The following is a 57671-nucleotide window of genomic DNA, read 5'->3' on the forward strand; positions in this document are numbered from 1 at the left end:
GCGCATCGATGAGGATGGACTTGCCGGCGCCCGTCTCGCCCGTCAGCACGCTGAAGCCGGCGGAAAATTCCAGTTCAATGGTATCGACAATGACAAAATCGCGGATGGACAGTGTATGGAGCATGGCTTCTGTGGTTAGGCGGCGCACCGCGGGTTGACGTAGAGAAAACTAGTTAGCTGAGCTTGCCCTCGCCCGACGGGTACTCATTCCAGTGCAACTTTTCACGCAGGGTGTTGTAGTAACTCCACCCTTCCGGATGCAGGAAGGTAATCGTATGCGGCGAACGGCGGATGAGGATGCGGTCTTGCTGCACCAGGCTGGCAAAGGTCTGCATGTCGAAATTGACGCTGATATCGCGCCCGCGCACGATTTCCACGACGATCTGGCTGGAGTCGGGCAGGACGATGGGACGGTTCGACAACGCATGCGGGGCGATCGGCACGAGCACGATGCCGCCCAGGGTCGGGTGCAGCAATGGGCCGCCGGCCGACAGCGAATACGCGGTCGAGCCCGTGGGCGTGGAAATGATCAAGCCATCCGAACGCTGGTTGTACATGAAGTGGCCATCGACCTCGACGCGCAATTCGGCCATGCCGGCACCGGCGCCGCGCGAGACGACGACATCGTTGACGGCCATGCCCACGTGAATCGACTCGCCGTCGCGCAGCACGCTGCCTTCAAGCAAGGTACGGCGTTCGGCCTTGAAGCGGCCACCGAGAATTTGCGCCAGCACGGGCAGCATGCGCTCGAGCGGGATATCGGTCATGAAACCCAAACGTCCTTGATTGATGCCGATCAAGGGTACGTCGAATGGCGCCAGCTGGCGCGCAATGCCCAGCATGGTGCCGTCGCCACCCATGACGATGGCGCAATCGGCGGCGGCGCCGATCTCGGCCGGCGACATGGCGCGCACACCGGGAAACGCCAGGTTCAGATGCGCCGCCGTCTCCGCCTCAAAGACCACCGTGTGGCCCAGCACTTGCAGGAAATCGACGATGCTTTTCACGGGTTCGGCAATGCCATCCGTATTCTGGCGCACGACCAGGGCGATGGTCTTGGCGCCCAGGTTGAAGCGTTCGCCCGGGGCTGGCGAGTGCGCGGCTGGCTGTTCGGCGGGTGTATCGACGGGCATAAGAGTCTCGGTAGTAAATTCGGTGGCAAACCGCCCCAGGCTGTCGCGTCGCACGCCGGCATCGCATGATACTGTATATATGCACAGTATAGTGCGGCTGCCGTGTGCCCGCAAGGGGCGTTCTTGGTGTTGCACGCAGTGTAGCGCAGAAAAAGATTCGTCCATGCGTGCGCCAGCGCTCCCAGCATGGACAAATCCGCTTGCAGGCGGCCTGGCGCGGCGGGACACTGGTTTCACTTTACTGCCAGGAGGCCATATGCATACCCCACCAAGCGAACGCAAGATCAATACCGATGAAAAGGTCAAGAATGACGGCGTCGACCGCCTGCCGCACGAGCGCGACGAGTCCCCCGATGCGCAAAACGCACGCCCGCGCAAAATCATGCAACAGGCGGCCAGCGACCTGGAACAGGGCCTGGTCGATACGGATCGGCGCGCCCAGCCCGGCGTGGAAAAGGTCAAGCCGGCCGAACCGAAACAGGCCCGTCCCGACGCGCAGCTGGAACCAAAGAAGGCGCGCTGAGTCGAACTGTCGTGGGCCGCGCATGCGCCCCCTGTGTGACGCAACGAACGGAAGCGCCAAGCCCTGGCGCGCATGATGGACGCTCGAACCACGCAAGGAGTACATCATGAAAAAAACAGGATCAGCCGTCTGGAGTGGCGGCCTTAAGGATGGCAAAGGGTTTATTTCCACCCAAAGCGGCGCGCTCGACAATGTGGCATATGGCTTCAACACGCGCTTTGAAGACGGTCCCGGCAGCAATCCGGAAGAACTGATCGGCGCGGCCCATGCGGCCTGCTTCACCATGGCCCTGTCCGGTCAACTGGGCGAAGCGGGCCTGCGTGCCACGGCCCTGAAAACCACGGCCGATGTCAGCCTGGAAAAAATCGATGGCAGCTATGCCATCACGGCCGTGCACCTGACCCTGGTGGCCAGCATTCCCGGCGCCACGGAAGAAGCATTCCAGGATGCGGCCCTGCGCGCCAAGCTCGGCTGCCCCGTGTCCAAGTTGCTGGCCACGGAAATCACGCTGGATGCCCATCTGGAGTAAATCCAGCGGCACTAACGTCACCGTCCGCTGCTGTCCTGCACCAGGACAGCTGGGGCGGTCTCGGCAAGAAAGCCGTAAAACGCATAAAATCCTGCCATTCCCCTATCATCATCAAGGATTTACGATGCGTATTTTGCACACCATGTTACGGGTCGGCGACCTGCAGCGCTCCATCGATTTTTACACCAAGGTCCTGGGCATGACATTGCTGCGCACCAGCGACAACCCGGAATACCAGTACACGCTGGCCTTCGTCGGCTATGGCTCGAATCCCGACCACGCGGAACTGGAACTGACGTATAACTATGGCACCACCAGCTATGAGCTGGGCACGGCCTACGGCCACATCGCCATCTCGGCCGACGACATCGTCGCCGCGTGCGACGCGGCACGCGCAAATGGCGGCAACGTCACGCGCGAACCGGGCCCCGTGAAAGGTGGCAACACGGTCATCGCCTTCATCACCGACCCGGACGGCTACAAGATCGAATTGATCGAGCGCAAGTTCAATGGCCAGGGCGGCGGCCTGTAATACCTCAGCCTGGCTCAGCGGCCTGTGCAATGGCCGCGCGCAGCCAGGCGATGCCCGCATCGCCGTCCGTGCGGCGGTGTCGTATCACTTCAAACGCAAACGGCGCGATGGTAAACGGTGCAGCGTACAACGCCAGCCCTTGCGCCGCGCTGCCCTGTAAGGCGCGCCGCGCCACCGTCAGGATCAAGTCCGTTCCCATCACGACGTCCGGTGCGACCGTCCAGTACGGCACACGCACGGCGATGCGGCGCGTCTGTCCCAGCTGGGCCAGGGCCGCGTCGACTTCGGCCGCCATGCCGCCTTCGCTGGACGCCACCAGCACGTGCGGGCGCGCCAGATAGGTTTCCAGGCTCAGCATTTCACCGGCCGCCAGGCTGGCGGGATCGAGCGCGCACACGAACGTTTCCTCAAATAAAATTTCTCTATGGAGCTGCTCGGGCAGTTGCGGGAACACACCGAGCGCCAGGTCGATCTCGCCATCCTGCACGCCGGCCACCACGGCCGGGCGGCTGGCATAGCTGACGGCCAGATCGATGCCGGGCGCTTCCACGCGCAAACGGCGCAACAGGCGGGGTAGGATCAACGCCGCGCCGTAATCCGACATGGCCAGGCGAAACACGCGCTGCGCCGTGGCCGCCTCGAAGACGGCACCGCCCAGCACCGAGCGCACGCTTTGCAAGGCTTCGGCCAGCGGCCGCGCCAATTCCAAAGCCCGCGCCGTCGGCTGGAAGCCGCCCTTGCCGCGCAGCAGCAGCGGATCGCCGAGCAGGTGGCGCAAGCGGGCCAGCGCATGGCTGACGGCAGGCTGGCTCATGTGCAAGCGTTCGGCTGCGCGCGACAAATGGCGCTCGCTCAGCAACGCGTCCAGGATCACCAGCAAGTTCAAATCGACGGCGCGCAGATTATTCATTTGGTGCATAGTTGGATGACAAACTACGAATTGGATTTAATCATCACAGCATAATACGATGCCCCCATCAACTCAACTGTGGGAGTCGCACATGCATGGATGGATTACCGTATTTGCCCCGCTGGCCATGCTGGCCGGCGCCGTCGTCCCCTTCCAGGCGGGCGCGAATGCCGCGCTGGGCCGCAACCTGGGCCACCCGCTGTGGGCCACCCTCGCCTCGCTGGCCGTCAGCGCAGTGCTCGCTTCGCTCGTGATGCTGGTCTGGCGGGTGCCGGCGCCCGATGTCAGCCTCGCCATGCGCGGGCCGGGCTGGTCCTGGCTGGGAGGCGCGGCCGGCGTGTTCTATATTACGGCCGCGCTGATGCTGGCGCCACGCATGGGGTCCGGCCCCTTCATGGCAGCCGTCATCGGCGGGCAAATGCTGGCCGCGCTGGCCATCGACCGCTACGGCTTGCTGGGCTTTGCCGTCAAGCATATTTCGCCGCTGCACTGGGCCGGTGCGGGGCTGGTGGTGGCCGGCGTGATCGTGACGCAAGTCGCCAATACCCGCACCGTGTGAAAACACGTCAAGACGAAAAAAAACCAGCGCCGCTGTCGGTGCTGGTTTTTTTTGAAGTTGACAGCCAGACCGCGCTTACTTGTCGAGCAAGGCATTCACCGGCATCAAATCCGTTTCCTTCAGGGTGCCGGCTGCTGCCTTCAGGCGCAAGCCGTTCATGATGGTGTCGTAGCGGGCTTTCGACAGGTCTTTTTGTGTCGAGAACAATTGTTTCTGCGCATTCAAGACGTCGATATTGATGCGCACGCCCACTTGATAGCCGAGCTGGTTCGACTCCAGCGCCGACTTGCTCGACACTTCCGCCGCTTCCAGCGCCTTGACTTGCGCCAGGCCGCTATTAACGCCGAGGAAGGCCTGGCGCGCGCCTTGCGATGCCGTGCGGCGTGCCGTTTCCAGGTCGTTGCGGGCCTTGTTTTCCAGCGCGATCGATTCGCGCACCTTGCTGGTGACGGCAAAGCCGCTGAAGATCGGGATGCTCCACTGCACGCCGATGGCATTGTTGTTATTGCCGCTGCCATTGCCGCCACCGGAAGTGTAGCTATGGCCCGTGTTGGCGATCAGGTCCAGGGTCGGGTAGTGGCCGGCGCGGTTGCGGCCGATGTCGCGCTTGGCCGATTCCACGTTGAACTGGGCCGTAACGACGCCATAGTTCTGCTCTTCGGCGGATGATACCCACGGCTCGACGACAGCCGGTTCCGGCGCGCTGATGACCACGCCCGTGCGCATCGGCGCCAGATTCGTTGGCGCCTCGCCGATGATGGTTTGCAAGGCGCTGCGCTTGTTGGCCAGGTCATTGATGGCAGCAAACTCCTGCGCCACCACCAGATCGTAGGCCGCCTGCGCTTCGTGCGTGTCGGTAATCGTTTGCGTGCCGACTTCGAAGTTGCGCTTGGCCGATGCCAGCTGCTCCGTCGTGGCGACCTTTTGCGCCTGCGTGGCGCCCAGGTTGTCCTGCGCGCTCAGCACGTCGAAATACGCCTGCGCCACGCGGGTGATCAGGTCTTGCTGGACTTGCGCAAATTGCGCTTCAGCAATCGCTTGCGCCAGCTTGCTTTGCTGATAGGTTTCCCAGCGGTCCCAGCGGAACAGCGGCTGCGCCAGGGTCAGGTTGTAGCTGTTCGTGCGCACGTTCACGGATGGCGAAGTGATCTTGTTGCCGCCATTGTTCTGGACGATCTGTTCCTGATTGCCGCGCGTATTGCTGCCCGAGGCAGAGATTTGCGGCAGCAAGCCTGCCAGCCCCTGCGGAACCCGCTCCATCCCGGCCGACAGGGCCGCCCGCGCGCTCGCATACTGCGCGTCATTGGCCAGCGCCTGCTGGTACACCTGGATGAGATCGGCCGCCTGCGCTTGCAGCGAGTATGTCATCGAGACAAAGGCGCTGGTCATCAGCACGGCGATAAGGGGTTTCCGCATTGCATTTCTCCGTTGGAGTCGTCAAAAGTTGATGGAATCAAAAATCTGCTACCGCTTGCCTTGCGCCCGCCGGGTGAGCGGGGTACAGGCCTCCGCAGGCATGCAGGAAAACATGCCTGGGTGCATCTACTGCAAAATAACTTAGTATTTAGGCATCGCGCTGTCGACTTGCAGCGCCCAGGCATGCACGCCGCCCGTCAAATTACTGATCTTGCCAAAACCATTGCGCTCCAGGAAGGCCGCCACTTGCATGCTGCGCATGCCGTGATGGCAGATGCAGACGATCTCGGCGTCTTCATCGAGGTCATCGATGCGCGCAGGAATGGAGTTCATCTGCATCAGGGTGGCACCGTCGAGGTGGCACAGGTCGAACTCCCACTGTTCCCGCACATCCAGCAAAAACGGCCGCGGGCGGGAAGGGTCAGCCAGCCAGGCGGCCAGCTGCGGTGCACTCAAATGCTCCATCGAATCGGTCGCCTCAGAACTGGAAATGCGACGGTGCCACGGCTTGCAGCGGCGTGACATTGGTTTCAAACAGCTTGCGCGTGTCGTAAGCCTTGTCCGAGCTGCGCGTGATCAGGTGCGCCGACATGATCGGCGCTTCACCGATGATGGCCAGGATGCGGCCGCCGACTTTCACTTGTTGCAACAGTGCTTCCGGCAACACGGCCAGGGCGCCGGACACGACGATCACGTCATACGGTGCGCCCTTGCTCCAGCCTTGCGCGCCGTCGCCCAGTTCCACGGTGACGTTCGTCACGCCGTTGGCGGCCAGGGTCTGTTCGGCCAGGGTTTTCAATTGGGGAACGATTTCCACGCTCGTCACATGACGCGCCTTGTGCGCCAGCAAAGCCGCCATGTAGCCGCTGCCGGTGCCGATTTCCAGCACATTTTCATGCTTTTTGACGGCTACGTCTTGCAAAATGCGCGCTTCCAGCTTCGGCGTCAACATGCATTCGCCGCCGCCCAGTGGGATTTCGGTATCGACGAAGGCCAGGTTTTTATAGGTGGCCGGCACGAAATCTTCACGCTTGACCACATTCAACAGCTCCAATACGTCGATATCCAGTACGTCCCATGGACGGATCTGCTGTTCGATCATATTGAAGCGGGCTTGTTCGATATTCATCTTTGGACTCGGTAAGTGAAGTAATAATCCGCCATTTTATCGTTGAACTGGCTGAAAGCACATGTTAACCATAAAGACGGGGAATGGAGGAAATTTGCGACGATCTGCAGATTTGAGGGGGCGAACCTTGGAAAAGGGGCAACTGAACGGTAGAGGCAAGCTCGGCATGTCAACTTTTCCCGGGCGCCTCCACCTGCAGACTGCGCAAGCTCATGTCGATAAAGGCATCCATATAGGCGATCGGGTCGATGTTCTTGACCTCGCACGGCAGGAAGGAATGCGTCCACATCATCAGCATGGTGACGGGCGCGCTGAGGATGGTACTGACCAGCACGGGATCGACCTGGCGGAATTCGCCCCGCTGCATGCCCCGTTCCAGCAGGCTGACGATCAGCCCATTGCCGCGCGTAACGACTTCTTCGTTGTAAAACTGCGCCAGTTCCGGGAAATTGTTCGCTTCGGCCAGCATCAGCTTGGTCAAACCGGCCAGCTTGGTGGCGCCGAACTCTTCCCACCACTGCATCATCACCTTGCGCAACAACTCGGCGCTGCTGCTGTCCGAGGCGGCCATGCTGTCTTCCGCCTCGCCGATCGACTGCACAATATTGTCGCGCACCACGGCCTTGAACAGCTCTTGCTTGTTCTCAAAGTACAGGTACAGCGTGCCTTTCGACACGCCGGCCCGCTTGGCCACATCCTCCAGGCGCGTCGATGCGAAGCCCCGTTCGACAAACAGGTCGAGGGCGGCGGCGAGCAGTTCCTGCGGGCGGGCATCCTTGCGCCGCTCCCAGCGGGGCTTGGTATCAATCGGGGCTTGCATGTGTCTTTCCAAGTAACTTACTTTTGAGTCATTAATGGTAGACCGGTCTACCGTCAAGGTCAAGCGCTGGCCGTACCACCACGCAAGACACTTGGCCAGGCTGCCAACTCCCCGTATTGTACCCTCCGCGCCAGGGTCGGCGGCACCGCCCTTTGCCGCCCTGACCTTCGGTAACGGGTGAGCCAGAATGCGTTTCAGCCCCCATTTTGCGCAGTTCATCGCATTTCCCTTCAAGCCACCGTGCCGCCTTGCTATCTTCTCATCGACAGCACGGCAGCCGCGGCGCGGCAGCCGGCTTTTTTCTTGTCCTGAACTAAAACAATCATAAAGGAAACACCATGCGTACCTTGCTGGCCCTGTGCTGTGCCGTTGTCCTCGGCGGTTGCGCCATCGTCATCAACCCCAACGACGGCGAAGTGCGCTATGCCGAATCGGGCGGCAATGCCATCCAGGGCAACGGGCAAGTGAGCCGCGACGTGCGCCAGGTCGGCAACATCAACGCGCTCGACATCGACAACATGAAGCGCATCGATATCAAGATCGACGTGCGCGTCGGCCCGGCGGCATCGCTGGTGATCGAAGCGGACAACAATCTGCAACCGTTGATCCACAGCGACGTGAACGGCAATACCCTGCGCATCTGGAGCGATACAAATATTCGCAGCAGCAATGGCATCCACGTCATCTATACGACGCCACAATTGAAGAAGATCAACATCTCCGGCTCGGGCCGCCTGGTGGTCAGCGGCCTCAATGGCGACGATTTCAGCCTGGAGCAGCGCGGTTCGATGAAAAGCGAACTGTCGGGTAGCGTGGGACGCTTCGACGTGGCCAACAATGGTTCCGGCAGCATCAACGCGGCGGCCCTCGCCAGCGGCAATACGGACGCGGTACAGAACGCTTCGGGCAGCATCCAGGTGGGCAACGTGCGCGGCGAACGCATCAACGTGGCCGTCAATGGCTCGGGCAGCATCAGCGCCAGCGGCATCGTGCAGCGTCTCGATGCCAACGTGAATGGCTCGGGCGATATCAACCTGGCGTCGCTGCGCAGCGACGTTGCCTATCTGGCGAGCAACGGTTCCGGCGACATCGACGTCACCGTCCAGCATGAAGTCAATGCCCGCGCCAGCGGTTCCGGCCGCATCACCGTGCATGGCGACCCTGCCCGCCGCACCCTGTCGGGCAAGCGCGTCAGCATCGTGCGCTAATCGCGCCCTGGCGACGCATGGGAGCCGGCTTGCTATACTGTCGGCTCCTCACCCGCCCGTCTGAAATCCCATGTCACCATCTGCCACCCTGGCATGCCGCCCCTCCTGTGGCGCCTGCTGCACCGCACCGTCCATCACCAGCCCGATTCCCGGCATGCCGGATGGAAAACCGGCGGGCGTGCGCTGCATCCAGCTGGCTGACGACAACCGTTGCAATATTTTTGGCCAGCCGGAGCGGCCCGCCTTTTGCGGCGGCTTGCAGCCATCGGCAGACATGTGCGGCAGCAGCCGCGAACATGCCATCCGTTGGTTGGCCGAGCTGGAACAGGCAACAGCACCGCACAACTGATAGAGGCATAGGCCCCATTGACTACGTTTTCACGCTACTCCGACCTGCATACGCGGCAAAAATGTACGGCTTTGCAGCATCCAGTTCCGCGAGCGTGCTGATGTTGATCTCCAGGTTACCCGTCCCCCAATGCCCGATGGCGCTCACGTCACGCGCTTTTGGCAAGACGTGCAATACGGGCGCCGGGTCGATGTGCAAATAGAGCACGAGGCACTGCTTCTTGTGTATCACCACCGTCGCAAAGTTTTTCAGCCGTTTGAAAGCCAAGTACAGGCGCAGCTCCTTACGCTCAACGTCATCCCCCAACGACATCGTGTAATCCTCTAGCGAGGCCAGCAACTGACGCATGGACTCCGACAGACCTGCCAGGATTTCCACAAATGCCCTGTCTGGTCCCGTCGGCTTGTGCGTACCCCCATCTGCGAGCCCGGCCGCCATTGTTTCCAGGCTGGCTAACACCGATGTCTGCCGCTTGGCGGGGCCTTTCTTTGTTGCGGGATCCATGCCGGCGCTTGCGGACTCAAGAAGAAGCAGATCCTCTGCAAATCGGCGATAGCGAATAAGTTCGATCGTCCGGCCTATTTGCTGGACGGCATGGCTATCAAACTTGGTAAAGTCGGCCGCAATGCAAATCACCCGCGGCGCGCTCCAATCGATGGCCTCCGATGCCTGCTTGCCTAGCTTGTCGAGGACCAGCAGTTTAAAGTCTGCCTGATGGTCCATCAGCCAATCCAGGTAGTACAAACCTTGATTGATCACGTTTTCACCAACCGACCGTTTGTACTCAAGAATGACCGGGCAATTGTTCTCATCCAATCCAAGGGAATCGATGCGGCCAGCATGCGTCTTTCCGGTCGAATACTCGCTCGCCAGAAAACGGATGCTCAGTAAAGTATCGAGGTTTGCCTCAATCAAGGTTTGCAACGGTTTTTCCAGGTCCGATGCGCTACCTTGCAGTTCCTGGGCTTGGCCATGGGCCAACTTGAAAAGTTTAATGTCGCTCATCCGCCTGTTTCCCTTATTCCTCGGCAAGCAAACACCAAGGTGCATCACGATATCGGCGATGAGCATAAACGTAAATTTATCTTTCTTGCAAATTCATTTGTGACAGGACTGCCGTGGGCAGTCCCTGCCTGCTCCTATCCTGAGCACGATGCCTGCAGCAAGTAAACATTGACGTACTTTGCACGTTTACGTATATTCATGCACATTCCTGCACGTTTATAAGTTCAACATGTCCGCCACCCTGCTCCTCAAACAACGCCACGCACTGATCCAGCGACAATTGCACGCCGATGGCAGGGTGCTGGCGCTGGACCTGGCGCGCCAGCTCGACGTTTCCGAAGATACGATACGGCGCGACTTGCGCGAGATGGCAGCGGCCGGCCTGTGCCAGCGCGTGTATGGCGGCGCCCTGCCGCTGGCGCCCGATGGCGGCACCTTGAGCCAGCGCAAGCAGGAAGCGCCCGAGCGCAAGGCGCGCCTGGCACAGGCCGCCGTGTCCCTCGTGCGCGCGGGACAGGTGCTGTTTCTCGATGCGGGCTCGACCAACCTGGCCATCGCCAGCGCGTTGCCAGAGTTGGCGCTCACTGTCGTCACCAATGCGCCAGCCATTGCCATGGCCCTGATGGAACGCCCGGAAATCGAACTCATCATGGCTGGCGGCAGGGTCGACCGCCGCGCCGGCGCCAGCCTGGGGCCACAGGCCTTGCGCACCGTCGAGCGCATGCATCCCGACCTGTGTTTCCTCGGCGCTTGCGGCGCCGACGCGGACGCGGGCGTGACGGCGTTCAACTACGACGAGGCCGAGTTCAAGCGCAGCATTGCCGGCGCCAGCAAGGCGGTGGTGGTGGCCCTCACCAGCGACAAGCTGGGCACCGCCGCGCCCTTCGGTGTGCTGGCCACGGGCTTGCTGCAGCACCTGGTGCTGGAAGCCGATGCCGACGCTGCCCACGTGGCCGCCTTTGAACGGCTGGGCGTGCAAGTGCTGCGCGCCCGCGCCTGATTTTATCCACCTCGACCTTTGAAAAGTTCCATCATGCATCTCACCGGCACCCTGCAACAACGCGCCACGCGCCTGGTCTTCTTCGCCGCCGGCCTCGGCATGGCCGCCTGGGCCCCGCTGGTTCCCTACGCCAAGTCGCGCCTGGGCCTCGATGAAGCCACCCTCGGCATTTTGCTGCTGTGCCTGGGTGCCGGCTCACTGTGCGCGATGCCGTTTACGGGCATGCTCACCAGCCGCTTTGGCTGCCGCAAGGTCATCGTTGGCTCCGGCCTGCTGCTGACCGCCGTGCTGCCCGGCCTGGCGCTGGCGGCCACGCCGCTGCAGCTGGGCCTGGTGCTGCTGGTATTCGGCGCGGCCATGGGCACGTTTGACGTGGCCATCAACATCCAGGCCGTGATCATCGAAAAAGCCAACGGTGGCGCCATGATGTCGGGCTTTCATGCCCTGTTCAGCGTGGGCGGCTTCGCCGGCGCGGCCTGCATGGCCCTGCTGCTGTGGCTGGGCCTGACGCCGGCCTGGTCCTGCGTGGTGGTGATGCTGCTGCTGTGCGGCGTGCTGGGCGCGGCGCAAGGCCATCTGCTGCCGACGGCGTCCGCCTCCGGCGAAAAGACGCCGCTGTTCGTCATGCCGCATGGCGCCGTCATTTTCATCGGCTTGCTGTGCTTTATCGTCTTCCTGGCCGAAGGCGCCATCCTCGATTGGAGCGCCCTGTTCCTCACCACCACGCGCGGCGTGGAAGAAGCCAAGGGCGGCCTCGGCTACGCCGCCTTCGCCATCGCCATGACGGTGGGTCGGTTTACGGGCGACAAGGTGGTCAGCCGCTTTGGCGGCAAGCGGGTGCTTACTTTCGGCGGCCTGTGCGCAGCCGCAGGCTTCTTCCTGGCCGTGCTGGCGCCGCACGCCGGCCTGGCCATGCTCGGCTTCGTGCTGATCGGCCTGGGCGCGGCGAACATCGTGCCCATCCTGTTCACGGCGGCGGGCCAGCAGCACGCCATGCCGGCCAGCCTGGCGGTGGCGGCCATCACCACCATCGGTTACGCGGGCATCCTGGCCGGCCCGGCCGTCATCGGTTTCGTGGCGCACGCCACCAGCCTGAATATCGCCTTCGCCATGCTGGGCGCCGCCCTGCTGCTGGTGGCGGCCAGCGCGCGCCTGGTGGCGCCGGCAAAACAGGCTGCCTGAACCCTCCCCTTGCCTGGCGGGCAGCGGCAAAAAACCGCTGCCCGCCAGCGCCCAAATCGGCTCGACGGGCCTCCGGCATGGTAAGCTTCGACCCCGCGCACATTGCTGGCGCCACGCGGTCACCCCATCCTGCCACTTATACCCGTTTATACATCTATGGATCTCATTCTTGCGTTAAAAGCCATCATCATGGGGCTGGTCGAAGGTTTTACCGAATTCTTGCCGATTTCGTCCACGGGACATCTGATCCTGGCCGGCAGCCTGCTCGACTTTACCAAGGATGTATCGAAAGAAGTCATGGATGTCTTCGAGATCGCCATCCAGGCCGGCGCCATCCTGGCCGTGTGCTGGGAATACCGCCAGCGCATCGGCAGCGTGCTGACCACCTTCGGCAGCGAAGCGAAGTCGCGCAAGTTCGTGCTGAACGTGGCCATCGCCTTCCTGCCCCTGGCCATCATCGGCCTGGCCATCGGCAAGATGATCAAGCACGCGCTGTTCAAGCCAGTACCGGTCGCCATGGCATTCATCATCGGCGGCATCGTAATTTTGCTGGTGGAGCGCCGCGCGCGCACCAATCCCGTCACCGTGCGCGTCAACTCGGTCGATGAAATGACGCCGTTCGACGCCTTGAAAGTGGGCTGCGCGCAGGCGTTCGCGCTGATCCCCGGCACCAGCCGTTCCGGCTCGACCATCATCGGCGGCATGCTGCTGGGCCTGTCGCGCAAGACGGCCACCGAATTCTCGTTCTTCCTGGCCATCCCGACCCTGCTGGCGGCCACCTTCTACTCGCTGTATAAAGCGCGCGACATCCTGTCGGCCACCGACGTGCCCCTGTTCGGCCTGGGCACCGTGTCCGCCTTCATCTCCGCCTTCCTGTGCGTGCGCTGGCTGCTGCGCTATATCAGCTCGCACGACTTCACGTTTTTTGCCTGGTACCGCATTGTGTTCGGCTTGCTGGTGTTGGCCAGCGCCCACTACGGCTGGGTTGTTTGGGCAGAATAAGGCACTATGAATCAAGATCTTAATCAGCGCGCGCTGCACCTGCTGCAAACCGTTTTCGGCTACCCGGCCTTCCGCGGCCAGCAAGCCGACATCGTCGACCACGTCAGCCACGGCGGCGACGCGCTGGTACTGATGCCCACCGGCGGCGGCAAGTCGCTGTGCTACCAGATTCCCGCCCTGCTGCGCGACGGCGTCGGCGTCGTCGTCTCGCCGCTGATCGCACTGATGCAGGACCAGGTGGATGCGCTGGAAGAAGTCGGCGTGCGCGCCGCCTTCCTCAATTCCACGCAGACCTACGAAGAAGCGAGCCGCATCGAGCGCCTGGTGCGCACGGGCGGCATCGACGTCGTCTACGTGGCGCCCGAGCGCCTGATGACGCAGCGCTGCCTGGACCTGTTCCAGGCCTCGAAGATCTCCCTGTTCGCCATCGACGAGGCGCATTGCGTGGCCCAGTGGGGCCACGACTTCCGCCCCGAATACATCAAGCTGTCGGTGCTGCACGAGCAGTTCCCGGACGTGCCGCGCATCGCGCTCACGGCCACGGCCGACCCGCAGACGCGCGCCGAGATCGCCCTGCGTTTGCAGCTGGAGGACGCGCGCCAGTTCGTCTCGTCCTTCGACCGTCCGAACATCCGCTACCAGATCGTGGAAAAAGCGAATGGCCGCAAGCAGCTGCTCGACTTCATCAACACGGAACACGCGGGCGACTGCGGCATCGTCTACTGCCTGTCGCGTAAAAAAGTCGAGGAAACGGCGGAATTTCTGAACCAGAGCGGCATCCGCGCCCTGCCGTATCACGCCGGCATGGAGTACGCCAAGCGCAGCGCCAACCAGGCGCGCTTCCTGCGCGAAGAAAACATCGTCATGGTCGCCACCATCGCCTTCGGCATGGGTATCGACAAGCCCGACGTGCGCTTCGTGGCGCATCTGGATCTGCCGAAAAGCATCGAAGGCTATTACCAGGAAACAGGCCGCGCGGGCCGCGACGGCATGGCCGCCAACGCCTGGATGGCGTACGGCTTGCAGGACGTGGTGCTGCAGCGGCGCATGATCGACGAATCCGAGGCGGACGACACCTTCAAGCGCGTGCTGGGCGTCAAACTCGACGCCATGCTGGGCCTGTGCGAAACGCTGAGCTGCCGCCGCATGCGCTTGCTCGAATACTTCGGCGAACCGGCTTCGCCGTGCGGCAATTGCGACACGTGTCTGGTGCCGCCCGTGTCCTTCGACGGCACGGTGCCCGTGCAAAAACTGCTGTCGGCCATCTACCGCGTCGACCAGCGCTTCGCCGGCGGCCACGTGATCGACGTGCTGCGCGGCGTGGAATCGGAACGCATCAAGACCTGGCACCACGATGCACTGTCCGTCTTCGGCATCGGCTCGGACCTGGGCGAGGCGGAGTGGAAAGCTATCCTGCGCCAGGCCATCGCGCTGGGCCTCGTCTCGGTCGACCATGAACAATACAGCTCGCTGAAACTGACGGACGCCTCGCGCCCCGTGCTCAAGGGCGGCCAGAAGGTGCAGCTGCGCCAGTACCAGAAACCGGTGAAAACCAGCAAGCGCAGCACCAGCGTGGCGAAGGGTTATGTCGAGACGGACCTGTCCACCAGCGAGCAGGCGATTTTCGACAAGCTGCGCTGGTGGCGCGTGGAGACGGCGCGCACGCACAACGTGCCGGCCTACGTGATTTTTGTCGACGCCACCCTGCGCGAAATCGCCAAGGCCAAACCCACCTCGCTGGAACAGATGCGCGGCGTGAGCGGCGTGGGCGAGAAAAAACTGGCCTCGTATGGCGACGAAATCGTCGCCATGATCCTGGAGATGATTTGATGCAAGATTTGATGGAAGCACTCTCGTCCGACCTGATCTATCAGGCCGTGAAAATTCTCGGCGCCCAGCCCGACGCCGAAGACGCGGTGGAAGCGCAAGTACGGTTACTGGTGCAGGACGATCTCACCGTGCGCCGCCTGGCCGACGTGGTGCCGGAAGCCTTCGGCCTGGTGCTGGTGTCGCACCTGCCCGGCGCCGACAACATGACCCTGCCCGATACCTTCTGCGCGCAGGACGAGGACGGCGAGTGGGTGGAGTTCCCCCTGCGCCGCGAGCCGATCTTTGTCGTCGCCGCGGATATCGCCCAGCATACCTTCCACAACGGCCCGCGCGCGCTGATACAAAACCTGGCCAGCCGCAGCTCCTTGCTGTCGGCCATCAACAAGGCGTTGAATGCGGGCGGCTCGCTCGAAGGCACGACCCTGGGCCCGCCGTCCTTCTTCGGCCTGCCCGCCGCCCTCTATCAGCCGGCGGCATCGCCCGATACGCCCTGACCACCACACTTTGCCCTTGTCCTTGATAAGAGAACGCTGCCGCGATGGAAACCAAATGGCTGGAAGACTTCATCTCGCTCGCTGAAACGCATAATTTCAGCCGTTCCGCGGCCCTGCGCCACGTCACCCAGCCGGCCTTTTCGCGGCGCATCCAGTCGCTGGAAAACTGGCTCGGCATCGACCTGGTCGACCGCACCTCGTATCCCACGCGACTGACGCCGGCCGGCGCCGTATTCTACGAGCAGGCGCTGGAAATGCTGGGACAGATCAACGGCGTGCGCGCCCTGTTGCGCGGCAAGCGTGCGGCTACGCAAACGAGCGTCGATTTCGCCGTGCCCCACACCTTGTCGCTGACCTTCATGCCGAAATGGCTGACGGCACTGGAAGAAGGTTTTGCGCCGATCAACAGCCGCCTGATGGCGCTGAACGTGCACGACGCCGTGCTGCAACTGGTCGATGGCGGCTGCGACCTGCTGCTGTGCTATCACCATCCGCGCCAGCCGGTGCAGCTGGACCCGGGCCGCTACGACATGCTGGTGATGGGCCGCGAAACCCTGCGCGCGTATGCGCGCTGCGGCCAGGACAAGGTGCCTGACTTCGTCCTGCCCGGCAGCGCCAAGGAGCCGCTGCCCTTCCTCTCCTACACCAGCAACGCCTACCTGGGACGCATGGTGGAATTGCTGGTGGCAGACGCCAAGGCGCCCCTGTTCCTGGAAACCTGCTATGAAACGGACATGGCCGAAGGCTTGAAAATGATGGCGCTGGAAGGCCGCGGCATCGCCTTCCTGCCCGAGTCGGCCGTCATGCGCGACGTCAAGTACAAGCACCTGGCGCGCGCCGATGGCGGCGCGCCAGGCTGGGAAATCGAGCTGGAAATCCGTTTGTACCGCGAACGCCCATCGAGCCTGCGTCCCGGCAAGCAGATCGTCGAAAGCCTGTGGCAATACCTGGTGCAGTCGCAGGATGGCAAGGCGCGCAGCGGCAAGCGCCGCAAACGCGCCACCGAGGCCACCCAGTCCTGACTGGCAATCCTGGCAACACAACTATGCAATAAATGCATAACCGGATGCGCACAAAGCATTGGCCGGGGCATGAGGCTATCGCCTACGATGCGGTTCCGCTGCGCGCAGCTGCATATCGGCTGTGCCTCTAACGTATTCGTATTGTCCAGGAGCTTATCAAGCATGACCAGCAAGCACGCACTTCCTTCCTACCTGAATCCTGAAGACCTTGGCCCATGGGGCGTCTACCTCGAGCAGATCGACCGCGTTACGCCGTACCTGGGCAACCTGTCGCGCTGGGTGGAAACGCTGAAGCGTCCAAAGCGCATCCTGACGGTCGACGTGCCTATCGAGCGCGATGACGGCACCATTGCCCACTACGAAGGCTACCGCGTGCAGCACAATCTGTCGCGCGGTCCGGGCAAGGGCGGCGTGCGCTTCCACCAGGATGTGACCCTGTCGGAAGTGATGGCCCTGTCGGCCTGGATGACGGTCAAGAATGCAGCGGTCAACGTGCCATACGGCGGCGCCAAGGGTGGTATCCGTGTCGATCCGAAGACCCTGTCGCGCAACGAACTGCAACGCCTGACCCGCCGCTACACGAGCGAGATCAGCATGATCATCGGACCGAACAAGGATATCCCAGCGCCGGACGTCAACACGAATGAACAAGTCATGGCATGGATGATGGACAGCTACGCCATGATCGGCGGCAATATGTCGACCGGTGTGGTGACGGGCAAGCCAATTTCGCTGGGCGGCAGCCTGGGCCGCCGCGATGCAACGGGCCGCGGCGTCTTCGTCGTCGGTTGCGATGCGGCCGCCAAGGTCGGCATGTCGCTCGAAGGCGCAAAAGTCATCGTGCAAGGTTTCGGCAACGTGGGCGGCGTCGCTGCACGCATGTTCGCTGAAGCCGGCTCGAAAGTGGTCGCGGTACAAGACCACAAGACCACCGTGGTGCATGCCGGCGGCCTGAACATCCCACAATTGCTGGCACACGTGGCCGAAGTGGGTAGCGTCGAAGGCTTCCCGGGCGCCGAGGCATTCGTGCCGCGCGAAGATTTCTGGGGCATCGATTGCGACATCCTGATCCCGGCCGCGCTGGAACAGCAGATCACGGCCGAACGCGCACAAGTCATCCGCGCCAAGATCATCCTGGAAGGCGCCAACGGCCCGACCCTGCCGGCAGCGGACGACATCCTGACCGACCGCGGCGTGCTGATCGTGCCGGACGTACTGGCCAACGCCGGCGGCGTGACCGTCAGCTACTTCGAGTGGGCGCAGAACTTCTCGAGCTTCTTCTGGACGGAAGAAGAAATCAACAGCCGCCTGACCCGCATCATGCGCGAAGCGTTCGACGCGGTATGGCAAGTGTCGCAAGAGAAGAAAGTGTCGATGCGTACCGCCACCTTCATCCTGGCATGCACACGCGTCCTGCAAGCTCGCGAAGTGCGCGGCCTGTATCCTTAATGGCTGCCTGAGAAAATGCCTGGGGCGTTGTTGCTTCGCCTCGCCGTACTAGCGTACTGTCTTCGGCTTTGCGCCTAGCCCCAGACATTTTTCATGCGCCATTGGGTTGATGGCGCTCTAAAAAAAATCCCGCCACACTTGCGTGTGAGCGGGATTTTTTGTATCTGCCGGGCTTGTTTACGCCGCGTAGCCTTGCGGGTTCTGGTGCTGCCAGCGCCAGTGGTCGCGGCACATGTCGTCGATGTTTTTCTGCGCTTGCCAGCCCAGCAGTTCCTTCGCCTTGTCGGCCGAGGCGTAGCAGCTGGCGATGTCGCCGGGGCGGCGCGGCACGATATCGTAGGGGACTTGGCGGCCGCTGGCCGCTTCGAAGGCGCGCACGGTGTCGAGCACGCTGTAGCCGTGGCCCGTGCCCAGGTTGACGGTAAAACCACCGTCGGTGGAAAACAGGCGGTTCAATGCGGCCACATGGCCCAGCGCCAGGTCGACCACGTGGATGTAGTCGCGCACACCCGTGCCATCCGGCGTATCGTAGTCGTTGCCGAACACGGCCAGGCGCTCCCGGCGGCCCACGGCCACCTGGGCGATGAAGGGCATCAGGTTGTTCGGAATGCCGGCTGGATCTTCGCCGATCAAGCCGCTGGCATGCGCGCCTACCGGATTAAAGTAACGCAGCACGCCGACTTGCCATTGTGCATCGGCATGCACAAGATCGGCCAGGATCTGCTCGACCATCAGCTTCGAGCGGCCGTAGGGGTTGGTGACGGACAGGCGCGACGCTTCCAGGATCGGCAAGGCTTCCGGATCGCCATACACGGTGGCCGACGAGCTGAATACAAAACGCTTCACATTCGCCGCCGCCAGCACTTCCAGCAGGGCCACGGTGCCCGTTACATTGTTGTCCATATACATCAGCGGCTGCGCCACGGATTCGCCCACCGCCTTCAAGCCTGCGAAATGGATCACGGCATCGATGGTGTGCTCGCGCAGGACGGCGGCCATGGCAGTACGGTCGCGCACGTCTGCCTCATAGAAGGGGACGCTTTTGCCGGAGATGCGCTCCACGCGCGCCATCGCTTCGCGCGCGCTATTGCACAAATTATCCACTGCAACGACATCAAAACCGGCAGCCAGCAATTCGACACAGGTATGCGAACCGATGAAACCGGATGCGCCGGTCACGAGTATTTTCTTGGACATAATATCAATCAATGCAAAAAAGATAAGACTACCGTAATTCGCCCACCTTGCCTAGCCAGCGCACGATAGCGCGCGCATTAAAAAAAGCCTGCGGCGTCGCCGCGGCAGGCTTGTTCTCGTGCAAACGGCACAGGTGGGCAAACCGCCAGGTTATTTCTTGATGAACACCAGATCCCACACGCCATGGCCCAGCTTCAAGCCACGGTTTTCAAACTTGGTCAGGGGACGATACGCCGGTTGCGGCGCATAGCCGTCGGCGCTATTGTGCAACTGCGGCTCGGCGCCCAGTACTTCCAGCATTTGCACTGCGTAATCTTCCCAATCGGTGGCGCAATGCAGATAGCCGCCCGGCGCCAGGCGATCGGTCAATTGCTTGACGAATGGAGACTGGATCAGGCGGCGCTTGTTGTGGCGCGCCTTGTGCCATGGATCGGGGAAGAAAACGTGGATACCGGCCAGCGAATTGGCCGGAATCATGTGCGTCAGCACTTCCACCGCATCGTGCTGCAGCAGGCGCAGATTCGTCAGCGATTCTTCGCCGATCAGCTTCAACAGGCTGCCGACACCGGGCGTATGCACTTCAACACCGATGAAATCCTTCTCCGGCATGGCTTTGGCGATATGTGCGGTCGTCGCGCCCATGCCAAAACCGATTTCCAGGATCACGGGCGCCTGGCGGCCAAACACCTGCTCGAAATCCATCGGTTCTTTGGCGAAAGGCACGAGGAACTGCGGCCCCAGGGTCTCGAGCGCGCGCGCCTGCGCGACAGACAGCCGTCCCGCGCGGGTCACGAAACTGCGGATGCGGTGTTCGGTCGGATCGTACATCATCGGCCGCGCCGGGCCGTTTGCTGGGGTATCAGAAGACATGGGAATGGAGAAATAAGTGGCCGCGCCGCATCAAGCCAGGCGCCAGCGAAAAATGGAGCGGGTGAAGGGAATCGAACCCTCGTCGTAAGCTTGGGAAGCTTCTGCTCTACCATTGAGCTACACCCGCGAAGCCTGCATTTTACGCGGCTTTCACCCCGGTTGGCAACGTTGCGGTCCGTGGCGATGAGGGGAAATGAAATGGGCATTTTCGCCGAACTGCGATCCAGATCGCAGTTCCCTTACACTTTTTCCCATTGACAGTACTCTGCATATAATGAGATGCAAAAAAATACCGGTACATAGTTAAATCAACAAGGTATCACTTGAAATAATAGAGTAAGGATTCCCTCTGATATTTTTCGCTATCAATGTCAGCTTTTTTCATCGCTGCATACCAAAGTTTTGCCATTTCTTTTTGCCCAAGATCATTGATGCTGCATTGATCCGTACGATACTCTCCGGCAAGCGTACCAATGTCAGGACCAGGGAAACGATTAATTAAAGGTTCTTGCCGTATGGAGATTGTAGGATCACCAGCGGCTCGATGACAATGGGCACTCAGCCCAATAACCCATTTCTCCACTTTTGCACTCAGGCTTATCGATTTAACTGTGCCCTGAACTTCACGGCTGTAATTGGCGTTCGGATTATTTTCCATCAACGCTCCTTGCCATAAAGCAAAATCGAATTTTATTTTTTTAGAATTTGCCAAATCAATCGCAGACTTTAATTTTTTAGACGCCTCGTCATCCATTAAATTTTCATCTGATCCTGTCGCATTGACCAGCATAAAAACAACCCGATTTACCATACCCGCTTTAAGTATTTCTTCTCCCAATGGAAGAATATTTCCCATATTTTCACAAGTAGCTTTGGCAGATTTCATTCCGACGGGAATCTCGTTCCCGCCTTCATCGATTTCATATATCCCCTCAACCTCATTAAAATATTTCCCCTCACACACTGCAGAAGCATTTTCCTGGACTGCGAGTATGTACATATCGCGAGCATGCGTGAATGTTGAGCAAAGCATCAAGAGTGCCGCAGTAAATGACTTAGCAACCGATAACATAGCGACTCCATTTTTTTAATATCTTCTTGAGCACAAAAACGACGGCTATAGAAACAACAACAACAACACCAACTTCAGCGAAAAATCTCAAAACCTGGTTACCAAAATCAATATCTCTTGCTCCTCTGCGAAATATGGCTTCCATGATTCCGTGGATGAAGAACAACCCGAAGCTTATCTTAGCAAAATATCCAAGAGTATTATTTTTATGCTCCATGAAACGCTCAAAGAGAAGGAAAATTGCGATCAGCAACGCCAGCTTACCCGCCATAATATAGTTAAAGGTTCCAAGACCGCTAAAGAAACTTGGTGGCAAACTTTTAAATCCAGGAAACAAAAGACCCAACACCACAAAAACAACCAAAGAAATTGCAATAATTTTTCCCTTGGTTGAATTTTTCCATCCATCAATAACAAAAGCATCTTTTGCAGCAATGATACCCAATAAGTAAACCCCAAGAAAATGCAAAAAAGACAGAAACGGATTGGTATTGTGTGTTGTTCGCGAGGAAAACATGGAAAAAATCAAAGCGCAGGCAGTAAGAACGTAGATAAGTTTCGTCTTTGATAAAATTCTAAAAATTGGTGTCATCAGGAAGAAAAGTACAATCATGGGTATAAACCACATAGGAGCGACGGCAATACCTCCCGAGAGCAATGACCAAAGCACAAATTTTATCGGTGTCAAACCGTAGAGTATGTGTTGCGAAGAGTATATCCAGAATGCTATTGGAAGAATCGATAGAATCAAATATGGCAATACAACATACATAGCTTTCTTTGACAAATAATTCATATAATTGAATTTATTTACCTCAAGATAATAAAATAAATATCCAGAAATGAAAACAAACCAATTTGTCGCATCAGCGAAAATATAATAATAGAAATCCCCAAACCTCCCCATCTGCTGAATCGAAGCGATATGAGAAAACATTACAAAAATAATTGCGACACCCCGAAAATTCTCCAAGGAATATCTAAACTTCGAATTCATTTTAAATCCAATCTTCTATCTAGGAACAGCACTTACTGATTCAAGCCACATCGATGCCATTTTCTCCTGCCCCTTCTGGTTCAAATGGCAAGTATCATATCTATATTCATTACCTAATAAATTAGTATTAGGTCCTGGATAGCGATTCAGTTGTGGGGCATTACCAACTAAAATTTGGGCAGACTCAATACCGCTATCATATGTGCCAGAGCAACGAGAATGAACAGCAATCAGCCAGCGCTTGATTTTTACTTTACTGTTTACGTAGTCCAATACCGAGCGCAGACGCTCGGCATATACGTTCTTGTCCGTACCGGCGTTTGATGAGCCTTGATGCCAAAATGCAAAGTCAAAACTTAACCCTTGTGCTTGCATTAAAGTAATGGCATTTGTTAACTTGCCAAACGCGGCACCACCTACCTGCCAGTCTTCCACCCTACTTCCAGCCACCCCGATTGGCATAAATACCACCTTTCGAGCAATACCTGCTTCAATCAATTTTTTTCCAAGAGGCATCCACATCGCCCCCTTGCTGCAATCTGCCCATTCAAACGGATCGCGTGCAGCCTTCTGTGATCCATCTTTACCTATTTGAAATACGTTATCGACAGCACCATAAACATATTCGTTGCAATTCGACGATATCGATTGTCCAATGATCAAAATTTTCATCTCTTCCAATGGCACATTTACTATCGGCGTAATAGGAGCGATGGGGGCAGGGTTGCCTGCTCCGCCACCACCACATGCCGTCAATATCAATGCGGAGAAGAAAACAATAAAAATCTTCATAAATTTAGTTATCTCACAAGAATTTATTGCGATAGCGCGCAATATTATATAGGTTGAACAACATATCTGCTTTTCCTGCAGAACTAGTAGAGATATGGCCACTACTTGCCTAGCCTCCTGCGCGCCCCGTTCCCGTTGCAACATCATAAGTCCGGCATAGCTGCCAGACTGGCAAGTACACATCAAAACAATCACTTCTGCCGACGTACATAGAAAATGCAGCATTTCACACGAACGGCGTGGCTATGGGTCAGATTGCCATCACATATATGGGGATGCGGCCACACGGCCGAGATTCCAGACGGCAAGCAAGCGGCCTCTTCGCATGTAAGTGAGAGACAGGCACACTTCTTGATCAAACATCCTTCCGTCCACTACAGTTTTGTAAACATTGTTACTAGACACGCCTCGTCAGCGACTCTTCCGGGCTACGCTCTGCTTGCTCTTATTCGCTGATGAAATCTGCAGCAGCTGCTTGCTCTTGCCGTCCCCCCCGCCACGTCCGAACGAAATCATCCTCTTGATTGCCCAACTGAGCAGCTTCTTTGTTCGAAAAATGATGGGGAGTGTGGCGTCAAGGCAACTTGGTGCGAATTGTGGATCGCGTTATAACCACAACCAGGACCTAGAGGTAGTACGTGAGGAAGGCGGTAGAATTGTGTACAACACAACAATTTTACGCCGCATGGCAAGGACTTGGCAACTTTTGAAGCAACAAGTCAATACCTCAGTTAGCCAGGACATTCATGCACAAAAAGCATCGTTTCTGTTTACGCAGAACAACGCCATGAGAACTAAGAGGAAAAAAGCTTTAATATTGGTCTAAAATACAGTGAATTCTCGGCACCGTAGACTGTACTGCGCAGACTGCCATGAAAAATGTTGTTACAATCATGTGACAGTCTAGCATTTCCGCTGTTCAACCTAAAAGGGTATCTCATGAAGAAAATTCTGATCGCTTCTGCAATCCTGTGCTTCGCTTCCGCGCAAGCAATGGCTCAATCGACACCGGCTCCTGCACCAGCAGCAGCTGCACCAGCAGCTGGCGCCGCTGCAGGCACCACCGTTGCTGGCCTGAGCGTCAGCACCATGATCGCAATCGGCGCAGCAGTTGCCGTTGTGGCCGGTGCAGCAAGCTCGGATTCGACCACCGCGCACACCACCCCAACCCACCATTAATACCTGGCTGCCCTGGCAGCGACAGGTAGGCCCATCCTGCAGCTTGATGTAGAGCCGAAAGGTGAAGGCCTGGTACCGCAATAGTTGACATACTTAAATATGTCAACTATTGCAATAAAAGCCCTTTTCATTTGAAAACGGGCTTTTTTACTTTTTATCAAACATCAAAAAGATTGGCACCAGTCTTTCTGCTGTGGACGAATGATGTCATATCGTATGGTCATGCCTGCGATCCTCATCTATTCATTGAGAGATCCGCCTTTATGTCAGTCAAATATCCCGCGCCATTGCTTCAGTTGCCATGAAGAACCAGCCCTTCTTCAAGCGCATGGGATTTGCCCTACAAGGCATAGGCGCGGCCTTCCGCATGGAATCGAGCTTCCGCCTGCAGTGTCTGGCTGCCCTGATGGTGCTCGTCGTACTCTGTTGGTACCAACCGCCCTTGATGTGGTGGGCCCTGCTATTGCTCAATTGCGGCCTGGTCCTGGCTGCGGAATTGTTCAACACCGCACTGGAGCATCTGATTGATCACCTCCACCCCTCCCTACATCCCAGCATCAAGATTGCCAAGGACTGCGCTGCAGGTGCAGTGTTGCTCCTCAGCATGACGGCCATATGCGTGTTTGTTGCTTTTTTGCTTGAAAACGTTGTGCGCTAGTAAGAATACAGGGGCGGCAAACTACAATACAAGACGAACCAAAGTGCGTGCCCAATAGAGTCGAGAGAAAATACAAAGATTCTTGTAATTTATTAAAATACTGCCCCTGCTTACAATATTGACTTTTTTCCAGCATGTATGTCCACCTCCCTACATAAGAGTACGGCAAGCTGGACGAGCCTCAAGATATGCCAACTGACCAATTATTCGACACTGTCCAATATTATATTTAATTTACATTGATGCATAAATGACTACTCCCCTCGTACCAGTGATTCTTTGCGGCGGCTCCGGCACACGTTTATGGCCGCTTTCGCGCGAGGCATTCCCAAAGCAGTTTCTGCGCTTGTCGACCCAGGGCAGCATGCTGCAACAAACGCTGCAGCGCCTGGCTGACATTGACACTGTGTCGCCAGCATTGCTGGTATGCAACGAATCCTCGCGTTTCATTGTCGCGGAGCAAGTGCGTGAGATCGGCCTGGAAAATAGCCGCATGTTACTTGAACCCATGCGCCGCAATACAGCACCGGCGATCGCCTCAGCCGCCTTGCATGCGATGGAGAATGGCGAAGATCCGTTACTGCTGGTGCTGCCATCGGACCACGTCATCTTGGATACCGCGGCCTTCCATCGTGCCATCGCGCTGGCGCGCACTGCTGCAGAGGCAGGTAATTTGTTAACTTTCGGCATCACGCCAACGGGACCAGAGACCGGATACGGCTATATTCGCGCCGAAGGCGCTGCAAGCGGGCAAGTTCAGCGCGTACTTGAATTCGTGGAAAAGCCGGCCCTGGAGCTCGCAGAACAATATATCGCCAGCGGCGATTACTTCTGGAACAGCGGCATGTTCCTGTTCCGCGCCAGCCGCTATCTGGAAGAGCTGGCACAGTTCCAACCCGCAGTCCTGGCCGCGTGCCGCGCTGCCATCACCGCCGCGAAAAGCGACCTCGACTTCATTCGCCTCGACAAGGATGCCTACGCTGCCAGCCCCGATATCGCCGTCGACTACGCGGTCATGGAGCGCACCAGCCACGCTTCTACCATCGCCCTCAATGCAGGCTGGAATGATATCGGCTCCTGGCAAGCAGTCCTTGACGTGGCGGAAAAGGATACCAGTAACAATAGCGCCAACGGCGATGTGCTGATCCAGGATTGCAACGATTGCCTGGTGCACAGCACTAGCCGCTTGGTCACCGCCATCGGCATGCGCAATACCGTCATTGTGGAAACCGCCGATGCCGTGCTGGTCATGGATGCAGATCAGGCACAACAGACGAAAACCATGGTCGCGCAGTTGATCGCCAGGAAGCGTCCCGAGGCCACCATGCACCGTGAAGTCTTCCGTCCGTGGGGTTCCTATGATTCCATCGGTAATGGCGACCGCTTCCAGGTCAAGCGGATCACTGTCAAGCCTGGCGCCAAGCTGTCATTGCAAATGCATCACCACCGTGCCGAGCACTGGATCGTGGTATCCGGCACTGCCCAGATCACCAATGGCGACAAGGAATATTTGCTGACCGAAAACCAGTCCACCTACATCCCGCTCGGCGTCGTCCATTCCTTGGCCAACCCCGGCAAGCTACCACTGGAATTGATTGAAATTCAATCGGGTAGCTACCTTGGGGAAGACGATATTGTCCGCTTTGAAGACCGCTACGGCCGCGCTTAACCAAGCAGATATGTCATCCCCACACATGCGGTACCGCAAGAATTCACACTGAAGTTTATAAGGTTTAGCAAGGCATCATGAAACCAATCGAAGGCATCTTTGTACAAGAAGTGAAATGGTATTGCAGCAGTAGGGCAGAGAAATATTTTCTCACCTTTGCCGATGCCGTTGCCATGTTCATGGCATTCTGGTTTGCTGGCAAGTGGACCCTCAATGACAGCGACTTGAACAGCTTCGGACTGGATAGCTCGCGCCTGCTCAGTTACAGCCTGCTATCCGTGGTAACCCTGGCGATCTTCAAGCTGAAGGGCCATCATGCCAAACGCCGTCCGTACTCGAATGAAATCAAGGAACTCCTGAAGGTTTCCATGGTCATGGGCTTGATTGACGCGGCCCTGGTCTTCCTCGACAAGCGCGAGTCCTCGCGCGAGGCACTGTTGGCCACCTGGCTGCTGGTGCCATGCTGTGTCTTGCTGCTGCGCGGCCTGGTCAAATACTTGCTGATGAAAGCGGGCGGCTGGATACGCCCCATGGTCATCATCGGATGGGGCGACAATGCCTTGCAAACAGCGCGCGCCTTCGATGAGGAAGCCTTGATGGGCTATCGCCTGATTGCGTTCCTGATCCCGGAAGGTCAAGACCGCCTGGAACATCATTATGTCAACCGCAGCAAGCAAGCTGTTCCCTGCATTCATCTGGGCGAGAACCCGGAACAAACGCTCAAGCTGCTGGGCAACCCGCATACGGTTGTCGCCCTGGAGCAAGGCGGTATCGATGCCTATCAGGGCATGATCCAGCAAGTCAGCCGTTGCGTTGCCAATATGCAAGTGGTACCTGCCGTACGCGGCTTGCCCCTGTACGGTATGGAGGTGAACCATTTCTTTACACATGAAGTCTTGCTGCTGACCATGCGCAACAACCTGGCGCGGCCAGGCTTGCAACTGATTAAACGCTGCTTTGATCTGGCGGCCTCGATCTGCGTGCTGATCATCGGCGCCCCCATCTTGCTGTGGATCGCGGCCAAGGTCATGGCATCGGGCCGTCCCATCTTCTACGGCCACAAACGCGTGGGCCAGAATGGCAAGCATTTTCTCTGTTACAAGTTCCGCACCATGGCCGTGGACGCCGACGTCTTGCTCAAGGAGCTACTGGAGCGCGACCCTGAAGCTCGTGCCGAATGGGACCGTGATTTCAAACTGAAGAACGACCCGCGCATCACCTCGATCGGCCACTTCCTGCGCCGGACCAGCCTTGATGAATTGCCGCAACTATGGAATGTGCTGAAAGGCGAAATGAGCCTGGTCGGGCCGCGTCCGGTTGTCGATGCGGAGCTGGAACGTTATGGCCCCCAGGTAGACTATTACCTGGAAGCGAAACCCGGTGTCACGGGCCTATGGCAAGTCAGCGGCAGGAACGACGTCAGCTACGATACGCGCGTTTATCTGGATGCATGGTATGTCAAAAACTGGTCTTTATTCAATGACATTGTCATCCTGCTAAAAACGGTTAAAGTCATTTTCAAGAAAGATGGCGCATATTAGTAATGTTATTAAGTTAGTAGTTGCATTTAAGAATATTTAATTGCCCTCGCGCTCAAGACAATTTGTCGAGGGGGCATTGTGGCAATGTTCCAGAAAAAAGGATAGCAGCATGATTTTAGTGACTGGCGGCGCCGGCTTCATCGGTTCCAATTTTGTACGCGACTGGCTGGCGCTCAACGATGAGCCCGTGATCAATTTTGACAAACTGACCTACGCTGGCAATCTCAGCAATCTGGCAAGCCTGGAGCAAGACCCCCGGCATATCTTTGTACGCGGCGATATTTGCGACGCCGCCCACATCTCCCGCCTGCTGGCAGAACACCAGCCACGCGCCATCGTGCATTTTGCCGCAGAGAGCCATGTCGATCGATCCATCCATAGCCCCGGCGAATTCATTTCGACCAACGTCAACGGTACTTTCAGCCTGCTCGAAGCGGCGCGCGCTTACTGGTCTTGCCTGACAGGCGAAGCCAAGGATGGCTTCCGCTTCCTGCACGTCTCGACCGACGAGGTGTATGGCACCCTGGGACCGAATGACCCGCCATTCACGGAAACAACGCCATATGCGCCCAACAGCCCCTACTCGGCATCGAAAGCGGCGTCCGATCATCTGGTGCGCGCCTATTTCCATACCTACGGCATGCCGGTACTCACCACCAACTGCTCGAACAACTATGGCTCCTTCCATTTCCCGGAAAAACTGATTCCGCTCATCATCAGCAATGCCCGTGCCGGCAAAGCCTTGCCTATCTATGGCGATGGCATGCAAGTGCGCGACTGGCTGTACGTGGGCGACCATTGCTCGGCGATTCGCCGCGTGCTCGAGGCGGGACGCCTGGGCGAGGTCTACAATGTGGGCGGCTGGAATGAAATGGCCAACCTGGAAGTCGTGCACACCCTGTGCGATATCCTCGACACGCTCGACCCGAAGACATCCGGCAGCTATCGCGAACAAATCACCTATGTACAGGATCGTCCAGGCCATGACCGCCGCTACGCCATCGATGCACGCAAGATCGAGCGCGAACTGGGCTGGAAGCCGGCCGAAACCTTCGCCACCGGCATCCGCAAGACCGTCCAGTGGTACCTGGACAACCAGGCCTGGGTACGCGATGTCCAGTCGGGCGACTACCTGAAGTGGGTGGAGAAAAACTACGCGGCGCGCGACACGGCCCAGGAGCCGCAATAATGGCAACCACCATCGAACGCAAGGGCATCATCCTCGCTGGCGGTTCCGGCACGCGCCTGTACCCCGTCACCATGGCCGTATCGAAGCAGCTGCTGCCCGTGTATGACAAGCCGATGATTTACTATCCGCTGACCACCCTGATGCTGGCAGGCATACGCGACATCCTGATCATTTCCACCCCACAAGATACACCGCGCTTCCAGGAGTTGCTGGGCGATGGCAGCCAGTGGGGTATCAGCCTGACCTATGCCGTTCAGCCCAGCCCGGATGGCCTGGCACAGGCCTTCATTATTGGCAAAGAGTTTGTCGGCGATGCACCATCGGCCCTGATTCTGGGTGACAACATCTATTACGGTCACGACTTTGAATCGCAGTTACGCGAAGCCTCGGCACGCACCAGCGGCTCGACCGTGTTCGCCTATCACGTACACGATCCGGAACGCTATGGCGTGGTCGATTTCGATGACCAGCGCCGTGCTGTCAGCATCGAGGAAAAACCACTCAAACCAAAATCGAACTACGCCGTCACGGGCCTGTACTTCTACGATAGTCAAGTGTGTGGAATTGCCGCAGGTATCGCGCCCTCAGCACGCGGCGAACTGGAAATCACCGATGTGAATCGGGTTTATCTGGAGCGCGGTGAACTCAATGTGGAATTGATGGGACGTGGCATGGCCTGGCTTGATACCGGTACACATGAATCGTTGCTGGAGGCAGGACAATTTATCGCGACTATTGAAAACCGACAAGGCTTGAAGGTCGCCTGCCCAGAAGAAATCGCCTACCGCAAGGGGTATATTGATGCAGCCAAGCTGGAGCAACTGGCGCAGCCATTGAAAAAAAACGCCTATGGCCAGTATCTGCTGCGTCTCCTCGAAGAAAAAATATACTAAAGCCTGAACGGCTCATTTCATACCATGCAAATTCAAACGACAGCAATACCTGATGTTCTGATCATCGAACCAACCGTATTTGGCGATGATCGCGGTTTTTTCTATGAAAGCTTTAATCAAAAGCGCTTCGCCGAGCTGACTGGCGTCACGCGCGATTTCGTGCAGGACAACCATTCCAAGTCGGCAAAGGGTGTGTTGCGCGGCCTGCACTACCAGATCCAGCAAGCGCAAGGAAAACTCGTGCGCGTCACCGCTGGCGAAGTGTTCGACGTTGCCGTCGATTTGCGCAAAAGCTCCGCAACTTTCGGCCAGTGGGTCGGCGTTACCTTGTCGGCCGCGAATAAGCGCCAACTGTGGGTTCCCGAAGGGTTTGCGCATGGCTTCGTGGTGACTAGCGACCATGCCGAGTTTCTCTACAAGACAACAGACTACTGGGCACCGGAGTTTGAGCGCAGCATCCTGTGGAATGATCCGGCGATCGGCATCGACTGGCCTCTGGATGGCGAACCACTGCTGTCTGGTAAAGACAAAGTGGGCACGCTGCTGGCGAACGCCGACGTCTTCGCCTGATCCTTATCGACCAATCTGTCCAACTGGAATCAATCTACCTCATGAGCCGCATTTTAATCACAGGAAAAACCGGCCAGGTCGGCTACGAACTGGAACGCAGCCTGCAGGGCTTGGGCGAAATCATCGCCGTTGACCGCAGTCAAATGAATCTTGCTGACCTGGACCAGGTGCGCGATGTCATCCGCCGCGTCAAGCCGACCCTGATCGTCAACCCGGCAGCTTATACAGCGGTCGACAAGGCCGAAAGCGAGCCGGAACTGGCCTTGCGCATCAATGGCGAAGCACCCGGTGTCATGGCCGAAGAAGCCAAGAAACTGGGCGCTGCAATGATCCATTACAGCACCGACTACGTTTTTGATGGTAGCAAGGATGGCGCGTATGTCGAAACCGATCCGACCTGCCCGGTCAATGTCTACGGCAGCAGTAAACTGGCTGGCGAACAAGCCATCCAGGCGGCCGGCATCCCTCATTTGATCCTGCGCACCAGCTGGGTCTATAGCACGCACGGCAAGAATTTCTTGCTGACCATGCGCCGCCTGGCGCAAGAACGTGAAGAGCTGGGCATCGTTTCCGATCAATACGGCGCGCCAACATGGAGCCGCACCATTGCAGACACCACTGCGCATATCGTGGCGCAAAGCCTGGCGGCGACAGATCAGCAGGCATGGTGGGAAGAGCGTGCTGGCCTGTATCATTTGACGGCGCAGGGCAGCACCACCTGGTTTGGCTTCACCGAAGCCATCATGGCGGATCCCTCGGTGACGACGAAACCAAGGCTCAAACCGATATTGGCGCAGGATTACCCGGTGCCAGCCAAACGACCGACAAATTCCGTGCTGTCGTCGCAGCGCTTGATCGACAGATTCTGCGGCTTGCCGCAATGGCAGGATGCCTTAAAACTTTGCATGGGCTAAGCAACACCAATGGCCGTCACTCATATGACGGCCATTTTTTCATCATAAAATTAATAATTTAGCAATTAAAATATCGGTTTGCACTCTTCTGGCAAAAACATGTTGAAAAATGAAGATTCCCTGCGGCTACAGTTGCTGCGCTTCCCCCTGATCGTTGGCGTGGTTTTTATCCATGCGTACACGCTGGCCACGAATCCCTCGGCCGCAGGAGCGAGCCACATCAATGAGTTTGTACAAACGCTGATTTCACAGGAACTGGCCCGCTGCGCCGTACCATTGTTTTTCCTGATGTCTGGTTATCTGTTTTTTTCCGGCGCAGAATGGTCAACTGATCAGTATAAAAACAAAATACAGTCGCGTGTCCGTACATTGCTAATACCGTTCTTGTTCTGGAACGTTCTGGTTCTGCTTTTATTTGCTGCGGCACAATCCTATCCAAAAACCGAATCATTTTTTTCCGGAAAAATGACACTGATAAGTGACTATGGAATTTTTGATTATATTAACGCGATTTTTGGAATCAACCGTTTTCCGGCATCTTATCAATTCTGGTTCATCCGTGACCTGATGATTCTGGTTTTATTGGCACCATTAATCAGTCAGTTATTGAAAAAAATTCCTGCCATATCATTGACAACCCTCCTGACAGTCTGGTTTGTCAATTTTGGTGGAAACGCTTCAGAGTCAGCGTTCTTCTTCATTCTGGGTGCTTACTTCGGCATCAAGCGGCAAAGCCTGTTCTTGCTGGATAAAAAGGCAAAATGGATATTCCCCCTGTATATCGTCATTGTCGTAACAAACAGCGCATTTCCGGATACCCATGTTTATCGCTATTTTCACAAGATCGGTATCATGTTCGGTATCCCGGCATTTATTTACCTGACCAAGGAAATTGCAAAGATGACTGCATTGAAAAATGCTTTGGTAGTGTTGGGATCTGCCAGCTTTTTCGTTTTTGCAGCGCACGAACCATTACTGACGGTCATCAGAAAAATAGCGTACAAAATACTGCAACCACAACATGCTGAAAAAATACTGGCAATTTATTTCATGTCGGTCACGGCAACTGTCGCTATCTGTATTTGCCTGTTTTTCCTGCTTAAAGTCGTTTTTCCGAAATTTACCAAGCTTATTGCTGGCGGCAGGTAAGACCACGATTTTCGTATGCATGCCATGGCAATGCGAATAGTCACGGCAGGCATATTGAAAGCCGGATGGGAGTATTGCCGTTAAGGTAAAAAAATGCATAGGCTGGCAAGGAGCTGGCTTGCCAAGCCGTTGAAATGCTTCTCAATGGTAAAGACGCGGCGCTGTTATTGGTATTTCTTAATTATTTCAAACATCGCCTGGCCAGATTTCTCCCAGCTGAAGCGCTTGATATTCTCAGCCCCTTTCTTGACCAACTCCTCCTGCAACGCTTTATCATTAACCAATTGCAACATCTTCTCTGCCATGTCATCGGCGCTGTCAGGATCGCAGTACAGCGCCGCGTCCAGACATACCTCGGGAATACTGGCCGCAGTCGATGCGATGACCGGACAGGCACATGCCATGGCTTCCAGCGGCGGGATACCAAAACCCTCGAAACGAGAAGGAAAGACATAGCAGGTGGCGGAACCATACATTTTGAATAGATCAGCATCTGCAACATAACCGGTCAACTGGACGTCGCTGCGTCCTTCCAGCATTTGCGCCAATGTAGTTGCTTTGAAGACGCTCTTGTTCCAGCCGCCAATCAGCTTCAGCACATAATCCGAACCGCCTCGCTGCTTGAACAGATCGAATGCCTTGACCAGCGTTTCTATATTCTTATAGGGCTGGATGGAACCAACCGCGATAATGGCCTTTTCCTTGGCCAGAGCCGCATTCTCGGCATGAAATATGGATGAAGAAGCATTATAGACAACAGTCAAGTGGCCTGGTTTGATCCGATAAGTGCTGCAAATATCATTCTTGCTGAAATTACTGACCGTGGTTACGTGCAGGGAAGAACGCAGCACGCGCGGAATCAGAAAATTATAATACAGGCGAAATTTCCATGACACAGCATCGGGAAAATGGATGAATGCCAGATCATGCACGGTAACAATCTTGCGTGCATAGAAAATCGGAGCCGTGGTTGCCAGTGACAACAGCAGCGGCGAGCCATTGCTTTTCAAGAAACGTGGTAGCTCGATCTGCTCCCACAAGTGGCCAGTCAGCCGGCCAATCACTTCCACGCCCAACTCCTTGGCCAGTTCTGGATGCTTGATATTTTGCGGTGCCACGAAGCGGATCGACGGATCGATTTTTTTCAGTATGCGGCTTATTTCCAGGGCATAGCGTTGTACCCCGGTAATCGATTGCGTGAGAAAACGTGCATTAATAAAGATCATGTAGTCCGGCCAATTCTAAATTCAAGCAGCAGACGCGGCATCGCCACGTTGTGTTACTACGATGCACGACGAAGGTAAGACTTCATCAAGCCAGCCGTCCAGGCTATATTTTTGTTCCAGTATTGCGCCCAACGGCTCAAAGTCCGTATCGAAAAACTCCTTGGGCACCTTCATGCCCGTACGATCAATGACCAGCACGTTGCTGGGCCGGTAAATGTCCGAGCGTTGCGCAAACGGATTGGTAGTCACCAGCTTCTTGTGCGCGCCAACAGTCTCCAGCGTACGCATGGTCAAGCCGGACTGGATGGGACGTTCGATATCGATGACGGCGCGTGAGCGAGCCAGCAGCGCACGCAACTCAGCCTTGGCCACTGGTTTGAAAACAAACTCGGATTCCGTCGCTCCCCAAAAGGATGGATCGAACAAGCGCCGCGCCCAATACACCAGACGCGAGTTAAAGTACAGAATCTTCTTTACCCGAACACCAGCTGGCAAAGCGCGTTCCAGCTGGGACAGAACCTTGTAGCGGTCCGAGTGTACAGTGCCAAAGAAGAACAGATCGATATCTTTCTCCACGGCTGGCAGTCGCGCATATTCATCAAGATAGAACAACGGCCGGTATTCCAGGCGGGGATCATTTCCCGCATCGACGGGGTCGAAAGTGAAGGCCCGATCAAAGAACTGTACTTTGTTCCGGCTGTCAGCTGACATATTTTTGTAGCTGTCCCAAAAATACAAAGTGAAACGCGCTTGTGGAAATGCGGCTTTCATCCTTTGTATCGCCTCGCAGGAAAGCGCCTGGCCCTTGATGACCAAGACCTCGGTGATCGGATGCTGCTGCGCCTGGCGTATCACGTCATCGAAATAGCGCTCCGCCTTACCCCTTTGCAATCGTGGTGAAATCCGGATCAACGCCTTGGTCAACGTGTCTGTAGCAGGACGATCGTCAAACCATACGGATGAAACGCCACGACGAGTGAGACAGGCCTGAATTTCCTTGGCATAACCAAAGAAATCAGGTGCGATTATTAAACAACTTGGACTTTTTTCTGACATTACCATCTCTTATATACCAATATCGGTGGGCCAATCATGTCAACACCGATTTAAATTTTTCTGAACTTACATTCCACGACAGCAAATACTTTTAAGCCAGAGCTGGGTTTGGTATCTGCTTGCGATGACGTAGAAATGGTTGCTCGATATAATTCCAGGAAAAAAGTGCCAAAAATACAATGCATAGAATGGAGGCAATCATGGCACGTACTGGATAGACAGAGAAAAGGCCGAGGCTAATGAAGACTTGAGCGATAGGAGCATGAAACAGATAAATACCAAAAGAAAAGTCACCATGTTTTCCAATATTTCCAAGGTGAGGCATTGAAATAGCCGCCCAACTTACTAACATTGTCACCGCTATAGGTGAAAGTACTTCGAATAGCCACCCATCTGGAATGTAATACAACAGAACGCCGGCAAGCGCCATCCATGCGGGGGGGCGAAAACCTTCGCGCGTTTTATAAAAACACCAGGCACCACCGGCAAAGAAACAGAGTTGACCCGGCAATTGTTTCGCCATCTTGAAATAAAACTCCGTACCGGTAGCTGTTCCTTGGAGTAAAAAACCAATCTTCCAAGCCAAAGAAAAGAAGAACACTAAGCCGAGAACTTTATTATATCCCCATTTTCGTACAGCCCAGACAATTGCTGGAACAACGGCATAAAATAAAACTTCAATCTTAATCGTCCATAAAGAGACGTTCACAGCAGATTCATACTGACCTAAAAACACACCAGGTAAACTCGGGGCATTAAAATTCGCCAATACCAAATTGAATGCAATATATCGCCAAAAATCTTTGCTAGAAAAATATTCCTCGAAGGATAACGTCGAAAGAAAGGATAATAACACCGCTGCACCAACCACGACAAAGACATACGCAGGTGCAATGCGTAGTATCCTCTTCTTCCAGTAATCGCACAATGAGCGTGATTTTTCATAGCTCATTGTCACCAGATAGCCACTGACGATGAAAAATGCCTGCACGGCAAATAGAGAAGAGATATGCTGCGTCATCCATGTAAAACTTGGCACCTGGGTCAGAATAGCGATATGAAAAAATACCACCATACTTGCAAATATCAAACGTAGTAAGTCAAAATTATTCCGGTGCAGTGGAACATTTTTTTTCAATGAACTCATTTTATTTAAATAAACAATACTTCTACAGGATACAGATATTTTCATTCCGTATCATTGAAAAATCAGAAAAATATTCTGACATCATTTTTTAAGCGCAGACAGTTTATTTTTAATTTCGATCTGCCTGATCGATAAAATAAAATAACCTACTAGTATCCACATAGGTGGGAAACTCAAGTCGGGTCCGCCCAATATTTTAGCAATGAGCATTGCCAAAAGTGCCCAACCTGATGCTTCACAGGCGATCAAGTCACGCTTCTCTCCCCCCCTCCGCTTAGACTCTCGCAGGCTATGCAAAAGCAATAGTCCCGCTGCAATCAGGATACAGAAAGTTCCAAGCACTCCGACATTCGACAACAGGAAAGCAACAAAACTGGAGGGACGATTACTCCCCAAGCCAGCTCCCAAGAAATTTGTTTCACTTAGTACGGTAAGCGCATAACGATCAGATGCAAGACGATGCAATGAGGAATCAGAAGAACCTTTATCAAAAATTACGGTATTCAGAATAACATCCACACCAGGAATAAAGAAATATAGGAATGCTATGGCCGAAAAAAACAAAGATACGGTTAATATTATTTTTCTGCCCTTTTCGCCACCTGTGCGATGAAAAATAGCGAAAAAGGTATGCATGACAAAAAATAATGTAAGTGCAACAAAACCAGTGCTAGATGCTGAAATAAGTAGTGAAAATAGCGATGCAATCAGCAATACCAGCCAATTACGGGACATTATACCTCTTTCCGAATTGATGAATTGAATATATGTCCAGACAACAAAACTAGCCATAAACATGGCATAAAATGAAGGTTCGGTAAAAGTCGAATTAATCCGTGGCAAAAAAGAAAAATTTGTATCAGCGGCAATACCAAACGTGGCATTATTCAATAAATATTCTGTAGGATAATATATCCCAAACAATATACTTATCAATTGATAATATGAAAAAAAACAAACAACGATACCTGACATGAGGTACGCTTTGGAGGTAGCATCCAACAACTTCCGATCTTTGCGCATTACAAAGAAAAGTATACTTACCCAATACAGAAGCAAATATACTGCTTGGGCAAGATTAGAGGCCGACGGTACAAGAATACCCGGCGACATATATTGCTCATCTACCCCACCTTTGGGCGTGTAAACCCGCATTCCGGAGAATACCATCGGCAGAATAAAAGCAGAAACGATTGATATGAGAGCAAATGCAGAAAACCAAAAAGAAAAACTAGTCCATTTTTCAGGAATAATGAAATCGTATTTTCCCCAGTAACAGATAACATAGGAAAAGAGCAGAATTTGCACCAGCAAAAATGGCGACACACCGAATTGCTCGGTCCCAGGCAATACCATACCTTGGAATACCGAGAAAAAGGCCAACAAGAAAATTATTTTTGACAAACCCTGCCTCTTTACCTGATACAAAAAATGTGATATTACATTTTCAAACCATCAAAAACACCCTTGAAAAAAGATCCTCTTAATTTATTTGAAAACAATTTCCATTTTAATGGGCGAGTCGAAAAATAGTAAGAAAAAGCTACCAATTTCGCCAAGGCGCCGAAATTCTTCCTAATAAAATAAATTCGATTTCTTTCTCCGTAATAAATTGAGAAAGCCGATGTGGAACCACCGGTGCTACTGCTAACCTTGTGCCATATTTCGCCTTCAGGCCAGTAATAAATCCTGAAATTCGCCAGATTAGAACGCCACACAAAATCAGTATCGTCGTGGTAAACAAAATATTTATCATCCATCACGCCGATCGTATCGAAGACGGAACGGTGAATCAACATGAAACAGGTTGGCGCATAATTCGTGTAGCCAGCAACATCGTACTGTCCCTGATCCACGTCTCCCTCGCCTGTATGCAAGGTGGTTCCAGTCCAGGGATTGATCTTGCCGCCGGCACACCAGATTTTTCCTGAGTCAAAGAAATATATCTTGGGCACCATCAGCTTCTGCTGACGCTGGTCTGCCAGCGTCAGCATCTTGTTCAACAAGCCGGCATCCTTGAACTCAATATCATTATTTAATAACAATACATATTCACAGCCCATGTCCAGCGAGAGTTTGATACCCTGATTGTTGCCAGTTGCGACGCCAACATTGCTGGGATTGCGTATCAAGGTAACATTCTTGATACCATATTTTGCAATGCCTTCTTCCGCCGCCGCGTAAGAAAGCTCATCAATGCTATTGTCTATAATGAACAGCCAATAATCGCTAAAATCTTGCTTGGACAGACTTTCAAAAAACCCAGGCAAGACCGGTGCACTATTGAACAGTACCGTTACCAGGCCAACCTTGGCCATCATTTGTACAATCCGCGTTGTTTCATTTCGGCAATACTTGCCTCGTAAGCATCGACCTGTATTGCTTGTTCGTTAACCCAAGCGGTAAAACGGGCAATACCTTCATTGAAACTCACTTTAGGCAGGAAGCCCAGCAGACGATTCGATTTGGACAGGTCGGCATAGTTGTGGCGGATATCACCAAGGCGGTACGCGCCTGTGACCTTGATCGGTACGTCGATACCATAATGCTGAACCAGCGTCTGAGCCACGGTCAGCACATCGGTTGCAACGCCGGCGCCGATACCGAACACTTCGCCATTGGCCTCTTCTTTAGTCAGTGCCAAAGTCGTGGCTGCAACGATATCGTCGATAAACACGAAATCGCGACTTTCCTTGCCATCTTCGAAGATGCTCAGTCCATTGCCGTTCTTAATACGCGTCGAAAAGATCGACAAGATGCCCGTGTAAGGATTGCTCAACGACTGGCCCGGGCCGTAAACATTCTGGTAGCGCAATGCGGTTGCGCCTATGCCCAGCGAGCTGCATACCGTCATTACCATCTGCTCCTGGTTTTGCTTGGTAATGCCATATACCGACGATGGATGGATTTTCGAGTCTTCATCTGTTGCGAGCAACGTCAAAGGCGCACCCGTCTGTGGGCACAATGGCTCGAAGCGACCGGCCTGCATGTCTGCATCCTTGCGGGTGCCTGGATAGATGATGCCCAACGCTTCCGAATGATATTTTCCTTCACCATAAATAGAACGCGAAGATGCAACCACTACTTTTTTGACCTGATATTTCCCATTGGCCAGCAGATCAAGCATGATGCCGGTACCGCCAATATTGACGTCGACATAACGTTTGATTTCATACATGGACTGGCCAGTACCTGTCTCTGCTGCCAAATGCACAATGGCGTCTTGGCCTGGAAGAACAGCTTTCCATGCGGCGACATCGGTCACCGACCCTAAAACAAAATTAGTAGTGTCCTTAATGCTGCGATACAAAGGCGAGGTTTCAGATGGATTATCGCCATGAATCTGGGGAGACAATATATCCAAAATTGTTATTTCATGCCCCATGCTTTTCAAGTGCAATGCCAAGTTGGACCCGATAAAACCAGCACCACCAGTGATCAAAATCTTCATAATATTTCCGTATACTATTTGTTAAATACATTTCAAATCCCCCTTGCATTTTTATATAATTAAAAATACGGCGAGGCATTTCTTAATTTTTCATCCTGCGGTGAAAAATGTTACATCAATCATTTACAGACGCAATACATTCATCTGCGCCAAGTCCAAGTGACAGCAGCATAAACAATGGTTTCCCACCTAAAAATCAAATCATTTTACAGGAAAGAAAAATATCAAATAGAAACCCATTCTTTTTTTTCTTGGCAGTATTTTTTAATTATTTTTGCCGGACTACCTGCAATCATCGAAAAATCTGGAAAAGACCGAGTGACGACCGATCTCGTTCCTACAATGCAGTTCCTGCCAAGTGATACACCAGGCATGATCGAGACGCCATATCCGATGAATGTATTTTCTCCAATATGAATAGGGCCTTTCGATTCCAAATCTTGCTGCATGATCAAGCCGGCATCCGGATTAAACCCATGCGCAGAATCTGACAGATAGACATACTCACTTAGTACACATCCATCCTCAATGCGTATGGAGTCAATGCTATACATTTGACAGTATCGACCTACATAAACATCGTTACCAAAAAATATTTTAGGAGAAAATCTTTGTTGGCCATTAATCGTTATGGGCTCCAGCACTACACCTTTACCGATCCGGCAATTCCGACCAATTTCAATCAATTCTTTATTTATTAATCTACGGGGAAGATAAACATAACTCCCCGCACCCAAACTTGCAACTTTCGGCCTAAACAATACAGCCTTAATAATTAATTTTATAAAATTCATGACTAATGCCCTCAACTTTGGCAAAGCCAAAATAACACGCCCAACGTTACCGCCGGGAAAAATATTACCCTATTAAAGAAATACAATCTTGAAATAGATAATATTTTTGTTTTATCCACAACAAAAATCAGCGCACTAACCACTCCTGCAATTGCACCAATTAATGTCCCATATACTACTCCGATGACACCATATAATGGAGCAAGCATTAAACTGAAGGACAAATTAACAACGCCCTCTATAATGGCCGGCATGAATGCTTTTTTATGTTCGGCAATAGAAAGCAGCAAAAGTGAATATGGACTCAACAAACTTCTTATCGCATGGGCGAATAACATTATAGAAAGCAATACATAAACGTCATCGACATAGCTTACATCTACCCATAAGGACAGAAGAACTTTTCCAAAGAAGAAGAAAAGTGCGATTACAAAAACAAGAAATATGGCGCAGCCAGCACTCGATATCGCCAATAACTTTGGCAAGCGTACTTGCTTGTCTGTTTTGGCAAACGAAGCCGATCCAATTGCAACCAAAGGGCTCAGGACCGCCTGCATTACACCCACCAGAATGGATATGGCAGTTATTGCCAGCGAATAAGATGCCACTTTTTCAAAGTCATAATGTCCGACTATCACCAAGTCAACGCCATTGACAAACAGCATTGCAACACTCCACACCGCCAAACTAGAACAATAATAAAATAATTCCTTGCACCTGGTCCAATCAATGGCCCCTAAATTTTTTACAATCTCTCCGCCCCATTTCTTCGCATAGAAATAGCTGATCGGTAATATCATGACTCCGCATAATGCCAATACGACAGAAATTTCGAGAAGCGTTCCACCATTACTCAATACCAGCCAAATAAAGAATAAACTTGACATTCTAGTCAGCAGCAGTCCGCTGACCGGCACTATATTTCGATGCAATCCAATAAACATGCCTGATGGGACCAACGCAAATAACTGAAACGCCGCCGACATACCTAGTATGGCTATACAAGTTCTGAATTCACCAACCAAGTCCTCAGGAATATTCTTGAAAAATAATGGATAAAATACTGCAAGCACCACGACTGCAAAAACCGCAAAAAAACTGAAAAATGACACCAACACCAAGCCAGCTTTTATGGTTTTCCGCTGATCACTCAAATCCGATATTTCATTTCCATGCGCAATGAATTTTGTCATTGCGGTTTGCAACCCAAAACCAAAGAGCTGCATATATATCAATATTTGCAGCGATAAACTCCAAAGTGAAAATTCCAATTTTCCCAAATGGCGAACGACAAGTGCCGGCAGCAATAAATTGAATAATGTCGTACCTATTCCACCAATTACATTTGCAACGGCATTCTTTAAAAACAATTTACGTAATGATGCAGCTGCCATAAGTAATCAATATTTTATTTGTAATTTCTTAAAATGCCAGGCTATTTCAGTTTAAATGGCATCATGCCATGGCATTTGTTTAATTATTTTTCCAAGCGTTTGATACCGCGGCCCAGCGAATATTATTCTTGGCATTGTGCTTAGATGACACATAGGCATCGCGTAAAATCGCGATGAAGATTGCCAATATCCCTCCGCCAATAAGGCCGGCCAAGGTGAGAAGCAGAGGTTTCGGCTTGATTTTTTCCTGAGCAGGCACTGCCAAATCCAGTTGCTGGATCATGGAAGAATCCTTGGCCTCATCAATTTTTGCCAACTCATACTGTTTTGCCAGCAGTTCAAAAATGGTCTCATAATATTTAACATCCCTTAATGTGCGAACATACTCGACGCCAACCTCAGGAAGCTTCCCGCTAGGAATCATGACATCACCACTCCTGCCTTGGCCACTTTGCAACTTTTCCAACTGGCCCTGCAGCCCGCGCATCTCTTCCTGCAAGCGCATATATTCGGGGTTGCTGGCGGTCGCAAAACTGCGCATGGCCTGCAATTGGACTGTTTTGGCTGCGATGGTACCTTGGAGCTGGGCTTCATTGGCAATAAGTCCCTTCACCTGCCCTTCCAATTGAAGCATGCCTGTCGTTTCTTGCATTTTCCGCATAGCAACTTCGGCGTTCGCTAACTCCTCTTTGGCAGCCTTCAATTGCTTCTCAAAAAAAACCCGGCGTCTGGCAGCTTCCGTGATTGCCAAGTTCTTGGTCAGCGCAGCCAGCTCTGTCACATAGGCATTCGCCAAATCAGCAGCAAACTTTGGGTCCCTGTCTTCGACAGAAATACCAATCAAGCCATCTTTACCGTTAGATATGCTGCGCACATTCGCCAACTTGTCGCGCGTATCATCCAGAGATTCTTTGTTGAAGCGTTCTTTCAACTTGTATCGTTCGATCAAATTATCTGCAATTGTCCGGCTCTGCAGCATGCCCACATATAAATCGTTGGGATTTTTCAGGCCGGCGATACTGCCTGCGGCGCTCGCTAAACCGCCCAATTGCCCCAACATTGCGGAAACAGTAGAACTCTGCTGCTGCGGTGGCATGATAACAGCCGTACTGACATACTTCGGAGTCATCAGCAAGCTGGCTGTCAGTGCCAATGCACCAGTCACCAGTGGGAAAATGACGATGAGCTTGCGCTGACGTACCAAGGCAGCACACACGTCGAGCAAATGAATGCCCTCGTCTTCTGCCTGGACTACTGGATATTGCTTATTTTGAATTTCTACATGCTCGGACATCGTTCGCTTTCAAATAAAGTGTGGTTTTATGCGTATCTGATGAGATGCCGTGTTAATCCTTCAACACTTTCAAACCAGCTGCTCCCAAACCAAACTGATAGAAAATCGCAGTCCATTCCTTCAGGCTCTGCATAAACGTGCTGCGTTCGATTTTCTCGGGCACCACTACCGTGTCACCCGGATTAAGCGCCGTGCCGCCAATACCACTGAACCAGCCGGTTCCCTGGCCACTCTGCGCCGTGCCATCGGCCCGGATCACATACATTTCGGATTTGTCCGCATTCGCAGTGATACCTCCGGCCTGCTGAACATAGTCGTTGACCGTACGTTGTGGGCGATAAACGAAGGCGTTTTGCTGGAAGACGGAACCCAGCACATCCACAGTGCCGGGACGGCGCGGAATCAAAATGGAATCGCCGTCCTGCAGCGGCAGATCGGGCAGATTTTTGACTTGCGTGTCAACACCTGGCAGATCGAGAACAATGCGGCCCTCAGCCTTGATGCTGCGCAGTTTTTGTGCGATGCGGCGTTGCTGATCGACTTCAGCCGCAGCCTTCGCTGCGTTATCTTTGTCATTGCTGGCTGCCATGCGCTGTGTCGCGTTCGACTCCAGCTCCCGTTCAAAGCGGTCAGCCACCTGGTTCAGTTTGATCTGCTGGGCGCGACGTACGGATTCACGGTTCAACTGAGTGGCGTACAGGTAACCATTTTCATTGGCGCCGCCGACACGGGCGATCAGCTCGCGCAGGGTTTCACCTTTTTTCAGCAGGAAAATACCGCTCTGCTTTGCTTCGCCAGCCACGCGCACGTATTCATTCTGGATTTGTGCCTGGACCGGTACGGCCCCTGGTGCGAACACGCGCAGAATATCGGTCGGCTTGACGGCAATGCCGGCCAACTGACTGCCGGACACACCTTTGTCGGCTACCAGTTCCAGCACGGTTTTATATTGATTATCGATGTTCTTTTCAACCACGATCTGCTTGGTTTCAGCCGCCGACTCGAAGCCGCCGGCCCAGCTCAATACATCGGCCAGGCTGGTATTGCCTTTCAATTCGAAAATAGCAGGCTGTTTTACGTTGCCGGTCAAGGCCACCAGCGGACCCACCTCAGGAATATAGATCACGTCGCCGTCGCGCAAGGTGACGTCGCGGCTCTTGTCACCGCTGACCAGTATGTCATACAGGTCGAAGGTGCTGACGGTATCCTTGCCGCGCTTGAGCTGGATATTGCGCATGCTGCCGGTAGCGTCCGGGCCGCCCGACGTAAACAGGGCATTGAGCAGGGTGCTCATGGAATTCAAGGTATAGGTACCAGGACGAACGGCATGGCCGACCACGTACACTTGCACGGCGCGCGTTTGAGCGATGCTCGCTGTCAGGTCGAAATTAGTATAGATCTTGCCAATGGCTTTCTTCAGGTAGCCCTGCAAGTCCTTGTACTGCACGCCACTGACCTTGATGGAGCCGACGCGCGGGATGAAAATCGCGCCGCTGCGGTCAACCGTGGCGCTGACGTCGATGTCAACCATGCCCCAGCCGCGTACCTGCAACTCGTCGCCCGTGCCGATCACGTATTCCTGGTTGACCTGGACACCATCGAGCGGTGCAAAGGTGGACGGCACATCGCTGAACAGATCCTTGCCGAAAATGCTCAGCTTTTTGCCTGTCACGCCATCGACATACTCTTCGAAAGCGCCCGCCTTGACTTCGGTAACAGCCTGCTTGCTGAGATTATTGGCAGCCAGAGTTTTCTCCTGGCGCGGATCGCTGCGGCCGCTACGGATACTAGGCAGGGTACCTGCGCCTAACTCGCTTGCCTGTGCGCGAGACGGGTTCTGGCGCGGCAGATCAGCCATGTCCAGGTCCTGCCCTGCGGCGTAGGCAGAAGTTGCGCCCAGCAGGAAAGCCGAGAAAATCACTTGTTTCACGAAAGGCGGGGGAGTACGAAGTTGCTTTTTCATGCTGGTCTTTGTCTGGGTAAATGATGTTGTATGAGTAAAGGGAGCGCCATGCGCGCTTAATACTTGCCCTGCCAGGTCACGCTGATTTCTTTCGGTCCCGGATTGATCGACAGGCCCGATTTGCTCTGGTCGCGCTGCGCTTGCCACAGCCAGCTGCCCATGGCGTAGCCGATAATGCCGCCGGCGACCGTGTCGGACACCCAGTGCTTGCGACCAAACACGCGGCCGGCGGAACCCACGGCGGCCACGCTGTACAGCCATGGCGCATCGTATTCCTTGGCAAACGGCGTCACGGCAGCAAAGCCGATCGCGGCATGCGCGGATGGAAACGAGGAATTCGAGCGGGAATTGCTGCTGCCGACGCGGCTCCACGCGCCGAGGTCTTCCTCAGGACGGGCGCGGCCAAACGCATATTTGCCAGCCACCGCCACGCCCGTTGCCGCGGCAACCGATTGCAGGGAAATGAGTCCCGTATTTTGCATGCGCTCATCGCCCAAGGCGAAAGCAGCGGCAGCGCCACCGACGACCGCGTAGGGCATGGCTTTGCCCAGCTTGTCCCAATTGCGGTAGACCTTGGAATCTTCATGTTTCTTGACGAAACGGTCGACGGGTTTGTCGGCCAGCGCGGAAGCCACCACCACGCCGCCGACCAACGCCGTCGCCTTGAGCCATTCAGGAGCACTCGGCGTAGCGGATGCGGATTGCTCCAGGCGCGCGCGCATGGCGGGCCACGGGCTGACAAACGGCCGGTCTGGCGGATTGACGGCAGGCAGGTGCTGTTCGTCCGGGCGCTCGGCAAAGTTGCCCAGGCCATCGTAGCTGTGCATGTCGGCGCGCGGGCGCTCGAACATGTCGTACAGGTCGCCAGGCGAAGCCACCATCTGCCCCACGTCGCGCGTCCATGGCGCAATGGCAAAGCCGGCCGTCGATTGCGTGTCCATCGGCAACATGCTGTTCAGCGGCACGGACAGGAAGATGCCACGGTCCTGGTACGGCTTCGACGGCGTGCCAGGGCTGGTGATGTCGTTGCCATTCGTATGCGTGTACCAGGCGCCGACTTCGATGCCGGACTGGAAGCGGCGCTTGAATTCCATGCGCACGCCTGTGTCTTTGGCCAGGAAGCGGCCGGCGCGCGCCGTCACGGTAATATCGTGCGGCAAGCGGTAATGCAGGGAGCCAATCGCCGTCACCGTCTTGTAGTCGCGTGAATCGAGCAAGCCCTTGTAACCACGCTGCTGCAAGGCATCGACAGCCACGTCGGCCGCCCAGCGGCTATCCTTCGGCAGATATAGCACCTGGCCGCCAACGCCACGGAACATGTCTTCATACAGGCCGGCCGACATGCGGGTATACACGCGCTCGGCGGGATTGTTGTATTTGTTCAGCAAGACGCGGCTCAACGAAAAACGCCCGCCGCGCAAGTATTCCGCCACATCCGTACGCACGTGCGGCAAATTGCTGTTCGATGGCTGCTTGACGCCCGATACCGTTTCCAGCAACTGCAGGCTGGCGGCGCTATTCAGGTACAGGCCGTCACCCAGGCGGCGGTCATAGTTGGCCACGGCCGAAATCGAATAGCGGAAGGCGCCGCTCGGGTCATTGAAGAAGAAGCCCACCTTGGGAGCGATCTTGAAACGGTTCGCCTCCCGGTCCAGCGATTTGATTTGCACCACGTCGCCATCGACGCCAACGCCGACGGCCAGCTTGCCGTCGTCCTTGATGACGTTGGCAGCCTTGGTGGAAGCCGGCGCGGGAATGGCGGGGGAAGGTGCCGCTGGCGCAACTGCAGTTGCGGGAGCCGCGGCAAGTACCGGCGCGGGCGCGGGTGCGAGAGCAGGTGCCGGCGCAGCGGCAGCGACGGGCGCCGGCTTGTCGAGGAATTCCTGCAGCCAGCCTTGCTGATCGTCCCGGATGACATCGCTTTTCTCCGGATAGCGCAGCAGCACGACGTCGAGGAAGGCCTTGCGGTCGATCTTGCCTGCCAAATAGTCGTTCAGTTTTGGCAAGTCAAAGAATTCGTAGGTAGCGATTGGCTGGTCCAGCTTGGTATACGTGATGCGCAAGGTCGTCACGCCCTTCGGCGTGAAGGCGACAGCCGTGCGCGCGGCACGGCCAACGGCGCGGCCCATGTTTGAAATACGGCTGTTGGTCAGGCTCAGGCTGAGGACATTGCCTTCTTGCTCGACACGGATGTTCTTGTAGTCCTGCTTTACCAGGGCATTGACCAGGTCGGCGCCATAGACGGGGTCGCGGTGCCATGCTTCCTTGCTCGGCAGCGGTGGCGGATTCTTGTCGTCTACGAAATACGGTGGCTCATACACCTTGGGAATGAACTCGCGCTCGCCAAACGGAATGCTGATAAAGGCGTTCACGCTGAACTGGTCGCGGCTGCGTGCTGCTTGCAGGGCAAGCCAGCCCCAGCGGTACTCCAGGCCCACGGAAGCGCCCTTGCGGCGCTTGCCCGCACTCGTTTCGCTGGCGCGGAAGTCGCGCAGATAATTGGTTGTATCGTATTCCGCCACCACCGACCAGCGCGGCAGCGCAGTCGGGGTCCAGCGCGCGCCAGCAAACACGCCGTCCGGGCGCTTGTGCGCATAGCCCAGGCTCGCTTCGATATTCTTGCTGGCGCCAAATGTCTTGGTGGCAACGACATATTGCCCCTTGAACAGCTCGGTGCCGAACAGATCCGTCATGCCGACGGCGACAGATGGCATCCACTCCGTTTCCGTCCACAGGCGCAATTTACCGTCGACGACTTTATCCTTGTAGCGACCGTAGCCACTGCCATATTCACCGGGCACGTTGGTAAAACCAGGGATGCCCGTGATCGACACATAACGCCCCGTCACTTGCAGGAAAGGCAGGATATTTGCCGTGGCCCATAACTGGCCATACGGGCTGTCGTAGCTGTAGCCGACGCTGAAAGTGCCGTCCGTTTCCACCACGGCGCTGGGCATATTGATATACCCGGATTGGCCACCATGATTCGGGGTCGCGGCCATCACCGAAGGCGCGCCAAGCACCAGACAGCCACACCAGGTATATTTGATTGATTTTCTGAGTACGCTTAACAAATCCGGCTACCTAAAATATCCTGCACCTGGAATTCCTGAGAATGTATTCAGAAAATCAATGAGCTTGGGGAAACGTGAATGAAACGAAAAAAGGCCAACCGACGGGCAGGTTGCAATGCCACGCATCAGTTCGCCACTAAAGCTGGGCACTCCCGGGCAGCAGATCGTTGCTTAAGCATGCCTCAGGAATGTATGTCGCAGAATTTTAACATTGTTTTCTTGTAGCAAATGCTTAACTTGTTTCCCTTGCGCCACACCTGTCTATTCAGCGCAAACGCCGCCTGGAGCCGTGCGGCACGCTGGAACCATCACTTCAAACTGCCAAACACTTTGCCGATAATCTTGCTGCCATACGCAAGCGGATTGCTGCGGATGGCTTTTTCTTCCTCGCCGATCATCAGGTACAGGCCGTCAAGCGCGCGGTCCGTGACATAGCCTTCCACCGTCGATTGCTGCTGCGGCACCAGTCCCGTCTTGCCGATCTGGCTCATGGTACTGTTGTACTTGCTGGCCAGGCCGGAACGGTCGGTAACGGATTTCACGATGGGCAGGAATTTGACGGCCAGCGGTGCCGAAGTCTTCTGGCGGAAGAAATCCGTCACGGAAGTATCGCCACCGGACAGGATGTTTTTCGCATCGCTCACGCTCATCGATTTGACCGCGTCGAGCAGCAAGGGCTTGGCCATGGGCACGGCCGACTCGGCGGCACGGTTCATCGCCACCACCAGATCGTCCAGCTGCTGGCCGCGGCCCGTCATTTTCAGCAAGGGCTTGGCTTGTTCCAGGATACCGGGCAACTTGATCTTGACCTTGTCATTGTTCAGGAAGCCATTTTCGATGCCCAGCTTGGCAACGGCAGCGGCCGAACCGGCTTCCAGTGCCGCTTTCAAGCCATTGCTGGCATCCTGGTTGCTAAGGGCATCCAGGGGACCGGCGGCGCCCGCGCCGGACGACAGCAACGCCAGCGCACACAGGATGGCGGCCGGACGGCCAGGGAAAGGGTTCAGGCGCATGGTTTTCCTTTTCTAAAGAATATACAGACCACCTTCTTCTGGAACCTTAGCACATCAAAACTGCAAATACCGCAGCAATTTTAGCGTCCAGGGGGAAACAAGGGGCGCCACAGATGGCGAAGGGAAAGGACTATACAGCACCGGCTGTTGTATCCGCGCACGCTAACGCCGGCGTTCAGCCTGCTATCGCCGCCAGCTGTTCGCGCACCCGCGCCAGATCCGTCTCGCGCATGCGCGCCGCCGTCTGGCGCAAGGATTTTTCCGCGCCGGACACGCCGGCCGCCGCCGCCATCGACAGCCAGATGTAGGCCTGTTGCAAATCGAGCGGGCCACCCTGGCCGCTGGCCGCCATCAGGCCCAGATTCATTTGTGCCCGCGCATGGCCCTGGCGCGCGGCCAGCGCATACCAGTCCCAGGCGGCGGCATAATCCTGCGGCACGTCCTGGCCATTATCATGCCGCAGCCCCAGCGCAAACTGGGCCAGGCTGTGGCCCTGCGCGGCGGCACGGCAATAACAGGCGCAGGCCAGCTGGCTGTCGGGCGCAGGACCATCGTCGCGGTCGTGCAACACGCCCTGCATGTATTGCGCCGGCGCGTAATCCTGCTCGGCGGCGCGGCGGTACCACTCCAGCGCCAGCGACAGATCCTGCGGCACGCCCTGGCCATGTTCATAACGCAAACCCAGGTCGAACTGCGCCCGCACATGTCCCTGGTCGGCCGCCTTGCGATACCAGAAGATGGCTTCCTGCGCATCGGCAGGCATGCCCTGCCCGTGCTCATGCAACAGTCCCAGCTGGTACTGCGCGGCGGGAAAGCCCTGCCCTGCCGCCTGGCGGTAGAATACTTGTGCCTGGGTATAGTCCTGCGCGCCATGCTCATGGTGCAGGCCCAGGTTGTGCTGGGCCGCTGCGTGCCCCTGGCCAGCCGCCTTCACGTACCACTCGAGTGCCGCCTGCTTATCGCAGGGCACGCCCTGGCCATTGTCGTAGATCAGTCCCAGATTGAACTGCGAACTGGCGTGGCCCTGCTCGGCCGCGCGCCGGTACCAGGTGATCGCCTGCCTGCTGTCCTGCGGCAGCACGTCGCCATTTTCATAGCGCAGCGCCAGGTTGAACTGGGCCGGCGCATAGCCTTGCTCGGCCGCCTTGCGCATCCAGGCCGTCGCTTGCTGGCGGTCCTGGCGCACGCCCTGGCCATTGTCGTAGCGCAGGCCCAGGTTGAACTGCGCGCGCGCATAACCCTGATCGGCCGCCTTGCGGTACCAGGCGATGGCTTGCACGAAATCCTGCGGCACGCCCTTGCCATTGTCATACATCATGCCCAGATTATTCTGCGCGCCCGCGTCGCCCTGTTCCGCCGCGCGGCTGAACCACAGCATGGCTAGTCCGCTATCTTGCGCGAGCCCCTGGCCCTTGGCATACAGCCATCCCAGGTTGTACTGCGCCGCCGCGTAGCCCTGCTCGGCCGCCTGCTGGTACCAGTGCGCCGCCTGCACAAAATCCTGTGGCACGCCCTGCCCCTTCTGGCACATCACGCCCAGGTTGTATTGCGCGTGCTCGAGCCCCTGCGCGGCGGCCAGGCCATACCAGTGCAAGGCAAGCGCATAGCTTTGTTCGATCCCCTGGCCATTGAAATGCATGAAACCCAGGCTGTGCTGGGCGTTCGCATTGCCCTTCTCGGCCAGTCCTTTCAGGCGCAGGTAGTCAGCCGTGTAATGAGCAGCCGTGTAGCGGGGGGCGGCAAGCGGCACGGTCAAGCCTCGATGACCAGCGTCTGGGACAACGCGGGGGCGGCATCAGCGATCAGGCGGTTCTGTTCCTGCAGCACGCCGATGAAACTGCCCAGCGAAATGGGCCGGTGGTACAGATAGCCCTGCATCGTGGTGCAGCCCTTGTCCTGCAGGTAGCGCGCCTGCCCTTCCGTTTCCACACCCTCGGCGATCAGGTGCAAACCCAGGCCGCGCGCGATCGAGATGATGGCCAGGATGACGGGGTAGTGTCCGTGCTCGTCGTGGATTTCCTTCACAAACGACTGGTCGATCTTGATCGTGTGGATGGGGAAGCGGTGCAGGTACGACAACGAGGAATAGCCGGTGCCGAAATCGTCGATGGCGACCGACACGCCCAGCTGGCACAGCTTGTTCAACTGCTCGATCGCATACTGCGGGTTGCGGATGCAGATGTTTTCCGTGATTTCCACTTCGATCTTTTCCGGCGCGATGCCATAGCGCGTCAGCGCGCCACGCATCTTCTCGAAAAAGTCGCCTCGGTCCAGGTATTGCGGCGACAAATTGAGCGACAGGCGCACGGCTTCGCCGCCGGCCGTGTTCCACTGCACCAGGTCGCGGCACAGGGCGCCCAGCATCCAGTCCGAGATCGGCAGCATCAAGCCGTTTTCCTCGGCGAACGGCAAAAATTCGCCGGCCGTCAGCAAGCCCCGCTGCGGGTGGTTCCAGCGCATCAGGCCTTCGGCGCCAACGATGCGGCCCGTCATCACGTCCACCTGCGGCTGGTAATACATCTCCAGCTGGTTCAGCTCCAGCGCCTTGCGCAGGCTCTGCTCGAGGGCGATCTTCTGGTGCGACACGTCGAGCATGGACTCGTGATAAAAACTGTGGCCATTCTTGCCCAGTGCCTTGACCTGGTACATGGCGATGTCGGCGTGGCGCAGCAGCTCGTCGATGGTCTCGCCGTCGCCCGGATAGATGGCGATGCCGATCGAAGCCGAGATATGCACCTGGTTGCCATCGAGGTCGAACGGCTGGTGCAGGCATTCGAGGAATTTGTCGGCGATCAGGCGCGCATCCTGGCGGTCGCGCAGTTCCGGCAGCACGATGGTGAATTCGTCGCCGCCCTGGCGCGCCAGGGTATCGCCGCGGCGCAAACAATCCTTCAGGCGCAGCGCCACCTGCTGCAGCAGTTCGTCGCCCTTCACATGGCCCAGGGTATCGTTGACCAGTTTAAAACGATCGAGATCGATGAACATCACGGCCAGTTCCGTCAGCTTGCGCCGCGCCTGGATCACGGCCAGGCCCAGGCGGTCCTTGAACAGCATGCGGTTCGGCAGGTCCGTCAGGATGTCGTGGTAGGCCTGGTAGGAGATGACTTCCTCTGCACGCTTGCGGTCGGTGATGTCGCGCGCCACGCCGTAGGTGCCGAAGTACTCCTGCTTTTTCGCTTCCTGATCGTGGCTGTGCATTCCGATCGAATTGAGCGGAATCGTCATCAGCGTGTTGTTGAAGGTACGGTCGCTGCCGCTGCCGCTATGGCACTTCAGGCGCAGTTCCACATTGCGCGAGGCCCGCTCGTCGAGGCGGCGCTCATTGAAGGCATAGCGCGCCCGCTCCTGGTCTTCATCGTGCACGAGGATGGAATAATGGCTGCCGATCAGCTCTTCGCGGCTAAAGCCCAGCAACTGGTGCACCCTGTCGTTGATGAAGGTGATGCGGCCTTCGTGGTTCAGGGTATAGATGATGTCGGGCGAGCTGTCGACCAGGTAGCGGTACATCTTTTCCGAGTTTTCCAGCTGCAGCGCGATGCGCTCGTTCTCCAGCGCCAGCTTGCGCTTTTGCAGCGCATTCTCCACCGTCTTGAGCAGCTCCTCGCGGCTGTACGGCTTGCGCAGATAATCGTAGGCGCCACGCTTCAGGGCGCCGATGGCCGCCTCGATGCCGACGTCGCCGCTCATGACGATCACGTCGCCCTCGATGCCGCGCCGGTTGATATGGTCCATGATTTCATGGCCGCTCATGTCGGGCAGGCGCAGATCGAGCAGGATCAGGTCGAAGCGCAGTTTCGACAACTGCGCCAGCGCTTCGCTGCCGCAGGTGGCCGTGTGCAGCTGGTAGCCGCGGTCCTTCAGCAGTTCGTGGAGGGAAGCGAGCAAACGGGGCTCGTCGTCGACCAGCAGGATGCGCGGGCTGTTTTCCAGGTCAAACGGAATGGCGGAGGAGTTCATGGACGTTACGAAGACAAGGCGGTATTGCCCGGCGCGGGCAGCGCGGCTGCAGCGCTCGTCGGCAAGGGAATGGGCAGTAAGATTTCAAACGAGGTGCCGGACTTGCTGCTGCGGCAGCCGATCATGCCATGCAGGCGCGTGACCAGGTCATGCACGATGGACAAACCCAGGCCGTGATGCGCCCCTTCCTTGCTGCTGCGCACAGGGGAAAACAGATTGGCCAGCACGTCGGGAGACAGGCCGGCGCCATTGTCGCTGACGCACAGCTCCAGGTACAGGCGGCGGTCGCGGTTGACGTGGCCACGGTTAGACACTTCGATGCGCCCGCCATCGGGCAGGGCTTCGACGGCGTTTTTCAGCAGGTTGAGCAGGATTTGCTTGAGCGTGTCGGCATCGGCCTCCACCTCGCATGGCGCGTCCTGCATGCGCGTGACCACTTCGATCTTCGACGGCAGGAAATCTGTGGCGCGGAACAGGCGCAGCACGTCGTCGACCACGCGCGCGCAATCGGTGACGCCACTGGCCGCCACCGGCTGCAGATCGGCCAGGCCGCTGATCAACTGGCCGACCCGGTCGATTTCCTCGTTCAGGATCGACATCTCGCCCGTGACCGGCTCCTGCTTCTCCAGCTTGTGATCGAGCACGCTCAGGTAATTCTTGATGATGGACAGCGGGTTATTCACTTCATGCACGACGCGGCGCGACGCGGCGCGGTATTCCTCGGCCACGTGATCGAGCTGGCGGCGCGCCAGACCGCGCGCGCTGATGGCCGTTTCCAGCGCCGTGGCGGCCTGGTTGGCATACGCGCGCAGGAAACCCTCGCGCTTCTGGCAAGCGGGAATCTGCCACGCCGCCACGCCGCCAATCAGCACGCCCAGGCTGCGCTGGCCCGCCACCAAAGGCACGCAGACCAGGCTGTCGGTACCGAGAATGCGGAACAGCTGCTCCTCGACGATGCCCAGCGCCGGCATGTCGCGTTTCAGGAACGCCAACTGGCACTCCAGCGCCGAAGCGGCCAGCGGGCCGCCCTTGGCCAGCGGGATCGAGAACCCTGCCAGGCGCTGCTGATGCTCGCCCGCCGCCACGCCCACCAGCGCATGGCCGGTGGGGTTTTGCAGCAGGATGATGGCGGTGTCGAAATCGAACAGGATGCGCGCCGAGCGCGTGATGGCTTCCAGCAGGCTGCTCTCGCCCTGTTGGCGGGCGAAAGTCTGCCCCACTTCGGACACCAGCACCATGTTGCGCACTTCGTCGGACAGGCGCTGCTGCACCGGATCGACGGACGGCGGCGCATACGCGGGCGGCGTGGCGATATCATCCGCGCCGGCCAGGTCGATGCCCAGGTGCTGCGCGGCCTGCTCCACCTGGCGCGCGACGCTGCCGGCCAGGTCTTCCAGTACTTCGACATCCAGCGCGCACAGGCTTGCCGCCTGCGTGATGGACTCGGCCTCGTCCGCATCGTCGGCATGGCTGCACAGCAGATGCGCCAGGCGCACGATGCGGATCAGGGGATGGCTCGCTTCCAGGCGCGCCAGCGGTTCATGGTGATACAGCACGCTGTCGGCCAGGAAGGAATCGAGATGCCAGCGCTCGATCAGCCAGGCGCCCGCTTCGGCATGCGTGATCTGCAAGGTGCGCTGCTCCACCGCGCACAGGGCGGCATCGTCGCGCGCCGTGAAATTGAAGGCGTATTCCTTCGGCGCCGTGGCCAGCAAGGCCAGGCGGCCCACGTTGTGCAGCAATCCTGCCAGATACGCTTCCTCGACATGCGGATAGGCCATTGCCTTGGCCAGCGCGCGCGCCATGACGGCGGCCGACAGCGAACTTTTCCAGAAGGCGCGCAAATCCGTGCTGCCTGAATGGGGGAAGCTGTTGAAGGTCTGGAAGACGGATTCGCTGATGACCAGCGTCTTGATCATGTCCGTGCCCAGCGAGACGAGCGATTGCTCCAGGCTGACGACCTTGCTCTGGCGATGATAGGCCGAGCTGTTGGCCACGCCGAGGATCTTGCTGGTCATGCCCGCATCCTTGGCAATCAGGGCGGCCAGCTCCGGCATGCCGGCATCGTCGGCCTGCAGGTGGGCGATCAGCTTGAGGAGGATCTGCGGCATGGCCGGCAGGCGGGCAATCAGCAGGCGATTGCGAATATCTTGATCAGATTGATGCATCGTATCAGGCATTGCCGGTTCGAAAAGGATGAGCGCTCAGCAGCGAAGCGCGGCCACGTTCAGAGGAATCCTCCACTCCTGTAACCAAAAAATCTATTGCCTGAGAGGATGCCGGGAAAGAACTCATCTTATCATAAGCGCCGGATATTACTTGCAATATAGAAAATTAAGTTGAAATAAATCTAGCGTTCTACAGTGGAAACTTATGCCTTGAAGGAACCTAGCAAACGGTGGCGGAAGCGCCGCGATATCAGCCACAGCGCCAGCGCCAGGCCCGTAAACGCCAGTTGGCCCGAGGCCAGCCACAGCACGGAACCGGACAGCAGCGGCGAGATCACGCCGGCCACCACGGCGCCGAGCATGGTGCTGGCAAACGACTGGCACGAGGCCACCGTGCCGCGGATATGCGGGAACAGATCGAGCGCCAGCAGGGTCGCGCCGGGTCCCACCAGCGACATGCCGAAAGTGTAGAAGAACAGGGGCAGCACCGACCAGGGCAAGGATGGCGGCAGGAACAGGTGATACACGACATTGACGCTGGCGGCGCACAGCAGGAAGGCAAAGCCGATGCCGATCTGGCGCGCGAACGTGACCTTGCCAGCGATGCGGTTGGCCGCCGCGGCGCCCATGAAGATGCCGCTCACGCAGGGAATGAACAGCCAGCCGAATTGCGATGGCCCCAGGCCCAGCTGCCTGGGCAGCATTTCCGGCGCGGCCGTGATGAACAGGAACAGGCCCGCGAAATTGAGGGCGACGATGCCGGCCTTGATGTGGAACAGGGGCGAGCGCAGGATCTGGCCATAGCTCGATGCAAGGAAACGGGGATTGAACGGCTGGCGCTTGGCCAAAGGCAGGGTTTCGGGCAGGCGCCAGTAGCAGAACGCCAGCAGCACCACCGTGTAAAAGGCGAGGAACAGGAAGATCGAGCGCCAGTCGAACCAGATGACGATCCAGCCGCCGAGAATCGGCGCCACGGCCGGGGCGATGGAAAAGATCATCGTCACCAGCGACAGCAGCCGCGCCGCCGCCGCATCGGCATACAGGTCGCGGATGATGGCGCGGCTGATCACCACGCCGGCGCCGGCGGAGACGCCCTGCATGATGCGGAAGAACCACAGATAGTGCACCGTGTGCGCCGAAGCGCAGCCGAGCGAGCCGATGGCAAACATCAGCAGGGACACGAGAATGACGTTGCGCCGGCCGAAGGTATCCGAGATCGCGCCATGCCACAGCACCATGCCGGCAAAGGCCAGCATGTAGAACGTCAGCGACTGCTGCACTTCCAGCGGCGAGGCCTGCAGCGAACCCTGGATCGCGCCAAACGCGGGCAGATACGTGTCGATCGACAGGGGGCCCAGCATCGACAGCCCGGCCAGCATCATCGCCAGCGCACCGCGGCTCAGCGGCGCCATGTGGCTCGGCGTGGGAGGCGGAACGGGGGTAACCGGGTCGGGCGGCACATCGGCCGGAGGGGTGGGAAACATGGCGGGTCCAAAGTGGCGCGCGGACCGATTTCAGTCCGCGCGCGGGGTTACTGCGGGTGTCTTACGGTGAACGCTTACTGCTGTGGTTTGGGCTTGGCTTCTTCACGGCGGTTGTAGCCTGCAACCATGTCAAAGCGGAACAGACGGCATTCCAGCGCGCCATTGAAGAAAGGCGTCTTGCGCGCTTCCTTCAAACGCAGCAGCTTGGGCAGGCCCAGGTCGGCCGTGAACAGGAACACGGTCCAGCCGGCGAAACGCTGCTTCAGGGTCGTGCCCATGGCTGAATAGAAGGAAGTCGACAATTCATCTTCCGGGATGGTGCTGTCGCCACGCACGCCGATACGCTCGCCGTACGGCGGATTGGTCAGCATGATGCCCGGCACCTCGCTTGGCGGCTTGACTTCCTGCGCCTCGATCTGTTTCAAGGGCACGTCGAAGCGCACGCCGGCGCAGCGCAGGTTGTGGCGCGTCATGGCGACCATGTCGCCCGAGATGTCGCTGCCGAAAATGGTCGGTTCGGCTGGCAGCGGATTGACCTTGATGGCGTTTTTCATGGCATTCCACGGCGCCGGATCGAAGTCGTGGAAGTTTTCAAACGCGAACTGGCGCGAGGCGCCCGGTGGAATCCCCTGCAGCATCTGCGCCGCTTCGGCCAGGATGGTGCCGGAACCGCACATCGGGTCGAACAGCACCATGCCGGGCTTCCAGCCCGACACGCGCAGCAGGCCGGCGGCCAGGTTTTCGCGCAGCGGCGCGTCGCCCGTCTCTTCGCGCCAGCCGCGCTTGAACAAGGCCTCGCCCGAGGTGTCGAGGTAGACGGTAAACGTGTGTGCGTCGAGGAAGCCGACGATGCGCATGTCCGGCGTCT

At 56.4% G+C, this 57671-nt stretch carries 52 protein-coding genes and 1 tRNA gene (2 of these 53 running past the window's edge); 22 read left to right on the plus strand and 31 right to left on the minus strand.

Annotated features, from left to right (window positions below):
• Nucleotides 1–124 carry the start of a DNA repair protein RecN gene (recN, locus tag CSQ91_RS18445; RefSeq protein ID WP_092607376.1) on the minus strand. Its footprint begins 1544 nt before the window's first position, so 124 of the gene's 1668 nt are visible here — the first part of the coding sequence; its start codon is at nt 122–124; the stop codon falls past the left edge of the window.
• Nucleotides 125–173: 49 nt separating this feature from the next.
• On the minus strand, nt 174–1133 hold the full coding sequence (locus CSQ91_RS18450) for an NAD kinase (RefSeq protein WP_225317433.1): 960 nt from the start codon (nt 1131–1133) through the stop codon (nt 174–176).
• A gap of 256 nt (nt 1134–1389) precedes the next feature.
• Between CSQ91_RS18450 and CSQ91_RS18455 the strand changes: the two genes are divergently transcribed.
• The 3 genes from CSQ91_RS18455 to gloA all read left to right on the plus strand — a co-directional run bounded on the left by CSQ91_RS18455 (nt 1390) and on the right by gloA (nt 2717).
• Nucleotides 1390–1656: a hypothetical protein gene (locus tag CSQ91_RS18455; protein ID WP_034788743.1), complete on the plus strand. Its 267-nt coding sequence runs from the start codon at nt 1390–1392 to the stop codon at nt 1654–1656.
• Nucleotides 1657–1762: 106 nt separating this feature from the next.
• On the plus strand, nt 1763–2185 hold the full coding sequence (locus tag CSQ91_RS18460; protein WP_034788746.1) for an OsmC family protein: 423 nt from the start codon (nt 1763–1765) through the stop codon (nt 2183–2185).
• A gap of 124 nt (nt 2186–2309) precedes the next feature.
• A complete protein-coding gene (gloA, locus tag CSQ91_RS18465) occupies nt 2310–2717 on the plus strand; it encodes a lactoylglutathione lyase (protein WP_099389172.1) in 408 nt (135 codons plus the stop codon).
• A gap of 4 nt (nt 2718–2721) precedes the next feature.
• On the opposite strand, the gene CSQ91_RS18470 is transcribed toward gloA, so the two are convergent.
• Nucleotides 2722–3627 (minus strand): LysR substrate-binding domain-containing protein, encoded by a 906-nt coding sequence (locus CSQ91_RS18470; RefSeq protein ID WP_099389173.1) that lies wholly within the window; start codon nt 3625–3627, stop codon nt 2722–2724.
• 91 nt (nt 3628–3718) lie between these two features.
• Between CSQ91_RS18470 and CSQ91_RS18475 the strand changes: the two genes are divergently transcribed.
• The gene (locus CSQ91_RS18475; protein WP_070281708.1) at nt 3719–4186 is read left to right on the plus strand and encodes a DMT family transporter; all 468 of its coding nucleotides are present in this window, start codon (nt 3719–3721) and stop codon (nt 4184–4186) included.
• Between the two features lie 75 nt (nt 4187–4261).
• On the opposite strand, the gene CSQ91_RS18480 is transcribed toward CSQ91_RS18475, so the two are convergent.
• The 4 genes from CSQ91_RS18480 to CSQ91_RS18495 form a co-directional block, all read right to left on the minus strand.
• Nucleotides 4262–5602, minus strand: a complete 1341-nt coding sequence (locus CSQ91_RS18480) for a TolC family outer membrane protein (protein WP_099389174.1) — start codon at nt 5600–5602, stop codon at nt 4262–4264.
• 141 nt (nt 5603–5743) lie between these two features.
• A complete protein-coding gene (locus CSQ91_RS18485) occupies nt 5744–6067 on the minus strand; it encodes a rhodanese-like domain-containing protein (protein ID WP_034788759.1) in 324 nt (107 codons plus the stop codon).
• A 13-nt stretch (nt 6068–6080) separates the two neighbouring features.
• Entirely contained in the window at nt 6081–6731 is a 651-nt protein-coding gene (locus CSQ91_RS18490; RefSeq protein ID WP_099389175.1) for a protein-L-isoaspartate O-methyltransferase family protein, read from the minus strand.
• A 169-nt stretch (nt 6732–6900) separates the two neighbouring features.
• Entirely contained in the window at nt 6901–7551 is a 651-nt protein-coding gene (locus tag CSQ91_RS18495) for a TetR/AcrR family transcriptional regulator (RefSeq protein ID WP_034788763.1), read from the minus strand.
• A 338-nt stretch (nt 7552–7889) separates the two neighbouring features.
• Here CSQ91_RS18495 and CSQ91_RS18500 point away from each other — a divergent pair, with 338 nt between their 5' ends.
• A complete protein-coding gene (locus CSQ91_RS18500; RefSeq protein WP_099389176.1) occupies nt 7890–8759 on the plus strand; it encodes a head GIN domain-containing protein in 870 nt (289 codons plus the stop codon).
• Between the two features lie 70 nt (nt 8760–8829).
• Complete coding sequence (locus tag CSQ91_RS18505; RefSeq protein WP_099389177.1) at nt 8830–9108, plus strand: YkgJ family cysteine cluster protein; 279 nt, start codon at nt 8830–8832, stop codon at nt 9106–9108.
• A gap of 21 nt (nt 9109–9129) precedes the next feature.
• Here CSQ91_RS18505 and CSQ91_RS18510 read toward each other — a convergent pair whose 3' ends face one another.
• A complete protein-coding gene (locus CSQ91_RS18510) occupies nt 9130–10113 on the minus strand; it encodes a DUF5655 domain-containing protein (protein WP_099389323.1) in 984 nt (327 codons plus the stop codon).
• Nucleotides 10114–10342: 229 nt separating this feature from the next.
• On the opposite strand from CSQ91_RS18510, the gene CSQ91_RS18515 reads away from it, so the two are divergent.
• From CSQ91_RS18515 to CSQ91_RS18545, 7 genes are all read left to right on the plus strand, one after another.
• Nucleotides 10343–11113 carry a DeoR/GlpR family DNA-binding transcription regulator gene (locus tag CSQ91_RS18515; RefSeq protein ID WP_099389178.1) on the plus strand — a complete coding sequence of 257 codons (771 nt, stop codon included), beginning with the start codon at nt 10343–10345 and terminating at the stop codon, nt 11111–11113.
• A gap of 33 nt (nt 11114–11146) precedes the next feature.
• The gene (locus CSQ91_RS18520) at nt 11147–12295 is read left to right on the plus strand and encodes an MFS transporter (RefSeq protein WP_099389179.1); all 1149 of its coding nucleotides are present in this window, start codon (nt 11147–11149) and stop codon (nt 12293–12295) included.
• Nucleotides 12296–12451: 156 nt separating this feature from the next.
• Nucleotides 12452–13297, plus strand: coding sequence for an undecaprenyl-diphosphate phosphatase (locus CSQ91_RS18525; RefSeq protein WP_034785863.1), 846 nt, complete (start codon nt 12452–12454; stop codon nt 13295–13297).
• A 6-nt stretch (nt 13298–13303) separates the two neighbouring features.
• Nucleotides 13304–15127, plus strand: coding sequence for a DNA helicase RecQ (gene recQ / locus CSQ91_RS18530; RefSeq protein WP_099389180.1), 1824 nt, complete (start codon nt 13304–13306; stop codon nt 15125–15127).
• Nucleotides 15127–15621, plus strand: coding sequence for a hypothetical protein (locus CSQ91_RS18535; protein ID WP_099389181.1), 495 nt, complete (start codon nt 15127–15129; stop codon nt 15619–15621). The genes recQ and CSQ91_RS18535 overlap by 1 nt, the downstream gene beginning before the upstream one ends.
• Before the next feature lie 44 nt (nt 15622–15665).
• Complete coding sequence (locus CSQ91_RS18540; RefSeq protein WP_099389182.1) at nt 15666–16643, plus strand: LysR family transcriptional regulator; 978 nt, start codon at nt 15666–15668, stop codon at nt 16641–16643.
• Between the two features lie 162 nt (nt 16644–16805).
• Entirely contained in the window at nt 16806–18092 is a 1287-nt protein-coding gene (locus CSQ91_RS18545) for a Glu/Leu/Phe/Val family dehydrogenase (RefSeq protein ID WP_034785857.1), read from the plus strand.
• 177 nt (nt 18093–18269) lie between these two features.
• On the opposite strand, the gene galE is transcribed toward CSQ91_RS18545, so the two are convergent.
• From galE to CSQ91_RS18570, 6 genes are all read right to left on the minus strand, one after another.
• Complete coding sequence (galE, locus tag CSQ91_RS18550) at nt 18270–19289, minus strand: UDP-glucose 4-epimerase GalE (RefSeq protein ID WP_099389183.1); 1020 nt, start codon at nt 19287–19289, stop codon at nt 18270–18272.
• Between the two features lie 150 nt (nt 19290–19439).
• Nucleotides 19440–20120, minus strand: coding sequence for a tRNA (guanosine(46)-N7)-methyltransferase TrmB (gene trmB, locus CSQ91_RS18555; RefSeq protein WP_070281719.1), 681 nt, complete (start codon nt 20118–20120; stop codon nt 19440–19442).
• A gap of 92 nt (nt 20121–20212) precedes the next feature.
• Nucleotides 20213–20286: transfer RNA gene (locus tag CSQ91_RS18560), tRNA-Gly, on the minus strand.
• A gap of 192 nt (nt 20287–20478) precedes the next feature.
• Complete coding sequence (locus CSQ91_RS28740) at nt 20479–21231, minus strand: hypothetical protein (protein ID WP_143451055.1); 753 nt, start codon at nt 21229–21231, stop codon at nt 20479–20481.
• Nucleotides 21215–22228 (minus strand): acyltransferase family protein, encoded by a 1014-nt coding sequence (locus CSQ91_RS18565; RefSeq protein WP_099389184.1) that lies wholly within the window; start codon nt 22226–22228, stop codon nt 21215–21217. Before CSQ91_RS18565 ends, CSQ91_RS28740 begins: the two co-directional genes overlap by 17 nt.
• 15 nt (nt 22229–22243) lie before the next feature.
• Nucleotides 22244–23020 (minus strand): sialate O-acetylesterase, encoded by a 777-nt coding sequence (locus tag CSQ91_RS18570; protein ID WP_180278457.1) that lies wholly within the window; start codon nt 23018–23020, stop codon nt 22244–22246.
• A 939-nt stretch (nt 23021–23959) separates the two neighbouring features.
• Between CSQ91_RS18570 and CSQ91_RS28990 the strand changes: the two genes are divergently transcribed.
• The 9 genes from CSQ91_RS28990 (at nt 23960) to CSQ91_RS18610 (ending at nt 32782) form a co-directional block, all read left to right on the plus strand.
• On the plus strand, nt 23960–24199 hold the full coding sequence (locus CSQ91_RS28990) for a hypothetical protein (RefSeq protein WP_170846353.1): 240 nt from the start codon (nt 23960–23962) through the stop codon (nt 24197–24199).
• A gap of 301 nt (nt 24200–24500) precedes the next feature.
• Nucleotides 24501–24857: a diacylglycerol kinase gene (locus CSQ91_RS18575; protein WP_099389186.1), complete on the plus strand. Its 357-nt coding sequence runs from the start codon at nt 24501–24503 to the stop codon at nt 24855–24857.
• Between the two features lie 250 nt (nt 24858–25107).
• Nucleotides 25108–26526, plus strand: coding sequence for a mannose-1-phosphate guanylyltransferase/mannose-6-phosphate isomerase (locus CSQ91_RS18580; RefSeq protein WP_099389187.1), 1419 nt, complete (start codon nt 25108–25110; stop codon nt 26524–26526).
• Between the two features lie 77 nt (nt 26527–26603).
• On the plus strand, nt 26604–28067 hold the full coding sequence (gene wbaP / locus CSQ91_RS18585) for an undecaprenyl-phosphate galactose phosphotransferase WbaP (protein ID WP_099389188.1): 1464 nt from the start codon (nt 26604–26606) through the stop codon (nt 28065–28067).
• 109 nt (nt 28068–28176) lie between these two features.
• On the plus strand, nt 28177–29256 hold the full coding sequence (rfbB, locus tag CSQ91_RS18590; RefSeq protein WP_099389189.1) for a dTDP-glucose 4,6-dehydratase: 1080 nt from the start codon (nt 28177–28179) through the stop codon (nt 29254–29256).
• Entirely contained in the window at nt 29256–30149 is an 894-nt protein-coding gene (gene rfbA, locus CSQ91_RS18595; protein ID WP_070254698.1) for a glucose-1-phosphate thymidylyltransferase RfbA, read from the plus strand. The genes rfbB and rfbA overlap by 1 nt, the downstream gene beginning before the upstream one ends.
• Nucleotides 30150–30173: 24 nt before the next feature.
• Nucleotides 30174–30719: a dTDP-4-dehydrorhamnose 3,5-epimerase gene (gene rfbC, locus CSQ91_RS18600; RefSeq protein WP_099389190.1), complete on the plus strand. Its 546-nt coding sequence runs from the start codon at nt 30174–30176 to the stop codon at nt 30717–30719.
• Between the two features lie 41 nt (nt 30720–30760).
• Nucleotides 30761–31633, plus strand: coding sequence for a dTDP-4-dehydrorhamnose reductase (gene rfbD, locus CSQ91_RS18605; RefSeq protein ID WP_099389191.1), 873 nt, complete (start codon nt 30761–30763; stop codon nt 31631–31633).
• A 99-nt stretch (nt 31634–31732) separates the two neighbouring features.
• Nucleotides 31733–32782: an acyltransferase family protein gene (locus tag CSQ91_RS18610; protein WP_099389192.1), complete on the plus strand. Its 1050-nt coding sequence runs from the start codon at nt 31733–31735 to the stop codon at nt 32780–32782.
• Nucleotides 32783–32946: 164 nt separating this feature from the next.
• Here CSQ91_RS18610 and CSQ91_RS18615 read toward each other — a convergent pair whose 3' ends face one another.
• The 17 genes from CSQ91_RS18615 to CSQ91_RS18690 form a co-directional block, all read right to left on the minus strand.
• Complete coding sequence (locus tag CSQ91_RS18615; protein WP_099389193.1) at nt 32947–34008, minus strand: glycosyltransferase family 4 protein; 1062 nt, start codon at nt 34006–34008, stop codon at nt 32947–32949.
• 21 nt (nt 34009–34029) lie between these two features.
• On the minus strand, nt 34030–35064 hold the full coding sequence (locus tag CSQ91_RS18620) for a hypothetical protein (RefSeq protein WP_143451056.1): 1035 nt from the start codon (nt 35062–35064) through the stop codon (nt 34030–34032).
• Between the two features lie 91 nt (nt 35065–35155).
• Complete coding sequence (locus CSQ91_RS18625) at nt 35156–36256, minus strand: acyltransferase family protein (RefSeq protein WP_099389195.1); 1101 nt, start codon at nt 36254–36256, stop codon at nt 35156–35158.
• A 36-nt stretch (nt 36257–36292) separates the two neighbouring features.
• Nucleotides 36293–37615 (minus strand): hypothetical protein, encoded by a 1323-nt coding sequence (locus tag CSQ91_RS28745; RefSeq protein ID WP_143451057.1) that lies wholly within the window; start codon nt 37613–37615, stop codon nt 36293–36295.
• 35 nt (nt 37616–37650) lie between these two features.
• The gene (locus CSQ91_RS18630) at nt 37651–38532 is read right to left on the minus strand and encodes a glycosyltransferase family 2 protein (RefSeq protein WP_099389196.1); all 882 of its coding nucleotides are present in this window, start codon (nt 38530–38532) and stop codon (nt 37651–37653) included.
• Complete coding sequence (locus tag CSQ91_RS18635) at nt 38529–39662, minus strand: NAD-dependent epimerase/dehydratase family protein (RefSeq protein ID WP_099389197.1); 1134 nt, start codon at nt 39660–39662, stop codon at nt 38529–38531. Before CSQ91_RS18635 ends, CSQ91_RS18630 begins: the two co-directional genes overlap by 4 nt.
• A gap of 224 nt (nt 39663–39886) precedes the next feature.
• Entirely contained in the window at nt 39887–40456 is a 570-nt protein-coding gene (locus CSQ91_RS18640; protein ID WP_099389198.1) for an acyltransferase, read from the minus strand.
• Between the two features lie 11 nt (nt 40457–40467).
• Nucleotides 40468–41850: a polysaccharide biosynthesis C-terminal domain-containing protein gene (locus tag CSQ91_RS18645; protein WP_099389199.1), complete on the minus strand. Its 1383-nt coding sequence runs from the start codon at nt 41848–41850 to the stop codon at nt 40468–40470.
• Nucleotides 41851–41929: 79 nt separating this feature from the next.
• A complete protein-coding gene (locus tag CSQ91_RS18650; RefSeq protein ID WP_099389200.1) occupies nt 41930–43144 on the minus strand; it encodes a GumC family protein in 1215 nt (404 codons plus the stop codon).
• Nucleotides 43145–43196: 52 nt separating this feature from the next.
• Nucleotides 43197–45107 (minus strand): SLBB domain-containing protein, encoded by a 1911-nt coding sequence (locus CSQ91_RS18655; protein ID WP_099389201.1) that lies wholly within the window; start codon nt 45105–45107, stop codon nt 43197–43199.
• A 56-nt stretch (nt 45108–45163) separates the two neighbouring features.
• On the minus strand, nt 45164–48109 hold the full coding sequence (locus CSQ91_RS18660; RefSeq protein WP_099389202.1) for a YjbH domain-containing protein: 2946 nt from the start codon (nt 48107–48109) through the stop codon (nt 45164–45166).
• Between the two features lie 380 nt (nt 48110–48489).
• Nucleotides 48490–49194 carry a DUF4197 domain-containing protein gene (locus CSQ91_RS18665; protein ID WP_034778751.1) on the minus strand — a complete coding sequence of 235 codons (705 nt, stop codon included), beginning with the start codon at nt 49192–49194 and terminating at the stop codon, nt 48490–48492.
• 175 nt (nt 49195–49369) lie between these two features.
• Nucleotides 49370–50944 carry an SEL1-like repeat protein gene (locus tag CSQ91_RS18670; RefSeq protein ID WP_257217397.1) on the minus strand — a complete coding sequence of 525 codons (1575 nt, stop codon included), beginning with the start codon at nt 50942–50944 and terminating at the stop codon, nt 49370–49372.
• Nucleotides 50945–50946: 2 nt separating this feature from the next.
• Nucleotides 50947–53151 (minus strand): EAL domain-containing response regulator, encoded by a 2205-nt coding sequence (locus CSQ91_RS18675; RefSeq protein ID WP_099389204.1) that lies wholly within the window; start codon nt 53149–53151, stop codon nt 50947–50949.
• A gap of 5 nt (nt 53152–53156) precedes the next feature.
• Nucleotides 53157–55319: an HDOD domain-containing protein gene (locus CSQ91_RS18680; RefSeq protein WP_070281766.1), complete on the minus strand. Its 2163-nt coding sequence runs from the start codon at nt 55317–55319 to the stop codon at nt 53157–53159.
• A 203-nt stretch (nt 55320–55522) separates the two neighbouring features.
• A complete protein-coding gene (locus tag CSQ91_RS18685) occupies nt 55523–56803 on the minus strand; it encodes a multidrug effflux MFS transporter (RefSeq protein ID WP_205412502.1) in 1281 nt (426 codons plus the stop codon).
• Nucleotides 56804–56877: 74 nt separating this feature from the next.
• Nucleotides 56878–57671: the 3' portion of a THUMP domain-containing class I SAM-dependent RNA methyltransferase gene (locus CSQ91_RS18690; RefSeq protein WP_373630534.1), read on the minus strand. The gene runs 412 nt beyond the window's last position; 794 of the gene's 1206 nt are visible here — the last part of the coding sequence; its start codon lies off the right edge, out of view — the gene reads right to left on this strand; the stop codon is at nt 56878–56880.

This window comes from Janthinobacterium sp. BJB301 (assembly GCF_002735685.1).
GTDB lineage: Bacteria > Pseudomonadota > Gammaproteobacteria > Burkholderiales > Burkholderiaceae_D > Janthinobacterium > Janthinobacterium lividum.

Coding starts and splice junctions, on each gene's coding strand:
- CSQ91_RS18450 (WP_225317433.1), bottom strand. CDS start 1,133: ATGCCCGTCGATACACCCGCCGAACAGCCAGCCGCGCACTCGCCAGCC.
- CSQ91_RS18455 (WP_034788743.1), top strand. CDS start 1,390: ATGCATACCCCACCAAGCGAACGCAAGATCAATACCGATGAAAAGGTC.
- CSQ91_RS18460 (WP_034788746.1), top strand. CDS start 1,763: ATGAAAAAAACAGGATCAGCCGTCTGGAGTGGCGGCCTTAAGGATGGC.
- gloA (WP_099389172.1), top strand. CDS start 2,310: ATGCGTATTTTGCACACCATGTTACGGGTCGGCGACCTGCAGCGCTCC.
- CSQ91_RS18470 (WP_099389173.1), bottom strand. CDS start 3,627: ATGAATAATCTGCGCGCCGTCGATTTGAACTTGCTGGTGATCCTGGAC.
- CSQ91_RS18475 (WP_070281708.1), top strand. CDS start 3,719: ATGCATGGATGGATTACCGTATTTGCCCCGCTGGCCATGCTGGCCGGC.
- CSQ91_RS18480 (WP_099389174.1), bottom strand. CDS start 5,602: ATGCGGAAACCCCTTATCGCCGTGCTGATGACCAGCGCCTTTGTCTCG.
- CSQ91_RS18485 (WP_034788759.1), bottom strand. CDS start 6,067: ATGGAGCATTTGAGTGCACCGCAGCTGGCCGCCTGGCTGGCTGACCCT.
- CSQ91_RS18490 (WP_099389175.1), bottom strand. CDS start 6,731: ATGAATATCGAACAAGCCCGCTTCAATATGATCGAACAGCAGATCCGT.
- CSQ91_RS18495 (WP_034788763.1), bottom strand. CDS start 7,551: ATGCAAGCCCCGATTGATACCAAGCCCCGCTGGGAGCGGCGCAAGGAT.
- CSQ91_RS18500 (WP_099389176.1), top strand. CDS start 7,890: ATGCGTACCTTGCTGGCCCTGTGCTGTGCCGTTGTCCTCGGCGGTTGC.
- CSQ91_RS18505 (WP_099389177.1), top strand. CDS start 8,830: ATGTCACCATCTGCCACCCTGGCATGCCGCCCCTCCTGTGGCGCCTGC.
- CSQ91_RS18510 (WP_099389323.1), bottom strand. CDS start 10,113: ATGAGCGACATTAAACTTTTCAAGTTGGCCCATGGCCAAGCCCAGGAA.
- CSQ91_RS18515 (WP_099389178.1), top strand. CDS start 10,343: ATGTCCGCCACCCTGCTCCTCAAACAACGCCACGCACTGATCCAGCGA.
- CSQ91_RS18520 (WP_099389179.1), top strand. CDS start 11,147: ATGCATCTCACCGGCACCCTGCAACAACGCGCCACGCGCCTGGTCTTC.
- CSQ91_RS18525 (WP_034785863.1), top strand. CDS start 12,452: ATGGATCTCATTCTTGCGTTAAAAGCCATCATCATGGGGCTGGTCGAA.
- recQ (WP_099389180.1), top strand. CDS start 13,304: ATGAATCAAGATCTTAATCAGCGCGCGCTGCACCTGCTGCAAACCGTT.
- CSQ91_RS18535 (WP_099389181.1), top strand. CDS start 15,127: ATGCAAGATTTGATGGAAGCACTCTCGTCCGACCTGATCTATCAGGCC.
- CSQ91_RS18540 (WP_099389182.1), top strand. CDS start 15,666: ATGGAAACCAAATGGCTGGAAGACTTCATCTCGCTCGCTGAAACGCAT.
- CSQ91_RS18545 (WP_034785857.1), top strand. CDS start 16,806: ATGACCAGCAAGCACGCACTTCCTTCCTACCTGAATCCTGAAGACCTT.
- galE (WP_099389183.1), bottom strand. CDS start 19,289: ATGTCCAAGAAAATACTCGTGACCGGCGCATCCGGTTTCATCGGTTCG.
- trmB (WP_070281719.1), bottom strand. CDS start 20,120: ATGATGTACGATCCGACCGAACACCGCATCCGCAGTTTCGTGACCCGC.
- CSQ91_RS28740 (WP_143451055.1), bottom strand. CDS start 21,231: ATGTTATCGGTTGCTAAGTCATTTACTGCGGCACTCTTGATGCTTTGC.
- CSQ91_RS18565 (WP_099389184.1), bottom strand. CDS start 22,228: ATGAATTCGAAGTTTAGATATTCCTTGGAGAATTTTCGGGGTGTCGCA.
- CSQ91_RS18570 (WP_180278457.1), bottom strand. CDS start 23,020: ATGAAGATTTTTATTGTTTTCTTCTCCGCATTGATATTGACGGCATGT.
- CSQ91_RS28990 (WP_170846353.1), top strand. CDS start 23,960: ATGAAGAAAATTCTGATCGCTTCTGCAATCCTGTGCTTCGCTTCCGCG.
- CSQ91_RS18575 (WP_099389186.1), top strand. CDS start 24,501: ATGAAGAACCAGCCCTTCTTCAAGCGCATGGGATTTGCCCTACAAGGC.
- CSQ91_RS18580 (WP_099389187.1), top strand. CDS start 25,108: ATGACTACTCCCCTCGTACCAGTGATTCTTTGCGGCGGCTCCGGCACA.
- wbaP (WP_099389188.1), top strand. CDS start 26,604: ATGAAACCAATCGAAGGCATCTTTGTACAAGAAGTGAAATGGTATTGC.
- rfbB (WP_099389189.1), top strand. CDS start 28,177: ATGATTTTAGTGACTGGCGGCGCCGGCTTCATCGGTTCCAATTTTGTA.
- rfbA (WP_070254698.1), top strand. CDS start 29,256: ATGGCAACCACCATCGAACGCAAGGGCATCATCCTCGCTGGCGGTTCC.
- rfbC (WP_099389190.1), top strand. CDS start 30,174: ATGCAAATTCAAACGACAGCAATACCTGATGTTCTGATCATCGAACCA.
- rfbD (WP_099389191.1), top strand. CDS start 30,761: ATGAGCCGCATTTTAATCACAGGAAAAACCGGCCAGGTCGGCTACGAA.
- CSQ91_RS18610 (WP_099389192.1), top strand. CDS start 31,733: ATGTTGAAAAATGAAGATTCCCTGCGGCTACAGTTGCTGCGCTTCCCC.
- CSQ91_RS18615 (WP_099389193.1), bottom strand. CDS start 34,008: ATGATCTTTATTAATGCACGTTTTCTCACGCAATCGATTACCGGGGTA.
- CSQ91_RS18620 (WP_143451056.1), bottom strand. CDS start 35,064: ATGTCAGAAAAAAGTCCAAGTTGTTTAATAATCGCACCTGATTTCTTT.
- CSQ91_RS18625 (WP_099389195.1), bottom strand. CDS start 36,256: ATGAAAATATCTGTATCCTGTAGAAGTATTGTTTATTTAAATAAAATG.
- CSQ91_RS18630 (WP_099389196.1), bottom strand. CDS start 38,532: ATGATGGCCAAGGTTGGCCTGGTAACGGTACTGTTCAATAGTGCACCG.
- CSQ91_RS18635 (WP_099389197.1), bottom strand. CDS start 39,662: ATGAAGATTTTGATCACTGGTGGTGCTGGTTTTATCGGGTCCAACTTG.
- CSQ91_RS18640 (WP_099389198.1), bottom strand. CDS start 40,456: ATGAATTTTATAAAATTAATTATTAAGGCTGTATTGTTTAGGCCGAAA.
- CSQ91_RS18645 (WP_099389199.1), bottom strand. CDS start 41,850: ATGGCAGCTGCATCATTACGTAAATTGTTTTTAAAGAATGCCGTTGCA.
- CSQ91_RS18650 (WP_099389200.1), bottom strand. CDS start 43,144: ATGTCCGAGCATGTAGAAATTCAAAATAAGCAATATCCAGTAGTCCAG.
- CSQ91_RS18655 (WP_099389201.1), bottom strand. CDS start 45,107: ATGAAAAAGCAACTTCGTACTCCCCCGCCTTTCGTGAAACAAGTGATT.
- CSQ91_RS18660 (WP_099389202.1), bottom strand. CDS start 48,109: ATGGCCGCGACCCCGAATCATGGTGGCCAATCCGGGTATATCAATATG.
- CSQ91_RS18665 (WP_034778751.1), bottom strand. CDS start 49,194: ATGCGCCTGAACCCTTTCCCTGGCCGTCCGGCCGCCATCCTGTGTGCG.
- CSQ91_RS18675 (WP_099389204.1), bottom strand. CDS start 53,151: ATGAACTCCTCCGCCATTCCGTTTGACCTGGAAAACAGCCCGCGCATC.
- CSQ91_RS18680 (WP_070281766.1), bottom strand. CDS start 55,319: ATGCATCAATCTGATCAAGATATTCGCAATCGCCTGCTGATTGCCCGC.
- CSQ91_RS18685 (WP_205412502.1), bottom strand. CDS start 56,803: ATGTTTCCCACCCCTCCGGCCGATGTGCCGCCCGACCCGGTTACCCCC.